This window comes from Sphingomonas astragali (assembly GCF_051400615.1).
Classification (GTDB): Bacteria; Pseudomonadota; Alphaproteobacteria; order Sphingomonadales; family Sphingomonadaceae; genus Sphingomonas.
In genome coordinates, this window is the sequence record NZ_JBLFFH010000002.1 from 1,263,693 (window position 1) to 1,320,454 (window position 56,762).

General features: G+C 69.0%; 50 protein-coding genes, 2 tRNA genes, 1 pseudogene and 1 riboswitch (2 of these 54 cut by a window edge). Of the genes and pseudogenes, 21 read left to right on the forward strand and 32 right to left on the reverse strand.

Annotation, left to right across the window (positions count from 1 at the left end; genetic code table 11):
• From rpoB to ACMGER_RS14095, 4 genes are all read left to right on the forward strand, one after another.
• Positions 1-3,142: the 3' portion of a DNA-directed RNA polymerase subunit beta gene (gene rpoB, locus ACMGER_RS14080; RefSeq protein WP_436812758.1), read on the forward strand. 1,013 nt of this gene lie to the left of the window's left edge; 3,142 of the gene's 4,155 nt are visible here — the last part of the coding sequence; its start codon lies off the left edge, out of view; the stop codon is at positions 3,140-3,142.
• A gap of 131 nt (positions 3,143-3,273) precedes the next feature.
• Positions 3,274-7,548, forward strand: a complete 4,275-nt coding sequence (rpoC, locus tag ACMGER_RS14085; RefSeq protein ID WP_436812759.1) for a DNA-directed RNA polymerase subunit beta' — start codon at positions 3,274-3,276, stop codon at positions 7,546-7,548.
• A 252-nt stretch (positions 7,549-7,800) separates the two neighbouring features.
• A complete protein-coding gene (locus ACMGER_RS14090; protein ID WP_436812760.1) occupies positions 7,801-10,035 on the forward strand; it encodes a TonB-dependent receptor in 2,235 nt (744 codons plus the stop codon).
• 2 nt (positions 10,036-10,037) lie between these two features.
• Positions 10,038-11,126 carry a PepSY-associated TM helix domain-containing protein gene (locus tag ACMGER_RS14095; protein WP_436812761.1) on the forward strand — a complete coding sequence of 363 codons (1,089 nt, stop codon included), beginning with the start codon at positions 10,038-10,040 and terminating at the stop codon, positions 11,124-11,126.
• Here ACMGER_RS14095 and ACMGER_RS14100 read toward each other — a convergent pair.
• Together ACMGER_RS14100 and metE are read right to left on the reverse strand one after the other, a co-directional pair.
• Entirely contained in the window at positions 11,120-11,872 is a 753-nt protein-coding gene (locus ACMGER_RS14100) for an SDR family oxidoreductase (protein ID WP_436812762.1), read from the reverse strand. The genes ACMGER_RS14095 and ACMGER_RS14100 overlap by 7 nt on opposite strands.
• A 43-nt stretch (positions 11,873-11,915) precedes the next feature.
• Positions 11,916-14,207 (reverse strand): 5-methyltetrahydropteroyltriglutamate--homocysteine S-methyltransferase, encoded by a 2,292-nt coding sequence (gene metE / locus ACMGER_RS14105; protein WP_436812890.1) that lies wholly within the window; start codon positions 14,205-14,207, stop codon positions 11,916-11,918.
• A gap of 106 nt (positions 14,208-14,313) precedes the next feature.
• Positions 14,314-14,521: riboswitch (cobalamin riboswitch) on the reverse strand.
• Positions 14,522-14,625: 104 nt separating this feature from the next.
• On the opposite strand from metE, the gene ACMGER_RS14110 reads away from it, so the two are divergent.
• Positions 14,626-15,141: a DUF1993 domain-containing protein gene (locus ACMGER_RS14110; protein WP_436812763.1), complete on the forward strand. Its 516-nt coding sequence runs from the start codon at positions 14,626-14,628 to the stop codon at positions 15,139-15,141.
• Here ACMGER_RS14110 and ACMGER_RS14115 read toward each other — a convergent pair.
• From ACMGER_RS14115 to ACMGER_RS14135, 5 genes are all read right to left on the reverse strand, one after another.
• Positions 15,114-16,073, reverse strand: a complete 960-nt coding sequence (locus tag ACMGER_RS14115; protein WP_436812764.1) for a bifunctional helix-turn-helix transcriptional regulator/GNAT family N-acetyltransferase — start codon at positions 16,071-16,073, stop codon at positions 15,114-15,116. The genes ACMGER_RS14110 and ACMGER_RS14115 overlap by 28 nt on opposite strands.
• A 54-nt stretch (positions 16,074-16,127) precedes the next feature.
• Positions 16,128-16,727, reverse strand: coding sequence for an ATP-binding cassette domain-containing protein (locus ACMGER_RS14120; protein ID WP_436812765.1), 600 nt, complete (start codon positions 16,725-16,727; stop codon positions 16,128-16,130).
• Entirely contained in the window at positions 16,717-17,394 is a 678-nt protein-coding gene (modB, locus tag ACMGER_RS14125) for a molybdate ABC transporter permease subunit (RefSeq protein WP_436812766.1), read from the reverse strand. Before modB ends, ACMGER_RS14120 begins: the two co-directional genes overlap by 11 nt.
• A 136-nt stretch (positions 17,395-17,530) precedes the next feature.
• Complete coding sequence (gene modA, locus ACMGER_RS14130) at positions 17,531-18,280, reverse strand: molybdate ABC transporter substrate-binding protein (RefSeq protein WP_436812767.1); 750 nt, start codon at positions 18,278-18,280, stop codon at positions 17,531-17,533.
• Positions 18,281-18,342: 62 nt separating this feature from the next.
• A complete protein-coding gene (locus tag ACMGER_RS14135) occupies positions 18,343-18,672 on the reverse strand; it encodes a phasin family protein (protein ID WP_436812768.1) in 330 nt (109 codons plus the stop codon).
• A gap of 145 nt (positions 18,673-18,817) precedes the next feature.
• Here ACMGER_RS14135 and ACMGER_RS14140 point away from each other — a divergent pair, with 145 nt between their 5' ends.
• The 4 genes from ACMGER_RS14140 to ACMGER_RS14155 all read left to right on the forward strand — a co-directional run bounded on the left by ACMGER_RS14140 (position 18,818) and on the right by ACMGER_RS14155 (position 21,804).
• Positions 18,818-18,958 (forward strand): hypothetical protein, encoded by a 141-nt coding sequence (locus tag ACMGER_RS14140; protein WP_436812769.1) that lies wholly within the window; start codon positions 18,818-18,820, stop codon positions 18,956-18,958.
• Between the two features lie 233 nt (positions 18,959-19,191).
• Complete coding sequence (locus ACMGER_RS14145) at positions 19,192-19,971, forward strand: CDP-alcohol phosphatidyltransferase family protein (RefSeq protein WP_436812770.1); 780 nt, start codon at positions 19,192-19,194, stop codon at positions 19,969-19,971.
• A 7-nt stretch (positions 19,972-19,978) separates the two neighbouring features.
• Entirely contained in the window at positions 19,979-21,070 is a 1,092-nt protein-coding gene (locus ACMGER_RS14150) for an inositol-3-phosphate synthase (RefSeq protein WP_436812771.1), read from the forward strand.
• Positions 21,070-21,804: a phosphocholine cytidylyltransferase family protein gene (locus ACMGER_RS14155; protein WP_436812772.1), complete on the forward strand. Its 735-nt coding sequence runs from the start codon at positions 21,070-21,072 to the stop codon at positions 21,802-21,804. The genes ACMGER_RS14150 and ACMGER_RS14155 overlap by 1 nt, the downstream gene beginning before the upstream one ends.
• Positions 21,805-21,870: 66 nt before the next feature.
• On the opposite strand, the gene lepA is transcribed toward ACMGER_RS14155, so the two are convergent.
• Positions 21,871-23,676, reverse strand: a complete 1,806-nt coding sequence (gene lepA, locus ACMGER_RS14160; RefSeq protein WP_436812773.1) for a translation elongation factor 4 — start codon at positions 23,674-23,676, stop codon at positions 21,871-21,873.
• Between the two features lie 144 nt (positions 23,677-23,820).
• Here lepA and ACMGER_RS14165 point away from each other — a divergent pair, with 144 nt between their 5' ends.
• A complete protein-coding gene (locus ACMGER_RS14165; protein WP_436812774.1) occupies positions 23,821-24,834 on the forward strand; it encodes a CsgG/HfaB family protein in 1,014 nt (337 codons plus the stop codon).
• Between the two features lie 169 nt (positions 24,835-25,003).
• On the opposite strand, the gene ACMGER_RS14170 is transcribed toward ACMGER_RS14165, so the two are convergent.
• Positions 25,004-25,537 (reverse strand): AAA family ATPase, encoded by a 534-nt coding sequence (locus ACMGER_RS14170; RefSeq protein WP_436812775.1) that lies wholly within the window; start codon positions 25,535-25,537, stop codon positions 25,004-25,006.
• A complete protein-coding gene (gene pnuC / locus ACMGER_RS14175; protein ID WP_436812776.1) occupies positions 25,534-26,091 on the reverse strand; it encodes a nicotinamide riboside transporter PnuC in 558 nt (185 codons plus the stop codon). The genes ACMGER_RS14170 and pnuC overlap by 4 nt, the downstream gene beginning before the upstream one ends.
• A 123-nt stretch (positions 26,092-26,214) precedes the next feature.
• On the opposite strand from pnuC, the gene ACMGER_RS14180 reads away from it, so the two are divergent.
• Complete coding sequence (locus ACMGER_RS14180; RefSeq protein WP_436812777.1) at positions 26,215-27,513, forward strand: FAD-dependent oxidoreductase; 1,299 nt, start codon at positions 26,215-26,217, stop codon at positions 27,511-27,513.
• 224 nt (positions 27,514-27,737) lie between these two features.
• Positions 27,738-27,814: transfer RNA gene (locus ACMGER_RS14185), tRNA-Pro, on the forward strand.
• An 81-nt stretch (positions 27,815-27,895) separates the two neighbouring features.
• Here ACMGER_RS14185 and ACMGER_RS14190 read toward each other — a convergent pair.
• From ACMGER_RS14190 to ACMGER_RS14235, 10 genes and pseudogenes are all read right to left on the reverse strand, one after another.
• On the reverse strand, positions 27,896-28,480 hold the full coding sequence (locus tag ACMGER_RS14190; protein ID WP_436812778.1) for an SRPBCC family protein: 585 nt from the start codon (positions 28,478-28,480) through the stop codon (positions 27,896-27,898).
• A complete protein-coding gene (locus ACMGER_RS14195) occupies positions 28,468-29,070 on the reverse strand; it encodes a TetR/AcrR family transcriptional regulator (protein ID WP_436812779.1) in 603 nt (200 codons plus the stop codon). The genes ACMGER_RS14190 and ACMGER_RS14195 overlap by 13 nt, the downstream gene beginning before the upstream one ends.
• Positions 29,071-29,169: 99 nt before the next feature.
• The gene (locus tag ACMGER_RS14200) at positions 29,170-31,041 is read right to left on the reverse strand and encodes an ABC-F family ATP-binding cassette domain-containing protein (protein ID WP_436812780.1); all 1,872 of its coding nucleotides are present in this window, start codon (positions 31,039-31,041) and stop codon (positions 29,170-29,172) included.
• Positions 31,042-31,187: 146 nt separating this feature from the next.
• Complete coding sequence (locus tag ACMGER_RS14205) at positions 31,188-31,460, reverse strand: hypothetical protein (RefSeq protein WP_496047867.1); 273 nt, start codon at positions 31,458-31,460, stop codon at positions 31,188-31,190.
• Between the two features lie 112 nt (positions 31,461-31,572).
• Positions 31,573-32,664 (reverse strand): annotated as a pseudogene (locus tag ACMGER_RS14210) (efflux transporter outer membrane subunit); the annotation flags it as partial.
• Positions 32,665-32,666: 2 nt separating this feature from the next.
• A complete protein-coding gene (locus ACMGER_RS14215) occupies positions 32,667-33,791 on the reverse strand; it encodes an ABC transporter permease (protein ID WP_436812781.1) in 1,125 nt (374 codons plus the stop codon).
• Positions 33,791-34,906 (reverse strand): ABC transporter permease, encoded by a 1,116-nt coding sequence (locus ACMGER_RS14220; RefSeq protein ID WP_436812782.1) that lies wholly within the window; start codon positions 34,904-34,906, stop codon positions 33,791-33,793. Before ACMGER_RS14220 ends, ACMGER_RS14215 begins: the two co-directional genes overlap by 1 nt.
• A gap of 106 nt (positions 34,907-35,012) precedes the next feature.
• Entirely contained in the window at positions 35,013-36,734 is a 1,722-nt protein-coding gene (locus ACMGER_RS14225; RefSeq protein ID WP_436812783.1) for an ATP-binding cassette domain-containing protein, read from the reverse strand.
• A 127-nt stretch (positions 36,735-36,861) separates the two neighbouring features.
• Positions 36,862-37,869, reverse strand: a complete 1,008-nt coding sequence (hlyD, locus tag ACMGER_RS14230; RefSeq protein ID WP_436812784.1) for a secretion protein HlyD — start codon at positions 37,867-37,869, stop codon at positions 36,862-36,864.
• On the reverse strand, positions 37,866-38,486 hold the full coding sequence (locus tag ACMGER_RS14235) for a CerR family C-terminal domain-containing protein (protein WP_436812785.1): 621 nt from the start codon (positions 38,484-38,486) through the stop codon (positions 37,866-37,868). Before ACMGER_RS14235 ends, hlyD begins: the two co-directional genes overlap by 4 nt.
• A gap of 182 nt (positions 38,487-38,668) precedes the next feature.
• Here ACMGER_RS14235 and ACMGER_RS14240 point away from each other — a divergent pair, with 182 nt between their 5' ends.
• On the forward strand, positions 38,669-38,956 hold the full coding sequence (locus tag ACMGER_RS14240) for a MarR family winged helix-turn-helix transcriptional regulator (RefSeq protein ID WP_436812786.1): 288 nt from the start codon (positions 38,669-38,671) through the stop codon (positions 38,954-38,956).
• On the opposite strand, the gene ACMGER_RS14245 is transcribed toward ACMGER_RS14240, so the two are convergent.
• The 3 genes from ACMGER_RS14245 to ACMGER_RS14255 form a co-directional block, all read right to left on the reverse strand.
• Positions 38,953-39,807 carry a type II secretion system minor pseudopilin gene (locus ACMGER_RS14245; RefSeq protein WP_436812787.1) on the reverse strand — a complete coding sequence of 285 codons (855 nt, stop codon included), beginning with the start codon at positions 39,805-39,807 and terminating at the stop codon, positions 38,953-38,955. The two genes, ACMGER_RS14240 and ACMGER_RS14245, sit on opposite strands and share 4 nt — an antisense overlap.
• 32 nt (positions 39,808-39,839) lie before the next feature.
• Positions 39,840-40,382 (reverse strand): type II secretion system protein GspJ, encoded by a 543-nt coding sequence (locus ACMGER_RS14250; protein WP_436812892.1) that lies wholly within the window; start codon positions 40,380-40,382, stop codon positions 39,840-39,842.
• A 121-nt stretch (positions 40,383-40,503) separates the two neighbouring features.
• Entirely contained in the window at positions 40,504-41,502 is a 999-nt protein-coding gene (locus ACMGER_RS14255) for an ABC transporter substrate-binding protein (protein ID WP_436812788.1), read from the reverse strand.
• Between the two features lie 152 nt (positions 41,503-41,654).
• Here ACMGER_RS14255 and ACMGER_RS14260 point away from each other — a divergent pair, with 152 nt between their 5' ends.
• From ACMGER_RS14260 to rpsI, 6 genes are all read left to right on the forward strand, one after another.
• Positions 41,655-42,284: a hypothetical protein gene (locus ACMGER_RS14260; protein WP_436812893.1), complete on the forward strand. Its 630-nt coding sequence runs from the start codon at positions 41,655-41,657 to the stop codon at positions 42,282-42,284.
• Between the two features lie 50 nt (positions 42,285-42,334).
• A complete protein-coding gene (locus tag ACMGER_RS14265) occupies positions 42,335-43,366 on the forward strand; it encodes a COX15/CtaA family protein (protein ID WP_436812789.1) in 1,032 nt (343 codons plus the stop codon).
• The gene (gene cutA / locus ACMGER_RS14270; protein WP_436812790.1) at positions 43,363-43,677 is read left to right on the forward strand and encodes a divalent-cation tolerance protein CutA; all 315 of its coding nucleotides are present in this window, start codon (positions 43,363-43,365) and stop codon (positions 43,675-43,677) included. The genes ACMGER_RS14265 and cutA overlap by 4 nt, the downstream gene beginning before the upstream one ends.
• Positions 43,674-44,459 carry a hypothetical protein gene (locus tag ACMGER_RS14275; protein WP_436812791.1) on the forward strand — a complete coding sequence of 262 codons (786 nt, stop codon included), beginning with the start codon at positions 43,674-43,676 and terminating at the stop codon, positions 44,457-44,459. Before cutA ends, ACMGER_RS14275 begins: the two co-directional genes overlap by 4 nt.
• Before the next feature lie 124 nt (positions 44,460-44,583).
• Positions 44,584-45,063 (forward strand): 50S ribosomal protein L13, encoded by a 480-nt coding sequence (gene rplM / locus ACMGER_RS14280; protein WP_436812792.1) that lies wholly within the window; start codon positions 44,584-44,586, stop codon positions 45,061-45,063.
• Complete coding sequence (gene rpsI / locus ACMGER_RS14285; protein WP_436812793.1) at positions 45,063-45,599, forward strand: 30S ribosomal protein S9; 537 nt, start codon at positions 45,063-45,065, stop codon at positions 45,597-45,599. The genes rplM and rpsI overlap by 1 nt, the downstream gene beginning before the upstream one ends.
• 176 nt (positions 45,600-45,775) lie before the next feature.
• Here the strand turns inward: rpsI and ACMGER_RS14290 are convergent, their stop codons facing one another.
• The 3 genes from ACMGER_RS14290 to ACMGER_RS14300 all read right to left on the reverse strand — a co-directional run bounded on the left by ACMGER_RS14290 (position 45,776) and on the right by ACMGER_RS14300 (position 47,629).
• Complete coding sequence (locus ACMGER_RS14290; protein ID WP_436812794.1) at positions 45,776-46,537, reverse strand: metallophosphoesterase family protein; 762 nt, start codon at positions 46,535-46,537, stop codon at positions 45,776-45,778.
• Entirely contained in the window at positions 46,534-47,361 is an 828-nt protein-coding gene (locus tag ACMGER_RS14295) for a diacylglycerol/lipid kinase family protein (RefSeq protein ID WP_436812795.1), read from the reverse strand. The genes ACMGER_RS14290 and ACMGER_RS14295 overlap by 4 nt, the downstream gene beginning before the upstream one ends.
• 76 nt (positions 47,362-47,437) lie before the next feature.
• Positions 47,438-47,629 carry a hypothetical protein gene (locus ACMGER_RS14300; RefSeq protein ID WP_436812796.1) on the reverse strand — a complete coding sequence of 64 codons (192 nt, stop codon included), beginning with the start codon at positions 47,627-47,629 and terminating at the stop codon, positions 47,438-47,440.
• A 202-nt stretch (positions 47,630-47,831) separates the two neighbouring features.
• Here ACMGER_RS14300 and ACMGER_RS14305 point away from each other — a divergent pair.
• Positions 47,832-47,905 (forward strand) — tRNA-Gly (locus ACMGER_RS14305).
• 188 nt (positions 47,906-48,093) lie between these two features.
• Here ACMGER_RS14305 and ACMGER_RS14310 read toward each other — a convergent pair.
• The 5 genes from ACMGER_RS14310 to ACMGER_RS14330 all read right to left on the reverse strand — a co-directional run bounded on the left by ACMGER_RS14310 (position 48,094) and on the right by ACMGER_RS14330 (position 55,032).
• Complete coding sequence (locus ACMGER_RS14310; protein WP_436812797.1) at positions 48,094-51,129, reverse strand: TonB-dependent receptor; 3,036 nt, start codon at positions 51,127-51,129, stop codon at positions 48,094-48,096.
• 89 nt (positions 51,130-51,218) lie between these two features.
• Positions 51,219-52,136: a FecR family protein gene (locus ACMGER_RS14315; protein WP_436812798.1), complete on the reverse strand. Its 918-nt coding sequence runs from the start codon at positions 52,134-52,136 to the stop codon at positions 51,219-51,221.
• Position 52,137: 1 nt separating this feature from the next.
• Positions 52,138-52,638: an RNA polymerase sigma factor gene (locus ACMGER_RS14320; protein WP_436812799.1), complete on the reverse strand. Its 501-nt coding sequence runs from the start codon at positions 52,636-52,638 to the stop codon at positions 52,138-52,140.
• 69 nt (positions 52,639-52,707) lie between these two features.
• Positions 52,708-54,132, reverse strand: coding sequence for a CehA/McbA family metallohydrolase domain-containing protein (locus ACMGER_RS14325; RefSeq protein ID WP_436812800.1), 1,425 nt, complete (start codon positions 54,130-54,132; stop codon positions 52,708-52,710).
• A 144-nt stretch (positions 54,133-54,276) separates the two neighbouring features.
• Complete coding sequence (locus ACMGER_RS14330) at positions 54,277-55,032, reverse strand: competence/damage-inducible protein A (RefSeq protein ID WP_436812801.1); 756 nt, start codon at positions 55,030-55,032, stop codon at positions 54,277-54,279.
• 47 nt (positions 55,033-55,079) lie between these two features.
• Here ACMGER_RS14330 and map point away from each other — a divergent pair, with 47 nt between their 5' ends.
• Positions 55,080-55,901, forward strand: a complete 822-nt coding sequence (gene map / locus ACMGER_RS14335) for a type I methionyl aminopeptidase (RefSeq protein ID WP_436812802.1) — start codon at positions 55,080-55,082, stop codon at positions 55,899-55,901.
• A gap of 182 nt (positions 55,902-56,083) precedes the next feature.
• Here map and ACMGER_RS14340 read toward each other — a convergent pair whose 3' ends face one another.
• Positions 56,084-56,762 carry the 3' portion of an endonuclease V gene (locus ACMGER_RS14340; protein ID WP_436812803.1) on the reverse strand. 29 nt of this gene lie beyond the right edge of the window, so 679 of the gene's 708 nt are visible here — the last part of the coding sequence; its start codon lies beyond the right edge, outside the window; it ends in the stop codon at positions 56,084-56,086.

A 56,762-nucleotide genomic window follows, 5' to 3' on the forward strand; every position in this document is an offset into this window, starting at 1 on the left:
GGGCATCGACCGCATCGAGCTGCTCGACATCGATCACACCACCACCGGCCCCTGGATCCGCAACACGCTCAAGGCCGACAAGGCCGAGGAGCGCGAGCAGGCGCTGAGCGACATCTACCGGGTGATGCGCCCCGGCGAGCCGCCGACGCTGGAGACGGCGGAGTCGCTGTTCGCCGGCCTGTTCTTCGATCCCGACCGCTACGACCTGTCGGCCGTGGGCCGCGTCAAGCTCAACATGCGTCTCGACCTCGACTGCCCGGACACGGTGACGACGCTGCGCACCGAGGACATCCTGGCGGTGGTCAAGACGCTGGTCGACCTCAAGGACGGCAAGGGCGAGGTCGACGACATCGACAACCTCGGCAACCGCCGCGTGCGTTCGGTGGGCGAGCTGCTGGAGAACCAGTATCGCGTCGGCCTGCTGCGCATGGAGCGTGCGGTCAAGGAGCGCATGAGCTCGGTCGACGTGTCGACCGTGATGCCGAACGACCTCATCAACGCCAAGCCCGCGGTCGCCGCGGTGCGCGAGTTCTTCGGCTCGTCGCAGCTCAGCCAGTTCATGGACCAGACCAACCCGCTCTCCGAGGTGACGCACAAACGTCGCGTCTCGGCGCTCGGGCCGGGCGGGTTGACTCGCGAACGGGCCGGGTTCGAGGTCCGCGACGTCCATCCGACCCATTATGGCCGCATCTGCCCGATCGAGACGCCGGAAGGCCCGAACATCGGTCTGATCAACTCGCTGGCGTCGTTCAGCCGCGTCAACAAGTACGGCTTCATCGAGACGCCGTATCGCAAGGTCGTCGACAACAAGGTGACCAACGAGGTCGTCTATCTGTCGGCGATGGAGGAGGCCAAGCACACGATCGCGCAGGCCAACGCCGAGCTCGACGCCGACGGCCGCTTCGTCGAGGAGCTGGTCTCCGCCCGCCAGGCCGGCGAGTTCCTGATGGCGCTGCCCGAGCAGATCACGCTGATGGACGTGAGCCCCAAGCAGCTCGTGTCGGTCGCCGCCTCGCTGATCCCGTTCCTGGAGAACGACGACGCCAACCGCGCGCTGATGGGATCGAACATGCAGCGCCAGGCGGTGCCGCTGGTCCAGGCCGAGGCGCCGTTCGTCGGCACCGGCATGGAGGAGACGGTGGCGCGCGATTCGGGCGCGGCGATCGCAGCGAAGCGCGACGGCGTGGTCGACCAGGTCGACGCCAGCCGCATCGTCATCCGCGCGACCGGCGACGTCGAGGCCACCGAGAGCGGCGTCGACATCTACACGCTGATGAAGTTCCAGCGCTCGAACCAGTCGACCTGCATCAACCAGCGCCCGCTGGTGAAGGTGGGCGACGTGGTGCGCGCCGGCGACGTGATCGCCGACGGCCCGTCGACCGAGTTCGGCGAGCTGGCGCTCGGCCGCAACGCGCTGGTCGCGTTCATGCCGTGGAACGGCTACAACTATGAGGACTCGATCCTGATCTCCGAGCGGATCGTGAAGGACGACGTGTTCACGTCGATCCACATCGACGAGTTCGAGGTCATGGCCCGCGACACCAAGCTCGGGCCGGAGGACATCACCCGCGACATCCCCAACGTCGGCGAGGAGGCGCTGCGCAACCTCGACGAGGCGGGCATCGTCTACATCGGCGCCGAGGTCGAACCGGGCGACATCCTGGTCGGCAAGATCACGCCGAAGGGCGAGAGCCCGATGACGCCGGAGGAGAAGCTGCTCCGCGCGATCTTCGGCGAGAAGGCGAGCGACGTGCGCGACACCTCGCTGCGCCTGCCGCCGGGTGTCTCCGGGACGATCGTCGACGTGCGCGTGTTCAACCGCCACGGCATCGACAAGGACGAGCGTGCCCTGGCCATCGAGCGCGAGGAGATCGAACGCCTGCGCAAGGACTCGGACGACGAGCGCAACATCCTCAACCGCGCCACCTGGTCGCGGCTCAAGGAGATGCTGCTCGGCCAGACCGCGACCGCGGCGCCCAAGGGCATCAAGAAGGGCTCGACGATCGACGACGAGCTGCTCGACAGCGTCGACCGCCACGAATGGTGGAAGTTCGCGGTGCAGGACGATGCGGTCCAGGCGAACCTGGAGGGCGTGAAGGGCCAGTATGACGAGGCCGTGAAGCGCATCAAGGACAAGTTCGAGGACCGCCGCGAGAAGCTGGAGCGGGGCGACGAGCTGCCGCCGGGCGTGCTCAAGATGGTCAAGGTGTTCGTCGCGGTGAAGCGCAAGCTGCAGCCGGGCGACAAGATGGCCGGCCGTCACGGCAACAAGGGCGTCATCAGCCGCATCCTGCCGCAGGAGGACATGCCGTTCCTGGAGGACGGCACGCCGGTCGACCTGGTGCTGAACCCGCTGGGCGTGCCGTCGCGCATGAACGTCGGGCAGATCTTCGAGACCCACCTCGGCTGGGCGGCGCGCGGCCTGGGCCAGAGCATCGCCGAGAAGCTGGAGGAATGGCGCGAGGCCAATCCGAATCCGCAGGCGGGCGCGATGCCCGAGGCGGTCAAGGATCGGCTCAAGGAGGTCTACGGCGATCATTATGCCGCCGAGATCGACGCGCGCACCCCCGAGCAGGTGGTCGAGCTCGCCGAGAACCTGAAGCGCGGCGTGCCGATGGCGACGCCGGTGTTCGACGGCGCCCGCGAGGCGGACGTATCGAACATGCTGAGCCTGGCGGGCTACGACACCTCGGGCCAGTCGACGCTGTTCGACGGCCGCACCGGCGAGGCGTTCGACCGCAAGGTGACCGTGGGCATCATCTACATGCTGAAGCTCCACCACCTGGTCGACGACAAGATCCACGCGCGCTCGATCGGCCCCTACAGCCTGGTCACCCAGCAGCCGCTGGGCGGCAAGGCGCAGTTCGGCGGGCAGCGCTTCGGCGAGATGGAGGTGTGGGCGCTGCAGGCCTATGGCGCGGCGTACACGCTCCAGGAGATGCTGACGGTGAAGTCCGACGACGTGGTCGGCCGCACCAAGGTCTACGAGGCGATCGTCAAGGGCGACGACACCTTCGAGGCCGGCATCCCCGAGAGCTTCAACGTGCTCGTCAAGGAGATGCGCTCGCTGGGCCTCAACGTCGAGCTCAAGTCCCTCGAGGACCAGAGCGAGACCGACGGCCTGGCCGAGGCGGCGGAGTAACAGCCTTCAAGCCCCTCCCCTTCAGGGGAGGGGCTGGGGGTGGGGCATCGCCCCAAGCAATTCCGGTGGTGGCCTGCGGACAGGCCCCACCCCAACCCCTCCCCTGAAGGGGAGGGGCTAAGGAGTTCAAGATGAACGAACTGACCAACTTCGCGAACCCGGTCGCCAAGCCGGAGACCTTCGACCAGATCCAGATCGGCATCGCCTCGCCCGACCGCATCCGCAGCTGGTCGTTCGGCGAGATCAAGAAGCCCGAGACGATCAACTACCGCACGTTCAAGCCCGAGCGTGACGGCCTGTTCTGCGCGCGCATCTTCGGTCCGATCAAGGATTACGAGTGCCTGTGCGGCAAGTACAAGCGCATGAAGTACAAGGGCATCGTCTGCGAGAAGTGCGGCGTCGAGGTGACCGTCTCCAAGGTCCGCCGCGAGCGCATGGGCCATATCGAGCTGGCCGCCCCGGTCGCGCACATCTGGTTCCTGAAGTCGCTGCCCTCGCGCATCGGCCTGCTGCTCGACATGCAATTGAAGCAGCTCGAGCGCGTACTCTACTTCGAGAGCTACATCGTCACCGAGCCCGGCCTGACCCCGCTCGAGAAGTTCCAGCTCCTCACCGAGGACGAGCTGCTCGACGCGCAGGACGAATATGGCGAGGACGCGTTCAGCGCCGGCATCGGCGCCGAGGCGGTCAAGGCGATGCTGATGGACCTTGACCTCGAGGGCGAGCGCAAGGCGCTGCTCGAGGAGCTGGCGGTCACCAAGTCCGAGCTCAAGCCCAAGAAGATCATCAAGCGGCTGAAGGTCGTCGAGAGCTTCCTCGAATCGGGCAATCGTCCCGAGTGGATGATCCTGGACGTCGTCCCCGTGATCCCGCCCGAGCTGCGCCCGCTGGTGCCGCTCGACGGCGGCCGCTTCGCGACGTCGGACCTCAACGACCTCTACCGCCGCGTGATCAACCGCAACAACCGCCTCAAGCGGCTGATGGAGCTGCGCGCGCCGGACATCATCGTCCGCAACGAGAAGCGCATGTTGCAGGAGGCGGTCGACGCGCTGTTCGACAACGGCCGCCGCGGCCGCACGATCACCGGCGCCAACAAGCGTCCGCTCAAGTCGCTGTCCGACATGCTCAAGGGCAAGCAGGGCCGCTTCCGTCAGAACCTGCTCGGCAAGCGCGTCGACTATTCGGGCCGTTCGGTGATCGTGACCGGGCCTGAGCTGAAATTGCACCAGTGCGGCCTGCCCAAGAAGATGGCGCTCGAGCTGTTCAAGCCGTTCATCTACGCCCGCCTCGACGCCAAGGGTCTGTCGATGACCCTCAAGCAGGCCAAGAAGTGGGTCGAGAAGGAGCGCAAGGAAGTCTGGGACATCCTCGATGAGGTGATCCGCGAGCACCCGGTGCTGCTCAACCGCGCGCCGACGCTCCACCGCCTCGGCATCCAGGCGTTCGAGCCGGTGCTGATCGAGGGCAAGGCGATCCAGCTCCACCCGCTGGTGTGCTCGGCGTTCAACGCCGACTTCGACGGCGACCAGATGGCCGTGCACGTCCCGCTGAGCCTCGAGGCGCAGCTCGAGGCGCGCGTGCTGATGATGTCGACCAACAACATCCTCTCGCCCGCCAACGGCAAGCCGATCATCGTGCCGTCGCAGGACATGGTGCTCGGCCTCTACTATCTGTCGATGGAGAAGACCGGCGAGCCGGGCGAAGGGATGCTGCTCGCCGACATGGCCGAGGTGCATCAGGCGCTCGATGCCGGCGCGGTGACGCTGCACACCAAGGTGGTGAGCCGGGTTCCGCAGACCGACGAGGACGGCAACGAGTATCTCAAGCGCTACGAGACCACGCCGGGCCGGATGCTGCTCGGCGAGTGCCTGCCCAAGAGCCACAAAGTGCCGTTCGAGACCGTCAACCGCCTCCTCACCAAGAAGGAGATCGGCGACGTCATCGACACCGTCTATCGCCACACCGGCCAGAAGGAGACGGTGCTGTTCGCCGACGCGATCATGGCGCTCGGATTCCGGCACGCGTTCAAGGCGGGCATCTCGTTCGGCAAGGACGACATGGTCATCCCGGCCGAGAAGGAGAAGCTGGTCGACGAGACCCGCGAGCAGGTGAAGGACTTCGAGCAGCAGTATCAGGACGGCCTGATCACGCAGCAGGAGAAGTACAACAAGGTGATCGACGCCTGGAGCCGCTGCGGCGACCAGGTGGCGGCCGCGATGATGGACGAGATCAAGGCGGTGAAGCGCGGCGAGGATGGCCGTGAGCTGCCGATCAACTCGATCTACATGATGGCCCACTCGGGCGCCCGCGGCTCGCAGGCGCAGATCAAGCAGCTCGCCGGTATGCGCGGCCTGATGGCCAAGCCGTCGGGCGAGATCATCGAGACGCCGATCATCTCGAACTTCAAGGAAGGCCTGACCGTCCTCGAATACTTCAACTCGACCCACGGCGCCCGCAAGGGTCTCGCGGACACGGCGCTCAAGACCGCCAACTCGGGCTACCTCACCCGCCGCCTCGTCGACGTGTCGCAGGATTGCGTCGTCATGGAGGAGGATTGCGGTACCGAGCGCGCGCTGGAGATGAAGGCGATCGTGCAGGGCGGCTCGACCATCGCGTCGCTGGGCGAGCGCATCCTCGGCCGCACCACGGCGGAGGACGTGGTCGATCCCAAGACCAACGAGGTCGCGATCCCCGCGGGCACGCTGCTCGACGAGGCCGCGGTCGCGGCGATCGAGGCGATCGGCATCCAGTCGATGAAGATCCGCTCGCCGCTGGTCTGCGAGGCCCAGTTCGGCGTGTGCGCCAAGTGCTACGGGCGCGATCTCGCCCGCGGCACCCCGGTCAACATCGGCGAGGCGGTCGGCGTGATCGCGGCGCAGTCGATCGGCGAGCCGGGCACGCAGCTGACGATGCGGACTTTCCACATCGGCGGCGCCGCGCAGCTCAACGAGCAGTCGAACCTGGAGGCGCCGGCCGACGGCACCGTCCAGTTCCGCGACCTGCGCGTGATCGAGGACCAGCGCGGCCGCCGCGTGGTGCTGAGCCGCTCGGGCGAGCTGGCGATCGTGGACATGGACGGGCGCGAGCTCGCCGTGCACAAGATCCCCTACGGCGCCTACCTGATGTTCGACGACGGCCATATCGTCTCCAAGGGCGACCGCATGGCCGAGTGGGACCCGTTCACCATGCCGGTGATCACCGAGACCGGCGGCACGGTGAAGTATCAGGACCTCATCGAGGGCAAGACGGTATCGGAGCAGGCCGACGAGGCCACCGGCATCACGCAGCGCGTGGTGACCGAGTTCCGCGCCTCGGCCCGCTCGAAGGAGGACCTGCGTCCCCGCCTCACCCTGCTCGACGGCGGGTCGGGCGAGACCGCGCGCTACATGCTGGCGCCGGGCGCGGTGCTGTCGGTCGAGGACGGGGCCACGGTGCAGGCGGGCGACGTGCTCGCCCGTGTCGCCCGTGAATCGGCCAAGACCCGCGACATCACCGGCGGTCTGCCGCGCGTCGCCGAGCTGTTCGAGGCGCGCAAGCCCAAGGAGAATGCGATCATCGCCAAGGTCTCCGGCCGGGTCGTGTTCGGCAAGGACTATAAGGCCAAGCGCAAGATCGGCATCCAGCCGGACGACGGCGGCGAGGTGGTCGAGTATCTGGTGCCCAAGTCGAAGGTGATCGACGTCCAGGAAGGCGACTACGTCAAGCGCGGCGACAATCTGATCGGCGGCAGCCCCGATCCGCACGACATCCTCGAGGTGCTCGGCATCGAGCCGCTCGCGGAATATCTCGTGTCGGAGATCCAGGAGGTCTATCGCCTCCAGGGCGTGAAGATCAACGACAAGCACATCGAGGTGATCGTTCGCCAGATGCTGCAGAAGGTCGAGATCACCGACGGCGGCGACACCACCCTGCTCGCCGGCGAGCAGGTCGACCGCGACGAGATGGACGAGCACAACGCCAAGCTCCAGCCCGGCCAGCAGCCGGCGCAGGGCAAGCCGGTGCTGCTCGGCATCACCAAGGCGTCGCTGCAGACCCGGTCGTTCATCTCGGCCGCGTCGTTCCAGGAGACGACCCGCGTGCTCACCGAGGCTTCGGTGCAGGGCAAGGTCGACTCGCTGAACGGGCTCAAGGAGAACGTGATCGTCGGCCGCCTGATCCCGGCGGGCACCGGTGCCGGCATGAACCGCCTGCGCGTGGCGGCGACCAGCCGCGATGCGGCGCTCCGCGCGCAGCAGCGGGCGCTCCAGGCGACGCTGATCGCCCCGGAAAGTGCGGCGCAGGAGCACGCGGCGGAGCTCGCCCGCGACGCGCGCTCGGCGGGCGGCACCGGTGACGATCCGCTCGCGTCGGTGACGCCGTCGGGTCACGGCACCGACGAGGACGCGGGCGAGTATCTGAACTCGTAAGCGTTCTCGGCTTCGGCCGCAAAAGACAGGGAAGCCGCCGTCCGGGATGCCGGGCGGCGGCTTTTCTGCTTCCACGCTCCTCTCCCGTAGGCGTGGGAGGGTGAAGGTGCCCTCGCTGGCCGCAGTCACCCTCACCCTCCCGCGCCTCCGGCGCTCCTTCCCTCTCCCCCGGGAGAGGGACAGGCGACTAATGCGATTGATTTGCATTCGCTCAATCGTCCTGCTAGCCGCGCCCGCGCTGGGAGGGCTTAGATGGTTCGTCGTTCGCTTTGGTCGTTGCCGTTCGTGGCGCTGCTCGCGCCGCTCCATCCTGTCTGCGCGCAGGATCGCGCGACCGATCCCGCCGAGTGGCCGGACGATCGGGCGAGTGAGGATCGCGACAGCGAGATCGTCGTCACGGCCGCGCGCACCGCGCTGCCGGCGAACGCGCTGCCGCTCACCATCGACATCATCGACAAGACCGCGCTCGATCAGCAGATTGCGATCTCGGGCTCCGTCACCGACGCGGTGGCGAACCTCACCCCGTCCTTCTCCCCGACCCGCCAGAAACTGTCGGGCGCCGGGGAATCGCTGCGCGGGCGATCGCCGCTCTATGCGATCAACGGCATCCCGCAGTCGACGCCGCTGCGCGACGGCAGCCGCGACGGCTTCACCATCGACGGCTTCTTCGTCGACCGGGTCGAGCTGATCTACGGCTCCAACGCGCTGCAGGGGATCGGCGGCACCGGCGGCATCGTCAACCAGGTGACGGTCGGCGCGCCCAGGACCGAAGGATTTAGCGGCCGCGCGCTGCTGCAGGGCACCGCGAGCGAAGGGTTCCAGGACGACGGCTTCGGCGGCAAGGCGGCGGGGCTGGTGCAGTATAGGGCCGGCCGGTTCGACGCGAGCGTCGGCGCCGCCTATGAGACGCGCGGCGCCTATTACGACGGCGACGGCCGGCGGATCGGGGTCAACTCGACCCAGGGCGAGACGCTCGATTCGCGCGCGCTCTCGCTGTTCGGGCGGTTCGGATACCGGCTCGGCGAGACCGGGCGGATCGACCTGATCGCCAGCCGGTTCGAATTGAAGGGCGACGGCGATTATCTCGCCATCCCCGGCAACCGGGCGACCGGCGTGCCGACCAGCGCCGTCCGCGGCGATGCGCCGGGCGATCCCGCCGCGAGCCGGACCGAGAGCATCGCGCTGTCGATCACCGACACCGCGCTGTGGGGCGGCAATTTCGTCAGCCAGGTGTTCTTCAACCGCAGCCGCGACACCTTCGGCGGCGAGGTCGCGCCGATCGCGACCTTCCAGGATCCGGCGATCGCACCGGTCGGCACGCTGTTCGATCAGTCGCAGAACCGCTCGCGCAAATTCGGCGCCAAGATCAGCTACGAACGCGCCGTTCCCGGCTTCGAGGCGCTGACGGTGACGCTCGGCTTCGATGCCTTGTGGGACAAGACCGAGCAGCGGCTGATCGCCACCGACCGCGTGTGGGTGCCGCCGACCGACTTCCGCAGCCTGGCGCCGTTCGGCCAGGCCAACCTCAAGCTGTTCGGCGGCCTGGTGCGGCTGGCCGGCGGGGCACGGTGGGAGAACGTCGAGATCAAGGTCGACGACTATCACACGCTCGCGTCGACCACCTTCGTCGCCTGCACGCCCACGCTGCCGGCGGGCAGGCCGTGCGGTCCGTCGACCTATGGCGGCGTCGCCGTCGCCGGCGGCAAGCCCAGGTTCCAGGACCTGCTGATCAACGGCGGCGCGATCGTCGAGCCGCTGGAGGGCGTCCGCGCCTATGCGAGCTATGCCGAGGGCTTCACCGCGCCGGACGTCGGCCGCATCACCCGGGCGGTCAGGACCGCCGGCGTCGATCTCGACAACTATCTCGACATCAGCCCGATCGTCTCGAACAACCGCGAGATCGGCGTCGAGGTGAAGCGCGGGCCGCTCGACGGCAGCGTGACCTATTTCTGGTCGTCGAGCGACAAGGGGCAGCTGCTGATCGCCAATCCGGGCGGCATCTTCGACGTGCAGCGCCAGCGCGTGGAGATCCAGGGGATCGAGCTCAACCTCGGTATCCGCCTGCCGGTCGAGGGGGCGCGGCTGGGGATCGGCTATGCGCATCTCGACGGGCGCTACGACAGCGACGCCGACGGCCGGGTCGACACCGATCTCGACGGCACCAACATCTCCCCGGACCGGCTCAACCTGACGGCGAGCTACGTGCGGGGCCGGTTCTCCGGGCTGATCCAGACCCAGTTCTACCTGTCCCGGACGTTCAAGGGCCTGGTCCGCGATCCGCGCAACGATTTCGGCGGCTACACGCTGACCGACGCGACGGTGCGCTACGACGCCGGCCGCCTCGGCGCGATCCGGCTCAGCGCGCAGAATCTCTTCAACCTGCAATATATCGACTACAGCAGCGACACCCGACTGCCGACCGACAATCTCAGCTATTTCGCCGGGCGCGGACGCACGCTGACGCTCGGTTGGGACTATCGTTTCTGACGATGCGGTGGCTCGACCTGCTCCACCGCTGGACCGGCGGACTGGTCGGGCTCATCCTCGCCATGATGGGATTGACCGGCGCGATCCTGGTCCATGAGGACGACTGGCTCGGCTGGACGCTGCCCCATGCCGGCGACGCGCTGAACCGCGATCCCGCCGCCCTCGCCGCCGCGACCGCGCGGCTGATCGGCGACGGCCATGGCGCGCAGGGCATCGTCTATGCGAGCGACCGCTTCGGTCTCCACCAGCTCCGCCTCCATGGCGGTGCCGGAGCCTATGCCGATCAGACCGGCGGGATCGTCACCTACTGGGCGAGCCAGTGGGAGCGGCCCGAGTTGTGGCTGTTCGATCTCCACCACCATCTGTTCACCGGCGACCTCGGCGAGACGGTGATCGGCGTCGCCGGCCTCTGCGCGATGCTGTTCGTCCTCACCGGCGCGATCCTGTGGTGGCGCACGCGGCGCACCTTCGCCTTCCGGCTGTGGCCCAGGCGGATGAGCCGGCCGGCGATCGTGATGCAGCACCGCGACCTCGGCATCGTCATGGCGCCGCTGCTGTTGTTGTCGGCGGTGACGGGCACGATGATGATCTTCAAGCCGGTCGCCGCGATCGTGATGGCGCCTTTCTCCCCGCCCGCCGAGGCGAGAGCCGCGATGACGCCGCCCAGGCTCGCGGGCGGACCGCTGGCGATGCGCCTGGACTGGGCGGCGATGCTTGCGACGGCGCACGCGCGCTTCCCCGATGCCGACTTCCGCATCCTCGCTCTGCCGCGCAAGCCCGGCGAGCCGATCAGCCTCAGGATGCGCCGCGCCGCCGAGTGGCTCCCCAACGGCCGCACGACCCTGTGGTTCGACGCCGCCACCGGCCGGCTGCTAGGCGCGCGCGACGCGCTGGCGCTGCCGCGGGGCGCGCAGGTGTTCAACGCCGCCTATCCGCTCCATGCGGCAAAGGTCGGCGGGCTCGCCTATCGCCTGGTGATGACCTGCTCCGGCCTCGCGATGGCGATGCTCGGCAGCCTCGCGGTGTGGAGCTTCTGGTTCAGGCGGCGGCGCGCCGGACCGAAACGGCGGGTAGCGGCCGCCGTTCAGTAGATCTTCTGGACCAGCGGCTCGATGCGCAGCGTCACCACGTCGATGCCCGGCGGCCGGGTCGCGGCGTACAGGATGGCGTCGGCGACCTCGGCCGGCGGCAGCATCCGGTGCTCCGCCACCTGCCGCTCGCGTGCCTCGGGCGGATAGGACTGCATGGCCGAAGCGATCGCGCCCGGCTCGATCAACGTGACGCGGATGCGCTCGGGAATCATCTCCTTGCGCAGCGTCTCGGCGAAGGAGGCGACGCCGCCCTTCGCCGCATTGTAGACGCTCTCGCCCACCGCCTTGATGTGGACGCTGATCGAGCCGACCAGGATCACCATGCCCTCGCTGCTGCCGCCCGCGCGGATGCGCTCGATCGCGGCGCGGGTGCAGGCGACGTAGCTCAAGAGGTTGCTTTCGATGACGTAGCGCCAGCCGGCGTCGTCCATCTCCATCAGCGGGCCCGAACCGACGCCGGCGCAGGCGACGAGGATGTCGAGGCCGCCGAGCCACGCGTCGGCGCGGTCGAACAGCCGGGCGACGCCGGTCGGGTTGGCGAGGTCGGCGGTGGCGCCCTCGATCGTGCCGCTGCCGCTCTGCGCGCCGATCTCCGCGACCAGCGCGCGCAGCGGGACCTCGTCGCGGTCGGTGAGAAGCACGCGCGCGCCGGCCGCGACCATGCGCTCGGCGACCGCGCGGCCGACCCCGCCGGCGCCGCCGGTGACCAGCACGCGCTTGCCCGTCAGCCGCGACAGATCGATCATCGCGCGACAACGACTGCCCGCGGAGGGCGTTCCGCACCGGCGGTCAGCAGACCTCTGCCCGCAGTTGCCGTGCCGCCGCTACCATCGCGGCGATCGCCGGCCGCACCTCCTTCCACTTGCGGGTCTTGAGGCCGCAGTCCGGGTTCACCCAGAGCTGCTCGGGCGCGAGGTGCGCTTTGGCCAGGCGCATCAGCGCGACCATCTCCTCCACCGTCGGCACGCGATGCGAGTGGATGTCGTAGACGCCCGGCCCGATCGCGTTCGGGTAGCGGTAGTCGGCGAAGCCCTCCAGCAGCTCCATCCGCGAGCGCGCGGTCTCGATCGAGATCACGTCGGCGTCCATCGCGCCGATCGACGGCAGGATGTCGTTGAACTCCGAATAGCACATGTGGGTATGGATCTGCGTCTCGTCGCGCACTCCGGCCGCGGCGAGGCGGAAGCAGTCGACCGCCCAGCCGAGATAGTGCGGCCAGTCGCGGCGGCGAAGCGGCAGGCCCTCACGCAGCGCCGCCTCGTCGATCTGGATCGCCTTGGCGCCGGCCGCCTCCAGGTCGAGCACCTCATCGCGGATCGCCAGCGCGATCTGGCGGCATGATGCCTCGCGCGGCTGGTCGTCGCGGACGAACGACCAGTTGAGGATGGTGACGGGGCCGGTCAGCATCCCCTTCATCGGCCGGTCCGTCAGGCCCTGGGCGTAGCGCCACCACTCGACCGTCATCGGCCGCGGCCGCGACACGTCGCCATAGAGGATCGGCGGCCGCACGCAGCGCGATCCGTAGCTCTGCACCCAGCCGCCCGCGGTGAAGGCGAAGCCGGCGAGCTGCTCGCCGAAATACTGCACCATGTCGTTGCGCTCGAACTCGCCGTGGACGAGCATGTCGAGCCCGACCTCCTCCTGCCAGCGCACGGTGCGCTCGGTCTCCTCGCGCAGGAACTGCTCATAGGCGGCGGCGTCGAGCGTGCCGCGGTTGCGTTCGGCGCGGGCGCGGCGGACCTCGGGAGTCTGCGGGAAGGAACCGATGGTGGTGGTCGGGAAGCGCGGCAACCCCAGCACCGCCGCCTGTGCCGCGATCCGCTGGGCATGGCCGGAGCGGCGCTCGCGCATGTCGGGCGTGACCGCAGCGACGCGCGCCGCCACGGCCGGGTCGTGGATACGCGGCGAGGTGCGGCGGTTGGCGGCGGCATTGGTGGCGGCCGCCAGCGCGCCGGCGACGCTGGCCCGGCCCTCATTGAGCGCGGTCTTGAGGATCGCCAGCTCCTCGACCTTCTGCACCGCGAAGGCGAGCCATTGCGCGACCTCCGGGTCGAGCCTGGTCTCCAGCGCGAGGTCGACCGGAGTGTGGAGCAGCGAGCAGGACGGCGCGAGGACCAAGTCGCGCGCGGCGGCGATCGGTTCGAGCCGGTCGAGCAGCGCGGCGAGGTCGGCGCGCCAGACATTGCGGCCGTCGATCACGCCGAGCGAGAGCAGCAGCGTCTTCGGCGCCTTGGCCAACACCGCATCGAGCTGATCGGGCGCGCGAACGAGGTCGATGTGGAGGCCCGCGACCGGCAGGTTGGCCGCGAGCGCAAGATTGTCCTCCAGGCCGCCGAAATAGGTGGCGAGCATGACGTCGATGCCGACCCGCGCCAGGCGCGCATAGGTTCGGGTGAGCGCGGTGCGCTGGCGTTCGGTGAGGTCGAGCACGAGGCAGGGCTCGTCGATCTGCACCCATCGGGCGCCCGCCGCGGCGAGCTGTTCCAGCACGGTCACGTAGATGGCAAGCGTCTGATCGAGGAAGTCGAAGGGATCGACGTCGCGGCCCTTGGCGAGCGTCAGCCAGGTGACGGGGCCGAGCAGCACCGGCCGCGTCTCATAGCCGAGCGCCTTGGCCTCGCGATACGCGTCGATCGGCTTGGTCGAGGCGAGCGCGAACTGCTGTCCGGCCGCGAGCTCGGGGACCATATAGTGGTAGTTGGTGTCGAACCATTTGGTCATTTCGAGCGCGGTGCGGCCGCCATGGCCGTGGCCGCAGCCCTCCCCCTCGCCCGAGCCGCGCGCCATTGCGAAATAGGTGGCGAGATCGACCGGGCCGGGCGCGGCGCCGTAGCGCTCGGGGATCGCCCCCAGCATCACGCTGGTGTCGAGGACATGGTCATAGAGCGAGAAGTCGTTCGACGGCAGCCAGTCGGCGCCGAGCGATTTCTGCCGGACCCAGGCGGCGGCGCGGAGCGCCGCGGCGGATTCGAGAAGCTCGCCTTCGGACGACTGGCCCGACCAGAATGCCTCCAGCGCGAACTTGAGCTCACGCCGGGGCCCGATGCGCGGGAAGCCGAGCGTGGCGACGGTGACGGTCATTGTCTTCATACCCCGATGAAAGCGGGGCGACCGGACGGACACGGGCGCGCGCGGACGAGCCATCCCGGCCGCGACATGCCAGCGACCGACCGGGCACCCCGCCGGTGGACGTTATCGCGCCGAGGCAGGTCTCCTGGCTCGCGGGTCGTCACGTCGGCCTGGCCTTCCCGGAGCTTGCCGCTCCAGTGACGCGTGTCGGCCGCCGCTCGCCGCTCACAGTTGCGGGGGCAGCGCCGGAATTGGGCACACGGCCCGCACCGGCTTCCCGTCTTAGCTCCGTCCTAGGGCGGAGAACCTCGACGATAGGAATGTCGCCGATCGGGACCGGGACGTCAAGATAGATATAAAGATATCTTTATATCGTTATCTCTTTAGCATCCTCTCGACAGCGGTGGTGCGGCATCCTAGTTGCGCTCGCATGGCAACCGAACTTTATGATCTCACCGTTCCGGCCCTGCTGCGCGGCTTCGCGGCGATGGCGGCGTTTCTCGACAAGGGCCGGACCTGGGCCGACGAGCAGGGCATGGCGCATGGCGAGCTGATCGAGGCGCGGCTGTTTCCGGACATGGCGCCGCTGTCCGGGCAGGTGCAGCGTGCGAGCGACACCGCCAAGCTGGCGCTGGTGCGCATCGGCGGGGTCGAGAATGTTTCGATGGCCGACGACGAGGCGAGCTTCGCCGAGCTGCAGGCGCGGATCGCCAAGACCGTCGACTTCATCAAGTCGGTGCCGCGCTCGGCGATCGACGGCAAGGAGGCCGCCGAGGTGGTCCTGCAGACGCCGCACGGCAACGTCCCCTTCACAGGCCTCAGCTATGTGCAGGGTTTCCTGCTGCCGAACTTCTATTTCCATGTGACCACCGCCTATGCGCTCCTCCGCATGAAGGGCGTGCCGCTGGGCAAGCTCGACTATCTCGGGGCTGCTTCGCCCGCGTAACGCATCGCGACGTCGCACCGGGCATAGCGCGCGCCGTAGCGGGCCATGATTTCGGCGTCGTGGATGAAACCGACCTTCTCGTAGAGGTGGATCGCCGCCGCCGACTTGCGGTTGGAGAGCAGGTAGAGCGTCGTCGCGCCGAGCTCTCGCGCGCGTCGGATCACGGCGCGGAGCAGGAACTCGCCGGCCTTGCGGCCGCGCGCCGCCTCGCGCACGCCCATCTTGGTCAGCTCGAACGCGCCGTCGCCGCTCTTCCTGAGCGCGCAGGTGCCGATGATGCCGAGCTCCCGATCCTCGACGAACAATATGTCGCCGCCCGGGGCGACGATGATCTCCTCCGGATGCTCGAGCGTCTCGCGGTCGGTGTCCTCGACCTCGTACATCGCCGCGACCCATTCGAGGTTGATGTCGTGGAAATCGCGCGCGAGCTCGGGCGCCCAGCCGCGGATCGTCAGGCCCGACGCCGCCACGGAGCGCCGGTGAAGCGGCGTTTCGGCAAGCGACGCCTCGATCGCGTCGAGCTGGGCGAGCAGCGGCCCGGCTCCGCCTGCGGCCAGCTCGGCGGCGGCGGCCTCGACCCGCGGCCACACCGTCGCCTTCGACCGCGCCATCGCCGCGCGTCCAGCTTCGGTCAGCGCGACCGCCCGCCGGCGCGCGTCACGTCCGCCGTCGACCGTCTCGACCAGCCCGGTCTCGACCAGCTTCGCCAGGTTGCGCGTGACGCCGGGCTGGCTCACCCCCATCGCCGCCGCGATCTCCCCGACGGTGATCGGCCCGTCCCGCTCGATCGCGGCGAGCAGCGGATATTGCGCCGGTTGGATCGGCAGCCCTTCGGCCTCGACGATTCGCAGCACGTCCGCCTGCATCCGCTCGCCGAGCCGCTTCAGCCGGCTGCCGAGGAAGAGATAGCCGCCGGTCAATATGTCGTTCATCGCACCGTCCTTCGATGCGAAGTTATATAACTTGTTATATAATTGGCAAGATCGCTATCCGATCTCCACGATCCGTCCGCCCAGCCGCTCGGCCTCGGCATGGTCGTGCGTCACGAGCAGGATCGGCAGGCGCACCTCGTCGCGCAGGCGCTCGATCACCTGCATCACTTCCTCGCGCCGGGCACGGTCGAGCGAGGCGAGCGGCTCGTCGAGCAACAGCACGGCGGGGTCGCGCAGCAGCGCGCGGCCGATCGCGACCCGCTTGGCCTCACCGCCGGAGAGGGTCGCGGGCCAGCGGTCGAGCAGATGGCCGATGCCGAGGAAATCGATCTCGTTCCCCAGCCGCCGGTCGTGCGGACGGCCGTAGAGGAGATTGTCGCGCACCCGCATGTGCGGGAACAGGCGCGGCTCCTGGAAGACATAGCCGACGCGGCGCGCTTCGGCGGGCACGTCGGTCGCGGCATCGAATAGCGTGGCGCCGTCGATCCGCACCCAGCCTTCGTCCGGCCGCACCAGGCCGGCGATCATGTTGAGCACGCTGCTCTTGCCCGCCCCCGACGGGCCGAACAGCACCGTCAGCGCCGCGTCGCTGGCGAAGGCGGCGGCGACCTCGGCATCGGCGAAGCGCTTGCGGACGGCGATGTCAAAGCGCATGGGCGCCCCTCCCCGCGCGGCGGGCCAGCAGCTCCGAGGCGACCAGGGCGACCAGCGAGATCGCGACCGACACCGCCGCCAGCCGCCACACCGTGGCATCCTGCCCCGGCACCTGCAGCGCGGCGTAGATCGCGAGCGGCAGCGTCTCGGTCTCGCCGGGAACGTTGGAGACGAAGGTGATGGTCGCCCCGAACTCGCCGAGCGCGCGGGCGAAGCCGAGCACGGTGCCGGCGAGCACGCCCGGCACGCTGAGCGGCAGCGTGACGGTGCGGAACACCCGCCAGCGGCCGGCGCCGAGCGTGCGCGCGGCATCCTCGAGCCGCCGGTCGACCGCCTCGATCGACAGGCGGATCGCGCGCACCATCAGCGGCAGCGCCATCACTCCGGCCGCGATCGCCGCGCCGGTCCAGCGGAACAGGACGTGCTCGGAGAGGAAGCCGAACGGTCCAGCGGGCGCGAACAGCAGCAACAGCCACCAGCCGGTCACCACCGGCGGCAGCACCAGCGGCAGGTGGACCAGCGCGTCGAGGAGGATCTTGCCGGGAAAGCGCGCGCGGGCGAGCAGCCAGGCGAGCGCGAAGGCGATCGGCAGCAGGCCCAGCATCGCGACGATGCCGACCTCGAGCGAGAGGAGGACGATGCCCCATTCCTGCGCGGAGAGGATCAAGGCTGGTCCGTTCTAAGCCCCTCCCCTTCAGGGGAGGGGTTGGGGGTGGGGGAGTGCGGCAGGCTCTGTCGCTTGGGGCGAGCCCCCACCCCAACCCCTCCCCTGAAGGGGAGGGGCTTAAGATCCATGCGAAGCCTCACCGCGCCGCGAACCCGTAGCGCGCGAAGATCGCCTTCCCCCGCGCCGACAGCAGGAACGCCCGGAACGCCCGCGCATCCGGGCTCCGCGACGACCGGAGCAGCGCGATCGGATAGCGGATCGGCGGATGGCTGGCCGCCGGGAACACCGCCACCACCCGCACCGCACGCGAGGCGGCGGCGTCGGTCGCGTAGACCACCCCCATCGCCGCGGCGCCGCGCTCGACCAGCGCCAGCGCGGCGCGGACGTTCTCCGCGCGCGCCACCCTGCCCTCGACCCCGCGCCAGGCGCCGAGCCGCATCAGCGCCGCCTTGCCGTACCGGCCCGCCGGCACCGCATCGGGATCGGCCATCGCCAGCCGTCCCCGCCCCAACGCTCCCGCGAGATCGACGCCCGGACCCAGCCGCACCGCCGCCCGGCTCGATCGCGGCGCCACCAGCACCAGCCGGTTGCCCAGGAAGTCCGCCCGGCTCCCCGGCACCAGCAGCCCGCGCTGCTGAAGGGTGTCCATCCATTCCTGGTCGGCGGAGACGAACAGGTCCGCCGGCGCCCCGGCCACCGCCTGCCGTGCCAGCGCGGAGGACGCCGCGAAGGAGATGGTCGGCCGCGCATGGCCAGATCGCGCCCAGGCGTCCGCGGCCGCGCTCATCGATTCCTGCAGGCTGGCGGCGGCGAGCACGAGCGGCGCGCGCGGCCCAGGCGCGGCGCCGACCAGCAGCAGCGACAGACATGCAAGCACAAGGCGCAAGGCGCAGGCTCCGGCGGTGACCGGACCTTCCTAACGCCTCCGCCGCCGAGCGCCAGTCGGCGCTATTCCTTGCCGGTGAAGCCCCCGATCGTCGCGCGGCCGAAACTGGCGATCATCTCGCCGATCTCGCGCGCCTGGGTCACCGCGCGGCCGCCCTGGTCGCGCAGATAGTCGCTCTGGATGCGCATCACCTCGCCGACGTCCTTGGCGCCGGCCGCTGCGCGCATCGCCGCGAAGGCTTCGCGCGTGTTCGCCTCGGCCTGGTCGAGCATCTTGATGCCGAGCTGCTGGCCGTGGTCGGCCATGGCGCTGCCCGCCGCCTGGAAGCGCTCGGCCGCATTCTGCGCCATATCGGCGGCGCTGCCGCCTGCCGTCTTCGTCTCGTCTGCCATGGAAGCTCCTGCGGTTGGCGCCGTCCTGTCCGCGGCGCTCGCACCGCGAGACGCTCGGAAGGGCGTCCGGGTTCCCGTCCGGCGCGCCATTTACCGTCCGGTGAGCATTTTGCGCGATCCTGCGGGGTCGAGAGGGATCATGCCGATGAAGCTGCTGATCGTCATCGCCGCCGTCGTCCTTGCCACCGTGTCCGATCTGCTGTTCGGCAACGGGCATCATGTCCATGTCGTGCTTGACTGGCTGCAATCCATGGCCGGATCGCTGGCAAGCTGGCGGATCGACTAGCCAGCGCGCGAGCGCGCGTTTGCGCAAAGACGCCTCCGTCGTCCCGATCCGACCCAGAATGCGACAAGCGGATAGGCCACAATAGACGGTTCCGCTGCAAATCGCTTGCTGAACAGGCACGTGGCGCGGTACGTGACATTCCGATGACAGCTCCTCCGCCGGACCGGTCGCGGGATCGCCGGATCGAGGATCCGACGAACCTCTGGATCATACACCCCGCAGGTCGCCTCCTCTTGCCGTGGTTCATCGCGCGCGGGATCCCGGCCAACGCGGTGTCCGTGGGCGGACTGTTGCTCGGCGCGCTGGCGGCGCTTGCCTATGCGAACTGGGACGTGCAGCCGTTCGCGTTCGTCGGGCTGTTGCTGTCGGTCGGCTGGCTGATCGCAGACGGGCTGGACGGGATGATCGCCCGCGCGACGGGCACCGCCAGCCCGCTGGGGCGCGCGCTCGACGGCCTGTGCGACCATGGCGTCTTCGTACTGATCTACGTCGTTCTGGCACTGTCGATCGGAACGTCGGAAGGATGGGCGCTGGCCTGTGCGGCGGGAGCGGCACATGCGGTGCAGTCCAACCTCTATGAAAGCGAGCGCGCGCGGTTCCACCGCCGTTGCAGGGGCGTCGCAGCTGTCACGCCGGCGCCGAGCGACAATCCGTTCGTAAGGTTCTACGACCAGGTCGCAGGAACGCTGGACCGCCTCGCCGCTCCGTTCGATGAAACCATGCGGCGCCAGAATGACCCGGAGCGGCTTGCCGAAGCTTACGGCACCCAAGCCGCCAGGCCGATGCGGCTGATGAGCCTGCTGTCGGCCAATGTGCGCGTATGTGCGATCTTTCTCGCCTGCGTGGCAGGCGATCCGCGGCTGTTCTGGTGGTTCGAGCTCGGACCCCTCACCGCGATCCTCGTCGCCGGGCTGGCCTGGCACCGCGTTGTCGAGATGCGCCTGATTCGAAGCACGAGCGCAATGCGTGAGCATCGATCCCGATCTGACCCCTTACCCCCTCAAAGGACGTGACGAAGTAATGACGAACATCAACATCGCCGTGGTCGGCGTCGGCAACTGCGCCAGCTCCCTCGTCCAGGGCCTCTCCCATTACCGCGACGGTGCAAACGATACGGTCGGGCTGATGCACTGGGACCTGGGCGGATATCAGCCGAGCGACATCCAGGTTGTCGCGGCGTGGGACGTCGACCGGCGCAAGGTGGGCAGGGATGTCGCCGAGGCGATCTTCGCCAAGCCGAACTGCACAGCGATCTTCTGCGAATCGATCGAGCCTACGGGCACCACGGTGCAGATGGGGCGAATCCTGGACGGCGTCGCCGACCACATGGCCGATTATGCCGACGATCGCACCTTCCTCGTCTCCGACGCGAGGGAGCCGACCAAGGACGAGGTCGTCGCGCTGCTCCGCGCGACCAAGACCGACGTGCTGATGAACTATCTGCCGGTGGGATCGCAGGCGGCGAGCGAATTCTATGCCGAGTGCGCGCTCGAGGCGGGCGTGGCGTTCGTCAACAACATCCCCGTGTTCATCGCCAGCAACCCGGAATGGGCCGACCGCTTCACCAGGGCCGGGGTGCCGATCATCGGCGACGACATCAAGGCGCAGCTGGGGGCGACGATCGTCCACCGCGTGCTGACCGACCTGTTCGCCAAGCGCGGCGTCAAGCTGGAACGGACCTACCAGCTCAATACCGGCGGCAACACCGACTTCCTCAACATGGCCAACCACCGCCGGCTCGCCTCGAAGAAGATCTCCAAGACCGAAGCGGTGCAGTCGGTGGCGGCCGAACGGCTGGAGGACGAGAACGTCCACATCGGCCCGTCGGACTACGTCCCGTGGCAGAACGACAACAAGGTCTGCTTCCTGCGCATGGAGGGCTCGATGTTCGGCGGGGTGCCGATGAACCTCGAGCTGCGCCTCTCGGTGGAGGACAGCCCGAACTCCGCGGGCGTCGCGATCGACATGATCCGCTGCGCCAAACTGGCGAAGGATCGCGGCCTGGCCGGCCCGATCGACGCCGCGTCGGCCTTCTTCTGCAAGCACCCGCGCACGCAGATGACCGACGATCTGGCCGCGCAGGCGGTCGAAGACTTCATCACCCTCCAGTGATGATCGAGACGGCCATCCTGCTCGCGGCCGGCGAAGGCAGCCGCCTCCGCTCCGCGGCTCCGCTGAAGCCGCTCTGCATGGTGGGCGGCCGTTCGCTGCTCGGACATGCGATCTGCGGCCTCGCCGAGGCGGGGTTCAAGCGCGCGGTGATCGTACTCGGCTATGGCGCCGCGCCGATCGAGGCGCACATCGCGGCGCACCCATGGCCGCTCGCGATCGAGACCGTCAGGACCGACGACCATCGCAAGCCGAACGGCACGTCGGTGCTGGCGGCCGAGCCGCTCGTCGGCGGCGAGGACGTTCTGCTCGCGATGTGCGATCATCTCGTGGAGCCGGAGCTTTATCGCCGGACCGCCCAGGCCGGGGCGTCGGCCGGTGCCCGGCTGGCAATCGACCGTCGGATCGGGAGCGGCTGGGTCGACCTTGACGACGTCACCCGCGTGCAGACCGCCGGCGAGCGGATCATCGGCATCGGCAAGGGGCTGGAGCCCTATGACTGTTTCGACACCGGCGTGTTCGCGGTGGGGCCGGCCCTGTTCTCGGCCCTTCGCGGGCTCGAGGCCCCGTCACTGACCGAAGGTATGCGCGTCCTCGTGGACCAGGGGACCGCGCTGACCATCGACTGCAGTGACCTGGGCTGGATCGACGTCGACGACCAATGGGCGCTCGACAAGGCCAGGCTCTGGCGCGGGACGCTCGAACCGGAGCGGCAGGCGGGCATCCGAGCTGCGTGATCCCTGGAACTATCGACATTCGGCTCCTTCAAATCCTCCCCCTGACGGGGGAGGATTTGAAGGAGCCTATTCCTCCCCCATCCTCAGCGCCGCAATGAACGCCTCCTGCGGAATCTGCACGGACCCATACTCCCGCATCCGCTTCTTGCCTTCCTTCTGCTTCTCCAGCAGCTTGCGCTTGCGGGTGATGTCGCCGCCGTAGCATTTCGCGGTCACATCCTTGCGCAGCGCCGCGATCGTCTCGCGGGCGATCACCTTGCCGCCGATCGCCGCCTGGATCGGGATCTTGAACAGGTGGCGCGGGATCAGGTCCTTCAGCCGCTCGCACATGCCGCGGCCGCGCGCCTCGGCGCTGGCGCGGTGGACGATCATGCTGAGCGCGTCGACCGGCTCGTTGTTGACCAGGATCGACATCTTGACGAGGTCCCCCGGGCGGTGACCGATCTGCTCATAGTCGAAGCTCGCATAGCCGCGGCTGATCGACTTCAGGCGATCATAGAAGTCGAACACCACCTCGTTCAGCGGCAGCTCGTAGGTGAGCTGCGCGCGGCCACCGACATAGGTCAGGTCCTTCTGGATGCCGCGGCGGTCCTGGCAGAGCTTGAGGATCGAGCCCAGATACTCGTCGGGGACGTAGATCACCGCCTTGATCCACGGCTCCTCGATCTCCTCGATGCGGTTGGGATCGGGCATGTCGGCGGGGTTGTGGAGCTCCATCTCGCGGCCCTCGGCCTCGCCCGCAGCCTTGGTCAGGCGCAGCTTGTAGACCACGCTCGGCGCGGTGGTGATGAGGTCGAGGTCGTATTCGCGGGTCAGCCGCTCCTGGATGATCTCGAGGTGGAGCAAGCCGAGGAAGCCGCAGCGGAAGCCGAAGCCGAGCGCGGCCGAGGTCTCCATCTCGAACGAGAAGCTGGCGTCGTTGAGCCGGAGCTTCGAGATCGATTCCCTGAGCTTCTCGAAGTCGGCGGCGTCGACCGGGAACAGGCCGCAGAAGACGACGGGCTGGACTTCCTTGAACCCCGGCAGCGCTTCGGCGGCCGGCCGCCTGGCGTCGGTCAGCGTGTCGCCGACGCGCGCCTGGGCGACTTCCTTGATCTGCGCGGTGATGAAGCCGATCTCGCCGGGGCCGAGTTCGGTCAGCTGCTCGATCTTGGGACGGAAGCAGCCGACGCGGTCGACGAGATGCATCGTGCCGGTCTGCATGAACTTGACCTGCTGGCCCTTACGGATCGTGCCGTCCATCACGCGAACGAGGATGACGACGCCGAGATATGGGTCGTACCAGCTGTCGACGAGCATAGCCTTGAGGGGGGCTTGAGCGTCGCCCTTCGGCGCCGGGATGCGCTCGACGATGGCATCGAGCACTTCCTCGATGCCGATCCCCGACTTGGCGCTGGCGAGCACCGCGTTGGAGGCGTCGAGGCCGATGATCTCCTCGATCTCGGCCTTGACCTTCTCGGGCTCGGCGGAAGGCAGGTCGATCTTGTTGATGACCGGGATGATCTCGTGGTCGTGCTCGATCGACTGGTAGACGTTGGCGAGCGTCTGCGCCTCGACCCCCTGCGCGGCGTCCACCACCAGCAGCGCGCCCTCGCAGGCAGCCAGGCTGCGGCTGACCTCATAGGCGAAGTCGACGTGGCCCGGCGTGTCCATGAGGTTGAGGACATGGCCCTTCCATTCGAGGCGCACGGTCTGCGCCTTGATGGTGATGCCGCGCTCCTTCTCAATGTCCATGTTGTCGAGCACCTGCGCCGACATCTCGCGCTCGGACAGGCCGCCGGTGCGCTGGATCAACCGGTCGGCGAGCGTCGACTTGCCGTGGTCGATATGCGCGATGATGCTGAAATTGCGTATTTTTTCGAGTTCGGTCACGAAGCGTCGTCTTTTCCGGGAGATGAATTGCGCCGCCGATAGCACCGCCGTCGCCCGATCCCAAGCGAGCTGGAGGTTCGAGGCTATTCCCACGCTCCGCCTGGTCGGGTATTCGGGCAGGGCATCCAACAGGGGGAAGCAGAAATGTTGAAGTCTTCGGCGGTGGCCCTCACCGCTCTCGCGCTGTGTCTTGCCGGCGAGGCCCAGGCGCAGCGACTCGCCAAGCCCAGCAGCGGCCAGAAGCTGCAGGAACAGACGATGACCGACGTACCGCGCTGCACGCGCAAGCTCGGCACCGTCTCGGTCGTCGACGGCGACGATCCCAGGGGCTGGACCCAATATTCGCTGGCGCCGCCGCAGAAGCTGCTCAAGGTGCTGATCCAGCGCTCGGGCTGCTTCAACCTCGTCGATCGCGGCAGCGGCCTGCAGGCGGCCGAGCGCGAGCGTCAGATCGGCGGGCACCTGGGGCTGCAGCGCGGCTCGAACGTCGGCCAGGGGCAGATCAAGGCGGCGGACTATGTGCTGGTCGCCGAGGTTCAGGGCGCCAACAGCAACGTCAGCGGCGGCGGTGCCGGCGGGTTGATCGGTGGGCTGGTCGGCGGCCGGCTCGGCGCGCTCGCGGGCGGCCTGCGCACCAAGAAGCTCGAGGCGAACACCGTCCTCTCGCTCACCAACGTGCGCACCACCGAGACGATCGCGACGCAGGAAGGCTACGCCGCCAAGAGCAACCTCTCGTTCGGCGTCGGCGGCGGCGCCGGCTTTCTCGGCGGCGCGGCGGGCGCGGTCGGCGGCGGCTATGAAAACACCGACATCGGCCGGATCGTCACATTGTCGTTCATCCAGGCCTATTCGAGGATGGTGACCGATCTCGGGCTGGTGCGGCCCGGCGACGCCGGCACTGCCCAGGCGGCTCCGGCCAAGACCTTCACCGCGCAGCGGCCGCTGGCGATGCGCGCCGCGTCGATCGGATCGTCCAAGCTGATCCGCACGCTGCCCGCCGGCTCGACGGTCTATCCCACCGGCAACAGGAACGGCCTGTGGTGGGAAATCGCCGACGAGAACGACAATGTCGGCTGGGTGCTCAATACCGGCCTCGCGCCGACCGAGCACGCGCCGCAGGACGAGCACGGGCCGACGGTGGTCATCAAGAACAGGTGAGGTTCACCAGACGCGAGAGGTCCGTTTCGCCAGGCGCGGAACGGGCCTTTCCTAGGGCCTGTCCGGATAAAATGGCATCGTGCTCCTGCGAAGGCAGGAGCCCTGGATCACGCGCGTCTCGCCCGCGGCCTGAGCTCCTGCCCTCGCAGGAGCACGACGCTGCTTCAATCTAACACGGCAGACTCCGTGCGAGCCCGGCGTCGCGGATCGCCGCCAGCGCGCTCGCGAACCGTGCCTCACCTTCGCCCCGCACCCAGGCCCAGCGGAGGCCGCGCCGTTCCAGCTCCCCGCGCGAGACGTCGAGGAAGCGCTGGCGGAGCCCGGCCGTGCCGAACAGGCGGGTGCCGTCGTCGACCCACGGCAGGTCGATGTCGAGCAGCAGATAGAGGTCCGCGGTGCCGCTCCAGCGGTCGAACCAGGGATCGCGGCGCCCGAACAGCATCACCGCCCAGGCGGCCGTCATCAGCGGATCGGTGTCGAGGATCACCGGATCAACGCCGCGCGCGACCGCTTCCCGCGTCAGCCCGTCGTGCGTTTCGGCGATCTCGACCAGATCGGCCATGGTGAAATCGGTCCCGCGCTCGTCGGCGAAGGTGCGGCCATATTCGGCGACCATTTCGCCGCCGAGCGCCGCCGCCAGCCGCGGCGCCAGCGTCGACTTGCCGGTGCTTTCCGGTCCGTGGAGGCAGATCAGGCGGCTCACGCCCGCATCGCCCGCCGCCAGCCGACCAGGCCCCACACCGACATCGCCAGGAAGACCGCATAGAGCGCGGCGGTCGCCCACAGGTCCCGCACCGCATAGAGCGGGATCGCGAGCAGATCGACGGCGATCCACAGCACCCAATTCTCCCAATGGCGGCGCGACAGCAGGATCTGGCCCGCGACGCTCAGCATCGCGATGCCTGCGTCCCACCAGGGATAGGCGGCATCGGTATGGCTATGCATCAGCCAGCCCCAGCCCGCCGTCGCCGCCGCCACCGCGGCGATCCAGGCGAGCCGCGCGCCGCCGGAGAGCCGCTCGACCCGCACCTCGCCCTGCTCGGCGCGGCTGCGCGACCAGTTCCACCAGCCGTAGAGGTTGACCGCGAAGAAGAAGAGCTGGAGCAGCGCGTCGGAGTAGAGCTTCGCTTCGAAGAAGACGGCGCCGTAGAGCGACACCATCGCCAGCGCGAACGGATAGTTCCACATGCTGCGGCGGACGACGAGGACGATGTTGGCGAGGCCGAGCGCGGCGGCGGTCAGCTCGATCGGGCTCACGCGGGCGTCTTCGTCGTCATCGTGAGCGGCGCCTAGACGAGCCTTTCGAGCGCGGTCAATCGCTCAGCGCTTGCCCTCCCCTGCCGGGCCGCTAGCATCGCACCCACAGACGCGGGAGGTTCCATGCGGCATATCGCGGTGATCGGCTCCGGGCCGGCGGGCTATTATACCGCCGAAGCGGCGCAGAAGGCCTTCGGGGAAGAGGTTCGCGTCGACATCATCGACAAGCTGCCGGTGCCCTTCGGCCTGATCCGCACCGGGGTCGCTCCCGACCATCAGTCGATCAAGGTGGTGTCGCGCCGCTACGAGGCGACCGCGCTGACCGAGAACGTCCGCTTCGTCGGCAATGTCGCGGTCGGGCGCGACGTGTCGATCCGCGAGCTCGTCGACCTCTATGACGCGGTGGTGCTGGCGACCGGCGCGCCGGCCGACCGGCCGCTCGGCATCCCCGGCGACGACCTGCCCGGCGTGGTGGGATCGGCGGCGTTCGTCGGCTGGTACAACGGCCATCCGGAGCACGCGGGCCTCGCGCCCGCGCTCGACGGCGGCGGCGCGGTGGTGGTCGGCAACGGCAATGTCGCGCTCGACGTCGCCCGCATCCTCGCCAAGGCCGAGGCGGAGCTCGCCGGCTCCGACATCGTCGGCCATGCGCTCGACCGGCTGAAGGCGGGCCATGCCGGCGACGTCATCATCCTCGGCCGCCGCGGACCGCACCAGATCGCGATGACTCCCAAGGAGCTGGGCGAGCTCGGCGAGCTCCACCGCGCCGCGCCGGTTGTCGACCCCGCCGACCTGCCGCCCGCCGAGGCCGATGCCGTGCTCGAACCGGGCCTGCGCAAATCGGTCGCGCATCTGCGCACCTTCGCCGGCCGGCCGCCCTCGGACAAGCCGATCCGCATCATCTTCGATTTCTTCGCCCGGCCGGTCAGGATCGAGGGCGACGGCAAGGCCGAACGCGTGATCGTCGAACGCACCGAGCTCGACGCGGGCGGCAATGCCCACGGTACCGGCGAGACCTATGCGGTGCCGGCGCATCTGGTGGTGAGCTGCATCGGCTATCGCACGCCACCGATCGAGGGTGTCCCCTATGACGAAAAGCTCGGCCGCTTCGCCAACGAGGAGGGGCGGATCGCGCCGGGACTCTATGCGGTCGGCTGGGCGCGGCGCGGGCCGACGGGGACGATCGGCACCAACCGGCCGGACGGTTTCGCGATCGTCGACAAGATCGCCGAGGACATGAGCGGCGACAGCGGCAAGCCCGGCCGGCCCGGCCTTGACGCGCTGCTTGCGGAGCGCGGAGCCGACGTCGTCACCTTCCGCGACTGGCAGAAGATCGACGCGGCCGAGGTGGCGCGCGCCCGGCTCGGCGCCCCGCGCGAGAAGTTCGTCGCAGTCGAGGACATGCTGGATGCGCGGCGGTAAAAACCCCTCTCCCTTTGGGAGAGGGAGGGAGCCGCCGGAGGCGGCGGAAGGGTGAGGGTGACGAATCGGGTTCCCACATAATCACCCTCACCCTTCCCACCGCTTCGCGGCGGGCCCCTTCCCTCTCCCGCCGGGAGAGGGAATTGTAGGATTCCCGGCTTGAAACCCTCGGCCGTGGTGGTATAGGCCGCCCCTCGCTGACGGGCTCGCCCCGAAGCGCCGGTCGGGGAATAGCTCAGCCTGGTAGAGCACTGTGTTCGGGACGCAGGGGCCGGAGGTTCGAATCCTCTTTCCCCGACCATCTTTTCAACAACTTAGTGATAGTTACGCCAAACCTCCTCCGGTGCCGTTCCGGTGTGCGCCTGCGCTCGCGCCCGGCAAGTCACTCGTTCTTCGCCTGTGGACGCCGGGCGGTCCAGTCGATCGGGCCTGTCGCGAAGCGCTTTCCAAGCTGCTCAAGCGACATGCGGTTTCCCTCGCGGAAGAAGGCGATCAGCGTGTCTCCCGCCGGTCCGGCGGGATAGCCGCTCCCGGTAAGGCGCAGGCGGGTCGCGGTGGTGCCGACCGGCGTGAGAAGGAAGCTGCTGGTCACGCGGAGATAGGCATCGGCATGGGGGAAGCCGGCGGGCGTGCGCGTCGTTCTGAACACGACTCGATACGGCGCCGCCCGTTCCAGCCATTGCTGCTCGATGGTCGACGCCGCGCCGGGTGCCGCCGTGGGATCGTAGCTGGTCTCAAAGCGATCCGAGGAACCCGGCACCTCCCGCGCCAGCGGGACCGCCCATGTCCGCCAACCCTCGACCGTGGCGATCGCATTCCAGACCTCCTGCAGCGGCGCCGGGATGACGATCTCGTGGGAAAGCGTACGCGTGCCGTCGGCCGCAGTCGCAAGTTTCACGTCGATTTGCTGCGCGGCTGCGGGCGATGCTGCGAGCAGCAGCAGAAACGCGGCGCTCAGGCCGCGCACGTCATGCGCTCCAGCGCGTCGAAATGCGCGCGCAGCTGCGCCACCGGCCGGTCGAAATAGCCGATGTCGCGATAGGTGCGCGCCTGCATCACCGCACCCTCCATCACCGTCAGCACGAACTCCGCCAGCGCGCGAACGTCGGTACCAACGGGAAGGCGGCTGCCCGCCTCGACCAGGCAGGCCTCGACCGCATCGACCCAGCCGGTGAAGTTCCCGGCGAGAAGGCGGCGCACCGATTCGTCGGGCTCGTGCAGTTCCAGCGCGATGCTCCCGATCGGGCAGCCATAGGTGCATTCCGTCTCGAGGATCAGGCCGCGGTAGCGGGCGAGGAGCGCGAACACGCGCTCGATCGGATCGTCGACGCCTGCCCAGGCCGGCTCCAGCAGCATCGGCCCTATGCCCCGGCGATACCGGTCCAGCACCGCCAGCAGCAGGTCCTGCTTGCCCGGGAAGAAATGGTACAGGCTGCCGCTGTTGATCTGGGTGCGGCTGAGGATGTCGGCGATCGAGGTCGAGCCGTAGCCCTTGAGCCAGAACAGCTCCATCGCCGCGTCGACGATCTTCTCGCGTGTGAGTCGCTTCGCCTGCACGACGCCATTTGATTGAACGATCAACTCAGAGTCAAGAGCGGTATGCCCGATGGGTCGGCGCCCGGAGTTCGGTCTCCCGCTTTTCCGAAGGCGATCCGCTCAGGCGGCCGCGAGCAGCTCCAGCGCCTCGCTGGCGTCCATCCACGCCGCTTCCGCCGCCTCGATTCGCGACTCCAGCTCGGCACGACGCTTCATCAACTCGGTCATCGTCAGCTTGGCCAGCGCCGCATCGGCCGAGGCCGGATCGAACATCGCCCGATCGATCGCGCTGCGTTGCTCCGTGAGCTTGGCGAGCTCGCGCTCCGCCTCCTGCGCGCGCTTGCGGAGGGCAGTGCCCTTCTCGCGCGCCTCGGCCGCCTGGCGTCGCGCCTCCTTGCGGTCGACTTTAGCGACGCCGGCGGTGTCCTTGGCGTCCTTGGCCAGCACCAGCGCGATATAATCGTCGAGCGCGCCGTCGAACGGTCGCGCGGTGCCGCCGTCGACCAGCACCAGCCGGTCCGCGGTCATCTCCAGCATGTGGCGGTCGTGGCTGACGATCACCACCGCGCCGGTATAGGCGTTGAGCGCCTGCACCAGCGCCTCGCGCGCATCGACGTCGAGGTGGTTGGTCGGCTCGTCGAGGATCAGCATATGCGGCGCGTCGCGGGTGATCAGCGCCAGCGCCAGCCGCGCGCGCTCGCCGCCGGAGAGCCTGCCGACCTTGGTCGTCGCCTTGTCGCCCGAGAAGCCGAACCGCCCAAGCTGCGCGCGCACCGCCGACGGGCTCGCGCCCTTCATCAGCCGCGCCATATGCTCGAGCGGGGTATCGTCGCGGTCGAGCTCCTCGACCTGATATTGGGTGAAATAGCCGACGCGCATCTTGCCTGAGGCGGTCATGCCGCCGTCCATCGGCTTGAGCTGCGCGCACAGCAGCCGCGCCAGCGTGGTCTTGCCGTTACCGTTGCGGCCGAGCAGCGCGACGCGGTCGTCGGGATCGAGCCTGAGGTTCAGCCGCTGGAGGATCGGCGTGTCGCCATAGCCGACGCTCGCCATGTCGAGCGTGATCAGCGGCGGGCGCAGCTCGTCGGGATTGGGGAAGTCGAACGACAGGCTGGGATCGTCGAGCACCGCCGCGATCGGCTGCATCTTCGCCAGCGCCTTGGCGCGCGACTGCGCCTGCTTGGCGGTGGAGGCGCGGGCGGAGTTGCGGGCGATATAGTCCTGCAGCTTGGCGCGCTCGGCGAGCTGGCGCTCGCGCGCCGCCGCCTGCTGCGCCTGCCGCTCGGCGCGCTGGCGCTCGAACGCGTCATAGCCGCCCGGGTAGAGCGTGAGCTTGCCGCGATCGAGGTGGAGGATGTGGTCGACGACGTTGTTGAGGAAATCGCGCTCGTGGCTGACGATCAGGATCGTCGCCGGGTAGGAGCGGAGGAAATCCTCCAGCCACAGCACCGCCTCGAGGTCGAGGTGGTTCGAGGGCTCGTCGAGCAACAGCACGTCGGGCTGAGAGAACAGCAGCGACGCCAGCGCCACCCGCATCCGCCAGCCGCCGGAGAAGCTGTCGAGCGGGCGGTGCTGCGCCGCCTCGTCGAAGCCCAGGCCAACGAGGATGCGGGCGGCGCGCGCCGGCGCGGCATGGGCGTCGATCGCGTTCAGCCGCTCATGGATCTCGCCCAGCCGGTCGGGGTCGTGGCTGGTCTCGCTCTCGGCCATCAGCGCGGCGCGCTCGGTGTCCGCGGCCAGCACCGTCTCGAACGGAGTCGCGGCGCCGGCGGGCGCTTCCTGCGCGATATAGCCGAGCCTGGTGCCGCGCGGCATCTCCGCCGATCCGGCGTCGGGCTCCAATTGTCCCGCGATCACGCGCACCAGCGTCGACTTGCCGGCGCCGTTGCGCCCGATCAGCCCGACCCGGCTGCGCGGCGGCAGCGCGGCGCCGGCGCCGTCGAGGATCGTGCGCCCGCCAAGGCGGACGATGACGTCGGTGATCGTGAGCATCGGGCGGCCTTAGAGGAAGTTCGAGGTGATCGGAATCCCTCAATCCGTTGGAGATCGGTTCCAAGGCCGGGGCCCAGTTGCGAGCGGTTCGATACTGGGCCCCGGCCTTCGCCGGGGAACAGTTGCTTCAAGCGAACCCCGCCACGTCAGCTCCAGCCGCCGCCCAGCGACTTGAACAGCGCGATCGCGGCCTGGCCCTTCGCCGCGACGGCGGAGTCGCGGCGGCGTTCGGCGGCGGTGAGCGATGACCGGGCGCGCATCAGGGCGAGGCGATCGTCCTCACCCCGAGCAGTGCGCTGCTCGGCGAGCGCGAAGGCGGTGCGCTCGCGGGCGAGCGATGCCTCCGCCTCGACCAGGGCGGCGCGGGCGTTGAGGAAGCGGTTGATCGCGCCTTCGCTGTCGGAGAGCGCGCCGATCACCGCCTTTTCGTAGCGGGCGGCGGCGCCCTGGGCGCGGGCGTCGGCGGCGCGGGACCTGCGCGCGGATCGTGCCGCCCGAGAAGATCGGCCAGGAGAAGCTCGGTCCGACCTGGAGCCGGGTGCTGTTCCCTGAGAAGAGATCGCCGACGCTGCGTGCCTGCTGGCCGACGCTGCCGATCAGGCTGAAGCGCGGGAACAGGTCGGCGGTGGCGACACCGATATCGGCGGTGGCGGCGGCGAGCTCGCGCTCGGCGCTGCGCACGTCGGGGCGGCGCTCGAGCAGCTCGGAGCGGACGCCGACCAGGATCGCGTCGGGCGCGACCGGAAGCGGGCCGGTGGCCTTGAGCTCCGGCGCCACCTCCTCGGGAGGCGCGCCGACGAGCGTGGCGATGCGATAGGTGGCGGCCGCAGCGCTGGCGCGCGCCTCTGCCACCGCACCGGCGCTGGCGCGCGCCTGCGCCTCGGCACGGTCGGCGTCGATCTTCGAGGTTTCGCCGGCGCGGTAGCGCAGCGCCGTCAGCCGCGCCGTCTCGGCATCGGCGGCGGCGGCGGCCTCGCCGGTGGCGATGTCGGCCTGGGCGGAACGCAGGTCGTAATAGGCGCGTGCGACCTCGGCGATCAGCGTCAGCATCACGTCCTGCCGGCTCGCCTCGGCCGCCTGCATCCGCGCGGTCGCCGCCTCGACCTGCCGGGTGCGGCGGCCCCAGAAGTCGAGCTCCCAGCTCGCGTCGAAGCCGAGGTCGAACAGCGGGAAATCGCGCGTGAAGACGGGAATCTGGCCGATCGGGATCTGGCCGTTCTCGCTCAGCACGTTCTCGGTGGCGGAGCCCGTCGCCTGCACCGTCGGCAGCCGGCCGCCGGCGGTGGCGTCGCGGTTGGCGCGCGCCTCGGCGAGCCGCGCGGAGGCTTCGGCGAGATCGGGGCTCGATTTCAGCGCGCGCTCGACCAGCGCCGTCAGCTCGGCATCGTTGAAGCGCCGCCACCAGGTGAGGTCGACCGCCCCGGGCGTGCCGGGCTCGACCCACTGGGCCGCGGCCCTGGTCTCGGGGCGCTGGTAGTCAGGCCCGACGGTGCAGCCGGCGAGCAGCGCCAGCAGGAGAACCCCCGGCCCGTTCGCCCTGAGCTTGTCGAAGGGCGAGGAGGACCGGATTCGCCTATCGCCCTTCGACAAGCTCAGGGCGAACGGGTGGAGGGGGAAAGGCATAATCACTCCATTCGCGCGCGGAACAGCCAGGCTGCGGCGGTGAGCGTCACGCAGGCGATGATCGCCAGCGGCCAGAGCTGGTGGAACACGGCCTCCGCCGGCATCGCTTTCAGGAACAGCCCCTGGACGATGACGAGGAAGTAGCGCGCCGGATCGGCGTAGGTGACGACCTGCAGCCAGTCCGGCATGTTGTCGATCGGGCTGGCGTAGCCCGACAGCAGGATCAGCGGCGTGATCGCCAGGAACACGCCGAGGAACGCCTGCTGCTGCGTCGCCGAGGCGGCCGAGACCAGCATCCCCACGCCGATCAGTGCGAGCAGATAGACCGACAGCGACAGGAAGAAGAGCGTGAGCGAGCCGAGGAACGGCACCCCGAACACCAAAGGCGCGATGACCAGGTAGATCGACCCGTTGAACATGCCGAGCAGGAACGGCGGCACCATCTTGCCGATCAGTATCTCGTGGACGCGCAGGGGCGAGACCATCAGCTGGTCGAAGGTGCCGAGCTCGCGCTCGCGCGCCACCGATTGCGAGGTGACGGCGAGGCCCGACACCGACACGATGATCGCGACCAGCGAGGGCAGCGTGAACCAGATGTAATCGAGCGAGGGGTTGTACCAGTTGGTGACGACGCTGCCGGGGCTCGCCGAGGCGCGCGGCATCAGGTCGGCGCCGACGCCGCCGGCGATCTGGCTGAGATAGCCCGAGACGATCTGCGCGGCGTTGGAGCGGCGGCCGTCGAGCACCACGCCGATCGTCGCCGGCCGGCCGGCGTCGACGGCGCGGTCGAAATCCTCGTCGATCACCACCGCCGCGATCACCTCCTGCCGGTCGATCGCGTCGGCAAGCTCGTCCGAGGACCACAGCGGCAGCACCTTGCGGAAGTTGGGGCTGCCGGCGACGCGCGAGACGAACTCGCTCGAATGCACGCCGGTCGCGCGGTTGAGCACGCCGATGTCGACGTTCTTGACGTCGAGCGTGGTGGCGAAGGTGAAGATGAACAGCTGGATGAGCGGCGGCACCACCAGCACGATCCGCGAGCGCGGATCGCGCAGCACCGCCCACATCTCCTTGACGATCATCGCGCCCAACCTGCGCAGGCCGGCGGCATCAAAAAGCCGCCGCATCAGTCGAGGCTCCTGCGCGTGACGCGGAACGCCAGGAGGAAGAAGCCCATGCCGAACAGCAGCATGATGCCGATGTTGGGGAGGATCAGCCCCCACAGGTCGCCCGCTAGGAACACCGTCTGCAGCGACGGGATCAGGTAGCGTGCCGGCACGGCATAGGTGATCGCCTGGATCGGCCAGGGCATCGACCCGATCTCGAAGATGAAGCCCGAGAGCAGGAAGGTCGGCAGGAACGCCGAGAGCAGCGCGACCTGGCTGGCGACGAACTGGTTCTTGGTCGCCGCGGAGATGAACAGGCCGAGCCCCAGCGCCGGCATCAGGAAGGCGCTGGCGATCGCGAACAGCGCGAACACGCTGCCGCGGAACGGCACCCCGAACGCGAACACCGCGATCAGCGTGCACAGGGTCATCGATCCCAGCGCGAGCAGGTAATAGGGCAGCACCTTGCTGGCGATGAACTCGGCCATGCTGATGGGGGTCGCCATCATCGCCTCCATCGTGCCGCGCTCCCATTCGCGCGCGACGACGAGCGCGGTGAGCAGGGTGCCGATCATCGTCATCACGATCGCGATCGATCCGGGAACGAGGAAATAGCGGCTCTTGAGCTCGGGATTGTACCAGAAGCGCGTCGACAGGCTGACCGGCGGCTGGCGGTTGTCGTCGCCCGCCGCCCAGGCCGCGCGCACGCCCTCGCCGTAGGCGGCGGCGAAGTTGGCGGTATTGGGCTGCGATCCGTCGGTGATGATCTGGATGGGCGGCGGATTGCCCTGCTTCACCCCCTCGCCGAAATCGGGCGGGATGACGATGATCGCGCGCACCCGGCCGTCGACCATCCACTGCTTCACCGGCTGGACCGAACGGGCAAAGGTCACCTCGAAATAAGGCGAATGCGCATAGCTCTGCGCGAGGCCGAGCGCCGGCGCGCTCGAATCCTGCACCACCAGCGCGACGCGGGTGCGCGTGCTGTCGAGCGACACCGCATAGCCGAACAGGAACAGCAGGATCAGCGGCAGCAGGAAGGCGATCAGGAAGGTCGAGGGATCGCGCACGATCTGCGACGCTTCCTTCGCGACCAGCGCGGCGAGGCGGCGGAGGGAGAAGCGGATGGAGGTCATGACCCCCACCCTCCCGTGCTCCTGCGAAGGCAGGAGCCCTGGACAACACGCGTCTCGCCCGAAATCCAGGGCTCCTGCCTTCGCAGGAGCACGAAGGGGGAATGCATCACGCCGCCTCCCTCCCCCCGGCTTCGCGCTTGCGGTCGAATTCCTCGATCAGCGCGATGAAGGCGTCCTCCATCGTCGGGTCATCGAGGTTCGCCAGCTTCGCGGCCTCGGCCTTGAGCTCGTCGGGGGTGCCGGTCGCGATCTGCTCGGCGCGGTAGATCAGCGTCGCGCGGTCGCAATATTCGGCCTCGTCCATGAAGTGCGTGGTGACCAGCACGGTCACGCCCTTCTCGACCAGGCCGTTGATGATCATCCAGAATTCGCGCCGCGACACCGGATCGACGCCCGAGGTCGGCTCGTCGAGGAACAGCACGGGCGGCTCGTGCATCACCGCGCAGGCGAGCGCGAGCCGCTGCTTGAAGCCGAGCGGCAAGGTGCCGGCGTTGACGTTCACGTGCGGTCCGAGCTCGAAGATGTCGATCATCGCCGCGGTCGCCCGCGCCGCCGTGCCGCGGTCGAGGCCGTAGGCGCCGGCGAAGAAATCGAGGTTCTGCCGCACCGACAGATCGCCGTAGAGCGAGAATTTCTGCGCCATGTAGCCGAGCGAGTTGCGCGCGTCGGCCGCGGCATGGCGGAGATCGTGCCCCGCCACCGCGCCGGTGCCGGCCGTGGGCGTGAGCAGACCGCACAGCATCTTGAAGGTGGTCGACTTGCCCGCGCCGTTCGGGCCCAGCAGGCCGAAGATTTGCCCGCGCGGGATCGAGAACTCCATGTCCTTGGCGGCGGTGAAGTCGCCGAACCGCTTGGTGAGCCCCTTGGCCTCGATCGCGGGCGCGTCGTTCTCGGGAATGGTGCGATAGCGCTCGGCAAGCGGGCTGGTGCCCTTGGGACCGCCGCCCAGTATCTCGATGAAGCCGTCCTCGAAGCGAGGCGGCGCCATCTCGATCGTCCCTCCTTCGAAATCGGGCTTTGCCGCACCGTCCTTCAGCAGCAGGCGCACCGCGCGGCCCTGGATGGTGCCGTCGATCACGTCGTCGCGGTCGAGCGCCCTGGTCAGGAACTGGCGGCGGCGCTCCTTGAAGCCGGCGACGCGGATCACCCGGTCCTTGACCTTGCCGGTCAGCTCCGCCGGCGGGCCGTCGAACAGCAGCTTGCCCTCGTTGAGCAGGTAGACGCTGTCGCATTTCTCCGCCTCGTCGAGATAGGCGGTCGACCACAGCACGCCGATGCCCTCGCCGGTGAGATCGCCGACCATTGCCCACAGCTCGCGCCGCGAGATCGGATCGACGCCGACGCCCGGCTCGTCGAGCAGCAGCAGCCGCGGCGTCTTCACCAGCGCGCAGGCGAGGCCGAGCTTCTGCTTCATGCCGCCCGAGAGCTTACCGGCGAGGCGCCCCTGGAAGCGCTTGAGATCGGTGAAGTCGAGCAGCCGGTCGAACGCCGCCTCGCGCTCCGACCGGTCGAGCCCGCGCACCTCGGAATAGAGCACGAGGTTCTCGCGCACGCTGAGGTCCTCGTAGAGGCCGAACCGCTGCGGCATGTAGCCCAAGTCGTCGAGCGCCTCGCCCGGCGGCTTGCCGAGCACCTCGACGGTGCCGTCGGTCGGCGCCATCAGCCCGGCGAGGATGCGGATCAGCGTGGTCTTGCCGGCGCCGTCGGGGCCGACGAGGCCGGTCACCTGGCCCGGCGGGATGGCGATGCGCACGCCGTCGAGCGCGGTCAGCTCGCCGAAGCGCTTGACCAGCCCGTCGGCGCGGGCGGCGGGTTGCGGCTCACTCACCGCGCCGCCCACTCTTCTCGTGCTCCTGCGAAGGCAGGAGCCGTGGCGGCAGGCGACAGCCTCTCGCCTCCAGCGCTCCTGCCTCCGCAGGAGCACGGCAGGACTCGCGGCGAGGGTCGGTCACTCCTCACCCCCGATGCGCCGGCCGCGCGCCCGGGACGGTGACCGTCACCGGCTGCCCCTGACGGAGCGCATCATCAGGATCGCTGACAATGATGCGCAGGCGATAGACCAGGTCGGTGCGCAGCTCCTCGGTCTCGACCGACTTGGGCGTGAACTCGCTGCGCGGCGAGATGTAGCCGATGGTGCCGTGATACACCTTGGGATTGCCGTCCGTCCTCACCTCGACCGCCATGCCGGGGCTGATGCGGCCGAGGTCGGGCTCGGCGATATAGGCGCGGATGCGCATCGGCCGGTCGATCGACAGGGTGAGCAGCGTCTGCCCCGGCTGGACGATCGCGCCCGGCTCCTGCGCGCGGGTCACCACCGTGGCGGCGGTCTCGGCGACGAGGCGCGTGTCCCCCAGATCGGTCGCGGCGCTGCGCCGGGTCGCCTCGGCGGCGCGGAGCTGGGCCTCGCCGGCAGCGATGTCCTCGCGCCGGCTGCCCGCTTCCAGCAGCGACAGCGCCTGCCGCGCCTCGGCGAGCTGGGCATTGGCGCTGTCGCGCGCCGCCACGGTCTGGTCCCACACCGCCCGGCTGATCGCCCCCGGCGCGACCAGCGGCTGACGGCGGGCAAAATCACGCTGGGCATTGGCAGCGGAAGCCTGCGCCGCCACGACGCGCGCACGGGCCTGGGCGATGTCCTGTACGCGATTGCCGTTGCGCAGCTTCTCGAGCTGCGCGCGCGCCTGCTGCACCTGCGCATCCGCCTCGCCGATGCGCGCGTCGAGCGTGGCGGTGTCGAGCGTCGCCAGCAGCTGCCCCGGCTGGACCTTGGCACCCTCGTCGACCGCGATCGTCTTGATCCGTCCGCCAACGCGGAACCCCATGTCGACCTCGCGAATATCGACATTGCCGTAGAGCTGGAGCGGCTTGTCGCCCTCGCCTCCGAACAGCCCGAATCCCTTGGTCGCGACCGCGACGATCGCGAGGGCGGCGAGCACGACGACGGCGACGATCAGGCGGCGGTTCATTCCGGTTTCTCCGAAAGGATGCAGCGGGCGTTGGCGCGCAGGCGCCGGATCAGAAGCTCGGCAAGATCGCAATCGATCTCGATCACCTCGAACACGCGGCACACCGCCGCATGACCGGCGCGCAGCATCAGCACCTGGCCGACCATCAGCACCGCCGTCGCGCGCAGCTCGCGCGGGTCTAGGTCGGTGCGGACCTGCGCGGTCAGGCCGATCAGCGTCTCGGCGATCGGTTGCATCGCGCCCTCGAAGATGCGGTGGAACGCCTCGGTCGGGAACTGCTGCTCGCGGATGATGAAACGCGCCCAGTGCTCGGTGTCCTTGGAGAGCATCATCCGGCCGAGGCTTTCAAGCAGCGTCAGCACCTCCTCGACCGCCTGTTCGCGGGTGGCGGCGCCGGCCTCCCGCACCCGCCGCAGCACCTCCGCCTGCCGCTCGGCGATGCCCGCGGCGATGTGGTCGGCGGCAGCGATGTAGAGTCCCTTCTTGCCGCCGAAATGATAGGTGATCGAGGACATGGCGGTGCGCGAGGCGTTCGCGATCGCGCGCGTGCTCGCCCCCTCGAAGCCGTGACGCCCGAAATGCTCGATGGCGGTGTCCAGGAGAATGGAGGAAATCATCGCATCTCTCTTGTTCGATCGAACGAACAAAGTCAAGTACTGCATGGTGCCGTGCTCGACATCGTCGGCGCGATGAACCGGCCGCAGCGTGACGAGGTGCTGATCGAGGCGGCCGGGATCCGGCTCGACCGTGCGCTGTTCCCGCTGCTGGTCGGGATCGAGCGGTCGGCCCGATCGGGGTGGTGGAGCTCGCCGACCGCGTCGGGCGGGACTACACCACGGTCAGCCGCCAGGTGGCGAAGCTCGAGAGCCTTGGACTGGTCGAACGCCGGGCCGGCGCCGCCGACCGCCGCGTGCGCGAGGCCGTCGTCACGCCGACGGGCAAGGCGATGACCGACCTGATCGACGCCGCGCGCGAGCGGATGGGCCGCGCGATCTTCGCCTCGTGGGACGCGCAGGAGATCGACGAGCTGGCGCGGCTCAGGCGCAAGTTTGCCGACGCGCCGAACGACCAGCCGTCGTCCGGCTAGTTCTTCCTTGCCGGGAATGCCGGCGCGTCGGGCGGGATAGCGGCGTTCCACCAGCGCTCGACCGCCACCGTCTCGGGCGGCGCGCCGGGTTCGCCGGGGCGGCGCTGGATCAATGTGGCGCCCTGCTGGACGGTGTCGCCGATCGTCGCACGGGTGCGCACCCAGAAGGTGCTGGAGCGGAAGCCCGTCGCCGGCGGCATCGTGACATTCTCATCAGCCAGGTCCTTCATCGTCAGCATCCCCTGACGCTCGCGTACCTTGACCAGCCGATCAGCGACGACCGGATCATGGAACAGGATCGCCAGCATCTCGGGCGAGGCGGCGTTGAGGTTGATCTGCGTCTGGCCCGGCAGCGCGGCGACGAGCCGTTCGAGCTGCCCCGTCACCTCGGGATCGAGCCCGGCGAAGCGCAGCGGGCGCAGGTCCGTCACCGGTCCGGCGAGCCGCACGAAGGCGACCGCCTTGGCGATCTGCTCCTCGTCCAGCCCGACCGAGTGGGCGATCTCGCCGAACAGGATCACCGGCGCCGCCTGCCCGCTCATCAGCGCGTTGAGGTTGAAGCGCCCCTCGGCGTCGGCGATGACGAGGTCGAAGCTGCCCCCCTCGATCGGCGCTCCGCTCTCGGCGAGCGCGCCCCAGGGTTCGGAGGCGGCGTCGTAGTCGCGCTGCTCGGCCGCATCGCGGCGCAGCGCCACCACCGCCGACAGCTCGCCGCCGCGCACCACCGCCTGCGCCCGCGCCGCCTCGCGGGTGCGCAGCGCGCGGTCGAGCGCCAGCTCCTCGCGGTCGACCATCAGCAGCACCAGCCCGGCGGCGATCGCCACGAACATCAGCACGTTGATCAGGATCATGCCCCGCTCATCGTCGCGGGGGTGGCGTGGCGTCATTGCGCCGGCTCCGTCCTGGCGCGGACGGGCAGCAGGATCACGCGGCGGAGCCGCCCTTCCGGCCCCTGCCCCGCCACCGTCAGCTCGAGCTCGACCGCGCGCGGCCAGGCCGCGGCCGCCTCCTCATCGTCCGACAGCGGCCATTGCCTCTGCCAGTCCTGCTCGAAGAAGCGCCAGCGCGCGCCGGTCACGCCGGTGAGCAGGAGCTGCGGCCGCCCGCCGACGCTTCGGATCAGCGCACCCGCGCGCACCGCATAGGTCACCGGCACCGGCGGCCCGCCGAGTCCGGGCGCGGCACGCGTGAAGGTCAGCCGGTCGCCCCCGCCCGAAACATTGCCGAGCGCGATCTGCTCGACGTCGCTCGTCACCACCAGCATCGTGCGCTGGAGGTCGGCGAGCCGGTCGAGCCGGGTCTCGGTCCGCCCCTGCACGCCGAGCACGCCGTCGACCAGCGCCAGCCCCGCCACCGCGATCAGCGCGAACAGGACCAGGCTGATCATCAGCTCGATCAGGGTGAAGCCGGATTCGCTATCCCCCAGCGATACGTCACCCGGGCCTTGCGCCGGGGTCCACCGTGCCGCAAATCCATCCGCGTCGGCCCTTGCTTCACGGTGGATGCCGGAACAAGTCCGGCATAACGGGCAGGACTGGCGGCTCACCTCACGCTCCCCGCGAGGTCGCCACGCTCTCGTAACCGCTGCGCCGCGCCACCAGGATCGCGAGCTCGCGCGCGCAGCTTCCATCGGTGCGGAAGCGGGCCGCGCCGGTGACGCAGGGGAAGCTTTCGGTGCCGAGCAGGCCCGCGCGGTCGAGCTGGCGATTGGCGCGCAGCGTCCTGACGATGCCGGCCGCGTCATAGGCGAGCGCCGCCAGCGCGCCGGGCGCGCCGCCGACCTTCGCCTCGAATTCGGAGGAGAAGGTGCCGAACGACTTGGGATCGGGCGCCGCGATCCATGCGCCGTCGAGCGCCTCCAGCGCCGACGGGCGGTTGTCGAGCGCCTGCACGGTGCCGAGCAGCTGGATGCCGGTCGTCTTGAGGTTGCGCGCCGCCGCGAGCACCGCGTCGCCGCCGCCGGTCGCGAGAACCGCGTCGGGCGGTTCGCCGGCGGAGGGCAAGGGCTGGCCGGGCGCGACGGTGATCGCCCGCACGTCGATGCCGAGCTCGCCCTGCAGTGCCCGCGCCGCATCGATCGCCGCCACGCTCCAGGGCGTGCCGTCGCCGATCGCCAGCATCGACTTCACCCCGCGCGAACGGGCGTAGCGCAGCACCGCGCTGGTCGACTGCCGCGGAGTCAGGCCGAACACGAAGGCGCCGCTCGCCGCCACGCTCATGTCGTTGGTGAAGGCGATCACCGGCACCTTGCCCGCCACGGCGCCCGCCGCCGCGCGCGCTTCCTCGGCGGTGAGCGGGCCCAGCACCATCGCCACCTTGCGCCTCATCGCCTCGGCGGCGGCGCGCGCGGCGCCTTCGCCGGTGCCGCCGGTGTCGAGGAGCTGCATCAGCTTGCCGTTACTTTCGACGAGCGCGGCCGCGCGGCTCATGCTAAGGCCCAGCGCCGCCCGCTCCCCGGTGAGCGGGAGCAGCAACGCCACCGGCCGCTTGTCGGGCTTCGGCTTCCGCTCGGCGGCGACCAACGACGCCATCAACGACGAGGGCACGACCAATGACGCCGCTGATCCGACGAGGCCTGATCGCAGAAGCCTCAGAACGTCCCGGCGGTCCACTCGATCTCTCCGCAATTGCGCAAACCGGCGCGCGGCGCCGTCTTATCCTCTTCGCCGCGATCGGCATAGCCGCTTACGTGCTGGCGATGATCTGGACGATCCCGGCAAGCACCGTGTTCAAGAACCGGCCGTGGCGGACCGGCGTCGCCGGCACGATCTGGAACGGCGAGGTCGGCGTCGCCGGCGGCAGCGTGCTGTCCTGGCGATGGGCGCCGCTGCGCTCGCTGGTGGGACTGGGCTTCGCGGTCGACTGGAAAGTCACCGGCACCGACACCGCGCTCGGCGGCCGCGCGCTGCTGAAGCCGGGGCGCACCGTGATCGATTCGGTGAGCGGCTCGGCCGACGCCTCGCTGCTCCAGGCGCTCCAGCCGAACCTGTCCTTCACCTGCAATCTGGTGGCGCAGGCGGACTTCCCCCGCATCGTCGTCGGCGATTCGGGGCCGATGGCGGAGGGCCGACTCGTCACCGAACCGGGATCGTGCCGGACCAGACAGGGCGCCGTGCCGACCGCCGTCCCCTCGCTGCTGCTGACCGCCGAGCATATCGGCGACGAAAGCCGCCTCCGTCTCGTCCCTGCGACGCAGCGCCGCCGCACGCTGATGACGATCACGCTGGGCGAGGACGGCACGGTCGACGTCGGCATGACCCGCGATGGCGCCGCGGCCCTGCCGTTCGTCGGCCTGCCGGGCGGGGCGAGCATCAAGGGCGGGATGTAGCCGCTGCAACCCGCTTGGCGCCAGGCCCCCGCTCCGCTAACCCGCCTCCGATGCTCCGGCCCCCGCTCGATCCGCCGACTGCCCGCCCGATGGCGCTCGTCCGCTGGCTCTATGTCGTGGCCGCGCTGATCGTGGCGATGGTGGTGGTGGGCGGCATCACCCGTCTCACCGAATCGGGCCTATCGATCACCGAATGGAAGCCGATCAGCGGCATCGTCCCGCCGCTCAATGACGCGCAGTGGCAGGCCGAATTCGCCGCCTATCAGCGCATCCCCGAGTATCAGCAACTGAACCGCGGCATGACGCTCGCCCAGTTCAAGGGCATCTTCTTCTGGGAATATCTCCACCGGCTGCTCGGGCGGGTGATCGGGCTCGCCTTCGCGCTCCCGCTGCTGTGGTTCTGGGTCCGCAGGCAGATCCCGCGCGGCTATGGCTGGCGGCTGACGGCGCTGCTCGCGCTCGGCGGGCTGCAGGGCGCGATCGGCTGGTGGATGGTGACCTCGGGCCTGTCCGTGCGCACCGACGTCAGCCATGTGCGACTCGCCGTCCACCTCCTCGCCGCGCTGGTCATCCTCGGCGGCATCATCTGGACCGCGCTCGACCTGCGCACGCTTGCCCGCGCCTCCGTCGACAAACCGGCGCGGCTGACAGTCACGGGCACCGTCGTCCTGGTGCTGCTGTTCGTCCAGTTGGGCTACGGCGCCCTGATGGCGGGGCTCAACGCGGGGCTTGCCGCCAGTGACTGGCCGCTGATGAACGGCCGTCTCTTCCCCGCCGAGACGCTCGCCGGCCGCTCCTTCCTCGACGCGGCGATCAACGATCCCTTCCTCGTCCATTTCATCCACCGCTGGTGGGCCTGGGTCGCCTTCGCCGGGCTGGTGGTACTGGCGCGCAAGGCACGGGCGGCGGGCGACCGGCGCGTCTCGATCGCGATCCATTCCGCGGTGGGCATCCAGATCCTGCTCGGCATCGCGACGGTGATGACCGGCGTGCCGATCTGGCTGGCGGCGCTGCACCAGCTCGTCGGCACGCTGCTGCTGATCGCGACGGTCTGGGGCGCGCACGCGGTCGGCCGGCGATGAGCGACATCGCGCTGGTGCTGGCGACCTTCGCCGACTGCGCCGCGGCCGAGGCGATCGGGGCAGCGATGGTCGAGGAGGAACTCGCCGCCTGCGTCAACATCGCGCAGCCATGCATTTCGATCTATCGCTGGCACGGTGAGGTCGAGCGCGCTGAGGAAGTGCAGGCGCTGTTCAAGACCACGGCCGCGCTCGCGCCGCGGCTCGCCGCGCGCATCGCCGAGCGCCACAGCTACGACCTTCCCGCGATCGAGATCATTCCCGCCACCGCCGGGGAAGCGCTGGCGGACTGGATCGCCGCGTCCACCCGATGAGCGCGCTCGCCGCAGCCCTGATCGCCGTCGCACCGGCCGCACTGGTCTTCACCCCGCCGCTCGAGCGGCCGATCACGCTCGCGGTCAGCGAGACGCGCATTCTCGGCGGCGTCGAGAGCCACTTCGCCACCACGCGGCGGGTCATCTTCCACGCCCGCGATGGCGGCTATGTCGCCGAGATCGATACGCTGTCCGCCTCGGGCGATGCCGCCAATTCGAGCAACGCCATCGCCGAGGCTGGGCTGTCGGCGCTGATCGGGCATCGCATGGTCGTGACGCTCGATGCCGCCGGCCACCCGACCGCCGTCGCCGACCGCGAGGCGCTGTGGACACGGGTGGTCGACGCGATCGCCGGCGCCATCAGACGCCGCAAGCCGGAGGCGGCACCGCGCGGAGCCGACCCCGCGCCGGTCGCCATGCTGCGCGCGCTGCCGCCGGACCGTCAGCTCGCCATGCTCGCCAGCACCCTCTCACCGCTGATCGATCGCGCGGCGGCAACGGACATACGCGCACCGCACCCGGTGACGCTCACCATGCGCGCGCCCGACGGCGTCGTGACACCGCTTGCTGGCAGCGAACGCAGCGCGCGCGAGGCGGACGGGCGCATCCTCCTCACGCGGGAGCTGAACGGAGGCTCGGGGGACCGGCGCGTCACCTTCCGCCTGACGCAGCACGCCGATCCAACGACAGGGCTGGTGCTCGACTCCAGCCAAACGACCGAAATCGACAGCGGCGCCGGCCCCATCCGCCTGATCCGCACGTTCTCCGCAATCTTCGGGTAAAATGATACCCGTCAGCAAAGCCGCACTTTGCTTGACTTTCCGGCCTTCATCGCACAGAGGGCCGCATCCGCGCCGCTCCCGATGGGGCGGCGTGCTGCTTTTCTGTCATAGAGGTCCAAGGCCCATGAAGGCGCTGATGAAGACCACCAAGTCGGCCAAGCCGCACGAGGTGGAGAAGAAGTGGCATCTGATCGATGCCGACGGTCTGGTGGTCGGCCGCGCGGCGGTGATCATCGCCAATTTGCTGCGCGGCAAGCACAAGACCAGCTTCACCCCGCACGTCGACTGCGGTGACAACGTCATCGTCATCAACGCGGACAAGGTGAGGTTCACCGGCCGCAAGCTGACGCAAAAGCTGTACTACAAGCACACCGGCTATCCGGGCGGCTTGAAGGAAGTCCGCGCCGACAAGATCCTCGAGGGCAAGTTCCCCGAGCGCATCCTAGAGAAGGCCGTGGAGCGCATGATCCCGCGCGGCCCGCTCGGCCGCCAGCAGATGCGCAACCTGCGCATCTTCAAGGGCTCCGAACACCCGCACGCCGCGCAGAACCCGGAGGTTCTCGACGTCGCGGCGCTGAACCGCAAGAACAAGGTGGGCGCATAATGTCCGACAATCGCCAGTCCCTCGCCGATCTCGGCGCCATCGCCGCCGGTGAAGCTCCGGCCGTCGTTGCCAATGCCGACGTCGACGCCGCCGCGCCGGTCCAGCCCGTCGCGCCGACCGCGCCGCTGCGCGCCCAGGAGCTCGACAAGTTCGGCCGCGCCTATGCCACCGGCCGCCGCAAGGACGCGGTCGCTCGCGTGTGGCTGAAGCCCGGCACCGGCAAGATCACGATCAACGGTCGCGACCAGGAAGTCTATTTCGCGCGCCCGACGCTGCGCCTCGTCATCAACCAGGTGTTCGGCGTCGCCGGGCGCGAGGGCCAGTATGACGTGGTCGCCACCGTCAAGGGCGGCGGCTTGTCGGGCCAGGCCGGCGCGGTCAAGCACGGCATCGCCCAGGCGATCACCCGCTACGAGCCGGCGCTGCGCAGCCCGGTCAAGGCGGCCGGCTTCCTGACTCGCGACAGCCGCACGGTCGAGCGCAAGAAGTACGGCAAGGCCAAGGCCCGCCGCAGCTTCCAGTTCTCGAAGCGCTAAGACGCGTACGGTCGACCAAGATCAAAAGGGGCGGTCCGACATCGGGCCGCCCCTTTTCGTTGTGGGCCATCTCCCATCCGTCACCCCGGCAAAGGCCGGGTCTACCGGGAGGCGGGTCTGTCGGCAGACGAGGACGCTTAAGGTGACGGGAAACGCCGGAATGACGGGAGGGAAGACTACCCCGTCCCGCTCGTCAGATTGATGTCGGGCGCATCCATCACCCGCATGATCACCTCGATCGCACGCCCCTCGATCCGCACCTCGTTGAAGCTCGGCCGGCTCGCGCGTGTGCGGCTGGACAGCGTGCCGGCGCCGATCAGCCGCACCGTCCGCCCGTTCGCCAGGTGCGGGATGTCGAACGGATCATGGACATGTCCGCTCAGCACCGCGTCGATCCCCGCCGTCGCCAGCGCCGCCAGCGCGCGCCGGCCGCCCCGCGTGCGCGCATTGGCAAGCGTGCCGCCTTCGATCAGCGGGTGATGGCAGGCCAGCAGCACCACGCCGCCCGCCGGCACCGCCTCGACCAGCGCCAGCGCCTTCTGAAGCTCATGCGTGCTGACATGGCCCTTGGACCAGTTGAGCCGCCACTGAAACCGTGCGGTGGTCCGCAACGGCACCACCGATACGCCGTGAACGTCGAGCGGCCGCTCGATCATCCGCTCGAGTGCGAGGTAGCGTCTGTAAGGCGTGAGAAAGCGGGCGAAGAGATTGAAATAGGGCAGATCGTGGTTGCCGACCTCGACCGTCACCGGCTGCCCGAGGCTCTCCAGCCATTTCGCGGCGGCGGCGAACTCGCGCGGGCGCGCGCGCATGGTGAGATCGCCGGTCACGATCACCGCGTCCGGCACCTCGTCGCGGACCAACGCGTCGAACCAGGCGAGCGCGACGCGATCCTCGCTCCCGAAATGCACGTCGCTGACGTGGAAGAGCCGGATCATGCGGCCTTGGTGGCGATGAATATGTCGCGCGTGGTGCCGCCGGTGATCTCCGTGCCCGGCTCCAGTCGTTCCGCCTCGCCGTCGAACAGAGCGAGCATGGGCCGCGGCTCGGCGACGCGCAGCCGGTCGCTGTGCGTCTGATCGACGGCGCGGGCTTCAACCCAATCGCCGGTCACCCAGGTCCAGCCGAGGTCGGCGATCGACCGCCAGTCGCGTGCATCGACCCCGCGCACATCCAGCCCCGGCGCGTGCGGGCGCACGAACACCGCCTGATAGCGGCCGCGCAGCCCCGGAGCGCCGGCGATGCGGATCCCGCGCCCGAACGTCCGTCGCCATGCCGCCCGCGCCGCGCGCCACACGCCGCCGAGACGCCCGCGCCGCACCTCCTCGCGCGCGCGGAACCACGACGCCGCCGGTCCGACGATCAGGCCCACGAATGCGCGATGCGGCCCCGCCTCGATGAAGGGGATCGACACCCGCCGGTCGCGCTCGTGAGCGGCACGGATGATCTCGGCCGGATCGAGGCTGTCGTGGAGTTCCTTGGCGAGCAGGTTCATCGTGCCGCCCGGAAGGATCAGGAACCCGCCGTCCCATTCGGCGAGCGCGCACAGCGCCGCGTTGATCGTCCCGTCACCGGCGAACAGCACCACCGTGTCGACGCCGGCCCGGTCGAGCGCCTCAGCGGTCGGCAGGTCATCCTCGGGGAAGTGCGTGCGGCCGGCAAGCGTCAGTCCATGTTCGTGGAATACCGTCTCCAGCGCCTCGCATTTCTCGGCGGTCGCGGTGCCCGAGCCGGGATTGGTAATGAACCAGAGCGTCCTCATGCTGCCCGCCAACGCGCGAATCCGCCAAAGGACGCATGGACGGGACAGGATCGCCCAAGCTGCGGGCCGGCGCCGCTCATCCGATCAAGGCATCGAACTCGGCACGCGAGATCGTGGACCAGTCGCGCTTGGCACGGCGCTTCATCCTGGTCCGGCAGTAGCGGCAGATGCTCACGTAGCTGCCGTCGACCGTCGGCGCGATATGCTTTTCGGAGCGCTCGTGCCATCCCTTGGAGCAACGAGACAATCCGGCGATCCAGTTGAACATCTGGCCCTTTTCTCCCTACATCGGCCAGCGGCATGTGCGACAGGCGGTTGATCCAGGTCAAGCGTTCGGCCCGGGTTTCATGCAGATCTCGCAAGGCACGATCGGGATGGCCGCCGTGCGATGGCAGGATCGCAGCGACGAGCTTGCGCCTGCGCCAAGCTCGGGCTAACTGCCGATCAGCCTCAGCGCCGCGACGGCGAGAGCGGGTGTAGCTCAATGGCAGAGCAGAAGCTTCCCAAGCTTACGACGAGGGTTCGATTCCCTTCACCCGCTCCAGGAATCGACGGATTTCTGCGGAAAAGCGACGCAAATTTTGCGACGGTTTGATTCCCTTTTAGGGATGTATGATTCCGTTAGCCGCCCGCTGAAGCGTAGCGTTCAGCTTTTGGGATCGATGCTCGCCAGCATTCGGGATGCAATGATGCCCGAAGCAGACCGGCGAGGGAGAACGGCGCCGTTTCCGCTTAGAATTTCGCGCGGATGCCGAAATTGACGGTGCGGCCAAAGGTATGGATCTCGCTGAATTCGTTGCGATTGCCCGCATAGGACACCTGGCGCTGATCCAGCACGTTCACGGCCTGCACAAAGGCCTCGATATTGGGACGGATGCGGTAGCTTGCGCCCAGATCGACGATGCCGAACCCGCTCTGGTAATAGGACACGACATCCTCAACCGTCGGCAGAGAGGTCACCGACGCGCCCGCGTCGGTCAGGTAGCCGCTGCGATAGGTGTAGCTGACGTTGATCTCGAACGGTCCGCTCTCGAAGAACGGCGTGATCGAGTAGCTCACGTCCGAGACGCCCTGGATGCCGGCCGATTGGACACCGACATTCGCCAGGTCGAGCTCCAGCTTCGAGGTGGCGAAGGTCGCCGTGGCAGTCACGCCGAGGCCGAAGGACAGCTTGTTGGTGTAGCCGAATTCGATTCCGGAGATCGCCGCGTCGCCGACATTCCTCGGCGTGGCAACCAGGACGTCCACCGGCAGCGTAGATCCGTCCCTGACGGCGAACGCCAAGGTCCGCGTCTCGAAGTCCGACGCGACATAGTCGTGCACGTCCTTGTAGAAGGCAGCCGCGGTGAATGCCCCGAACCGGCCCGAATACCATTCGAACGACAGATCGAGGTTCCACGACGTGTAGGGCCGCAGATTCGGATTGCCTGCCGCCGCGGTGAGGTTGAGCGTCGGATCGGCGAGCGCGGCGGCGCCCTGGTTGAAGATGCTGGTCACGGTCACGCTGTTCGTGTTGATCGAATTGCGCAGCTCCGACAACGAAGGACGGGTCATCGCGCGTGCGGCGGCAAGCCGCAGCTGGATGTTGTCCTTGATCTTGAACGTGGCGTTGGCGCTGGGCAGCCACTCTTCGTAGCTGGCCCTCGTCGTCGTCGGAGTCACCTCCGTGGTTACGCCTCCGGCGGCGTTCGCGACGGGGGTGACGGTCGTGCCGCGAACGTCGGTTTCGGTCCTGACATACCGCACCCCGAGATTGCCTTTGACGGGGATGTCGCCGAGCGTCGCCGCGAAATCGAGCCTGCCATATGCGGCCTGAATGTCCTCACCGATGCGATAGGAGTTCTGGAGGTCCGCAGCGGTCGGGGCGAGATCATATGCGCTCGGGTTCACCCCGTCGAACTCACCGGCAAGCACATAGGCCTGGTTGAACAAAGCCCAGTCGACGTTCGTCCAGCGCTGCCCGCGCACGATCGACTGGTCGAACGCATTCGCCGGTACGGGGAACTGGAGAAACGCGCCCGTCCGCGTGGCGCCGTCGCGCAGCGCCGTCGTGCTCCGGTCCCGGCGCTGATAGTCGCGGTAGCGGTCGGATAGCTGACCGCCGAAGAGCACGCGCGTTATCTGCAGGCCGCCGAGGTCGAGCTCGGTGTCTCGGGACACGTTGAGCACCGCCGTCTTGTCTTCGTCTTCCGAATTGATCGGGCGGACCGCGAAACTCTCGAAGGTCATCTGCGACGGATCGGTCAGGTCCAGATCCGTGAAAAGTGCGCCCACCCGGGCGCGATCGACGACATCGCCGCGGAAGTCGAAGGTCAGATTGCCGCCGGCACCGCTTGCGGTTCGGTATTGAACCCGCTGGATCGGCGTATCCAGTTCACTCCGTGCGCGAGCGTAGCTGACCCGCGGCTCGATACGCCAGCCGCCAAGGTCGAGCCGCACCGTGCCGTTGACTTGCAAGTTCTCGTGAGATTGATCGAGGAACTCGCTGTAATTGCGGATGCGTGCCCCTCTGATCGTGCCCGCAACGAGGCGTCCGTCCTCCACGACGGCGGTCGACAGGTCCAGGCGGGACAGCTGGCTGGGGATGTAGTAGGTCAGGCGGCGTTCGGTGACCTCGTTGTTGAACTGCGAATAGAGGCCGTCGATGTCGATCTCCAGATTCGGTGCCGGTCGCCACTGCATACCGACGACCGCACTCAGCCGCTCCCGATCCTCGATCTCGAGATAGGGCTGCGCGTCCCCGGGCACCCTCAGCTCACCCAGCCCCGGGATCGTCGCCGTGTCCCAGCCGGTACGCAGCCGGTCGAACTGGACCTCGCGCCGCGAATAGGACACTCCTCCCAGCACACCGAAGGTCCTGTCCGCATTGCGCCAGCCGGCCGAGACCGTGCCGTTCGGGTTGACCGTATCGGTGCGCTCCTCATAGCCGGCGAAGGCGTTCATCGCGAGGAAGGAGTCGCGCTCCAACGGATTGATCAGCCGGATGTCGACATTGGATCCGATGCCGTTCTCGACCAGATCCGCGGTTGGCGACTTGGTGACTACGATGCTGTCGATCAGGGTCGCGGGCAGGACCTGGAGACGGAACTGGCGCCCGGACTGTCCCGAGTTGCGGATATTCTCGTTATACGCGAGCGGCATCCCGTCGAAGGTGACGGCCTGGAAGTTCGGGCCGAGCCCGCGCACGCTGATGAACTGGCCTTCGCCGGCTTCGCGCACGATCGTCACGCCGGGAACGCGCTGCAGTGCCTCGGCGACGTTGAAGGCCGGCAACTTGCCGATGTCCGCGGCGACGATGGCGTCCGAGATGGTGTCCGCGTCTCGCTTCACCTCCAGCGAACGCGCAACGCCATCCGAGAACTGGGCGGTGACCACGATGTCTTCCTCGTCCATCGCTTCAGCGTTCGCGGGCAGAACGGGCGGTGTCTGTCCGGCCGTCGCTTGAGGGCGGACGATAAGCGCACCGCTGGCGTCGCGCGTCACGGTCAGCGGCGTTCCGGCGATCAGCCGGCGCACGGCGGTTTCCGCGTCGAACTCGCCTGCCAGCGCCGGCGCGCGCAGACCGGCCACGGTCGCGCGGGTGAACAGGATGTCGCTCCCGCTTTGGCGGGCCAGCTGCTCCAACGCCCGATCCATCGGCTGCGCGGCGACGGCGATGCGCGTGCGGCGGGAAGGCGCCTGCGCCTCGGCGGCGCTCGTGGCCGCGAGCGTCGACAGGGCAAGCGCAAGCACCGCCGACCGGCAAAGCTGCCGTTTCAGGTTCGTCATCGGATGTTCCCCTCTCGCGCTCCCGGCGAGCGCCCGCCTCCTCGACGATCGCCCGGCGATTTTCCTCACCTTGCGGCTGAAATAAATTTTCAGCCGGCTGAGGAAATCCGGATGGAGTCGGGCTCGACGTCGACCCGCACCGGCAGCAGCACCGCAAGCGAACGGGCGAACGCCTCCGGGTCACCGACACGGTACATGCCGCTCAGCCGGATCGCCGCGGCCTGTGGGTCGGTCACGACCAAGGGTCGCTTGGTATAGCGGTTCATCTCGGCGACCGCCTGCGCCAGAGTCTCGTCGCGGAACGCAAGTCGCCCCCCTTGCCAAGCAACGAGGTCGTCCAGCTCGGGTCGATCCACCCGATCGGGCTGCCCCTCGGTCATGGCCATGCGCTCGCCGGACGCGAGTGGAACGATTCTGTCCGCCGCCTCGATGGTTGCGGTGCCCGCGATCGCCGTCAGCGCCACCTGTGCGCCTTCGCGCCGCACGTCCAGCCGTGCCGCCCGTGCCATCGCCCGCCGCGCACCCGCTTCGACCACGAAAGGCCGCGGATCGGAGGCGATCTCCAGGTCGACACGTCCACGGGCAAGCGACAGGGCGCGCATGTTCGAGCCGGCACGAAAGCGGATGCGGGTGGCGGTGTCGAGCATCACACGGGTGCCGTCCTCGAGGAGCAGGCGCCGCTGCTCTCCCACCGTGGTCTGGTACACGCCGGCCATGGCTTCGCGCCAGCCGAGGACCGATCCGCCGGCAATCACGATCGCCGCACCGCCGGCCATCACCGCGCGGCGCGACATGCGAGGCGCAGGGGCAACCGACACGCCGGACAGGCCGCCGGCCGATTCCCACACCGCCGATGCGCGCTCAAAAGCCTCGGCATGACGGGGATGAGCACCGAGCCAGGCGCGAAACGCCACCTCGTCCTCGCCGGTGCGGTCGTCCGCGTGCAGCCGCGCCAGCCAGTCCGCCGCCTGCCGGTCCGGTGCCGCCAGCTCGCCGCGGAAGCTCACGTCACCAATTCTCCATCCATTCGATCAGGTGCGCCATGGCCCGCGCGATATGCTTTTCCACCGCGCTCTGGCTGATTCCCAGTTCCTCGGCGATTTCGCGATATTTACGTCCGTCCAACCGGTGCATCAAGAAGATCTGGCGCGTACGCGGACTGAGCTGCTCGACGCCACCGCGCAGCCTCTCCAGGCGACGGCGTACGATGAGCGCCTCGTCCTGCAGGGGGCGGTGGTCCGCGACAGTGTCGGCCACGAGGTCGAGCGCGGCCATTGCCCCGATGCGGCGCTCGCGGCGATAGGCGTCGAGCCCCCGGTTCGCCGCCGCCCGGGCGAGCAACGCCGCCGGGTTCTCCGCAACCGCCTGCCGCTCGGCGAGGCCTACCCAGGCGTCGTGCAGCAGGTCCTCGGCATCGTCCCGCCGGGTCATCCGCATGATCTGGTCGCGCAGCTGCGTCCAGTGGCGCACCAGCAATCCGGCGCGTATCGGAACGTCCCTTGTCGCCATGCGATGGCGGCTAGGAAAGACCTGATACGGTTTCGTGACAATCCGGCGACGTGAGGATGACGCCGGGCATCAGCTGCGCAAATATATCGGGTTCGAATAGAACCACAGGTCCTGCCACGGATCTTCGCCCGAGGTGTCGAGCGCGGGTTCGTCCTCCTGCGTGCTGGTGCCGCGCACGCGCAGATAGGCGGCGGCGCCGTCCGCGGCGATACGGTGCTTCATGACGAGGATGTCGCCGTCCCGCCGCCAGTCGCTTGCGGTAAAGCGGCGGACGAGCCGGGTGGTCGGGTTGCGCTCGCCCGACTGGCCGGCTGCCGCCCCGGCGATCAGGTCGACATGGTCGACCTGCGGCACCTTGCCGCTGCCATTGGCCGCGCGGGCCGGACGGAAGCGGATGGTGACGATCACGTCTTCCCCCCGCCGCGCGATCAATGTCTCACCCATTGCGGCCGCGCGGGCCTGCCTCCCTACCGTGGCGGCGGTGACGTCGAGCCGGTCGATCAGCCCGCCGGTCGCCACAAACACGCGCCCCGTGCGAAGTCCGTCGAGGATGTCGGCCGACGTCCGCTTCGCATGGACCCAGGTCTTGGCATATTCGCCCGGCCAGAAGTCCGCGCCCCCCTCGCTCCAATGTCCGTGCGAATCGGAGGTGGCGGTGATCGTCCAGTGCAGCCCCTGGCCGAGCAGGGCGTCCCACCCACCGCCGATCGTGGCGACCATCTGGTCGAAGCCGCCCATCGTGGGATATCCGCCATAAAGGCCGCGGGAGCCATGCGCCTTGTCCGTCCCCGGTCGCGGGCGCGCGGCCTGGTGACCAGGCGCACCCTCCATGCCGACCGCAACGCCCGGAGCGGCGTCATGCCACCGACGATATTCTTCAGGCGAATGCAGGCCCCAGCGACCCAGCCCCGTCGCCGTGCGCGACGGATGGTTGCCGATGACGACCGGCGGATCGGACAAGCCCGCGATGTAGCGCAATGCGTCGATCATCCGCGGCTTGGTGTCGCGGGCGGGATCGGCGGGGAAGGCGTCGCGCTTGCCGAACCCATGCTCGATGCGGCGCAGCACGTCACGTTCGGCGGGACCGATCGGCAGGATCAGGCTGGCATGTTCGCCGCCGGGCACGTCGAACTCCATGCCGTAGAAGAGGACCAGTCCCGGCACGGCTTGGCGCGCGGCCACGACGTCGGGCCAGGCGCGCGCGTAATTGAGCTCCGAATGGCCGGGTCCACCGTGATCGGTCGACACCATCCAGTCCAGCCCGTGCCGGCGCGCCATCTGCGCGTTCTGCAGGATCGTGTGCGAGGAATCGCCCCCGATGATCGGCGTCGGCGCCTGATCGGGATGAGCGGGGTCGGACCGGTACTTGGCGCTGTAAACGCTGTGAACATGGTGATCGCCTGCCAGCCATTGCCGTTCCTCCCTCGGCGTTCCCGCCGCGGGAGCAGCCAAGCCCAGCGCGGCTAGCAACAGAGTCGTCGAAAGACGGTACATCGCTCCTCCTCGATCCAGACGGTCGCCCTTGGAGCGTTTGTAAGACAGCGACGTGACGGCGAGCGCTTGCAGGCCAGCTCGAGCTGGCCTCGATCGCCGCGCGCTGCGCGGGCGCGCCGGGATCGATGTCGACTACGGAGGAGATCAGATTCCGCCGCTGACCACTTCGCACCCCGCCATTTCGAGCGCCGCGGTGAGATCGGCGATGCAGGCATCGACCAGCGCCTGTTCGGTTCCGCGGGCCACGAAATTGGCGCCGACTCGACCATCCCGGAAGAAGGGATAGCTGCCGATCGCAACGCCTTCGTGGCTACGCTCGACCTCGCGCAGCAGGTCGGCGACCTCGCTTTCCGGCACCCAGCAGCCGATCGTCGCCGAGAGTACCGGGCGGCCGCCTTCGAGCTGGCCGGTCAGAGCGTCGAGCATTCCGGCGGTGATGTGCGGCACGCCCGCCATGACGAACAGGTTGCCGATGCGGATACCCGGCGCGCCCGACATGCGGTTGGGGATGAGCTCGGCGCCGGCCGGCACCCGCGCCATCCGCATCCGCGCCTCGGTGAGGCCGCCGCGGGTCTTGTAATAGCGCTCCAGCACCGCCAGCGCTTCGGAATGGTAGACCACCGCCACGCCCAGCGCCTTCGCCACGGCGTCGACGGTGATGTCGTCGTGCGTCGGCCCGATGCCGCCGGTGGTGAAAAGATAGTCGTTGCGCGCACGCAGCGCGTTCACCGCCTCGACGATCGCCTCCTCGACGTCGGGCACGATCCTGACCTCGGCAAGGCGGATGCCCTGCACGTTGAGCCAGGTCGCGATCTGCGCGACGTTCCTGTCCTGCGTGCGACCCGAGAGGATCTCGTCGCCGATCACCGCAAGCGCGGCTGTCCAGATCCTCTCGCCCATGGCTTCGCCCCATAGCGAAACCGTGTGTTCCTCGCTATATGGCGGCGATGACCGAATATGTGACCGCCGACGCCCCGCTGACGCGCACGGGCGCGATCCGCCTCCATCGCCCGGAGGATTTCGAGGGGATGCGCCGCGCCGGCCGGCTCGCCGCCGAGGTGCTCGATGCGGTCGTGCCGCACATGGTGCCCGGCGTCACCACCGCCGAGATCGACGACATCGTCCGCAAGACCGTCGAGACGGCGGGCGGCATTCCGGCAACGCTCGGTTATCGCGGCTACACCCATTCGAGCTGCATCTCGATCAACCATGTCGTCTGCCACGGCATCCCGAGCGACCGCGTCCTCAAGGACGGCGACATCGTCAACGTCGACGTGACGCCGATCCTCGACGGATGGCATGGCGACTCGAGCCGCATGTATCTGATCGGCGACGTGCCCTTGAAGGCGAAGCGGCTGGTCGAGGTCACCCATGAATGCCTGATGCTCGGCATCGAGCAGGCGAGGCCCGGCAACCATCTCGGCGACATCGGCTATGCGATCCAGAAACATGCCGAGAAGCACCGCTTCGGCGTGGTCCGCGATTTCTGCGGCCATGGCCTGGGGCGCCTGTTCCACGACGCGCCCGAGGTGGTGCACGTCGGCCGCCCCGGCACCGGGCCGGAGCTTCGCCCCGGCATGTTCTTCACGATCGAGCCGATGATCAACATCGGCAAGCCCGACGTGAAGCTGCTCGACGACGGCTGGACCGCGGTGACGCGGGACCGCTCGCTGTCGGCGCAGTTCGAGCATTCGATCGGCATCACCGAGGACGGCTGCGAGATCTTCACGCTCTCGCCCGGCGGGTTCGACAAGCCGCCTTACGCTTAGGTCGTGTCGGCAGCTGAGGTTCAGTCTTTCCTTCTTCGTCACCCCGGCCTTGTGCCGGGGTCCACTCAACCTCACTGGCGACGCTGGAACCTCCAGCCCAGCCCAGCCTCCCGGTGGACCCCGGCACAAGGCCGGGGTGACGGGTGGTAGTTGGGCCAATGAAGGCCTGGCACTTCAAAATGTTATGAGGCCGACTCCTGAGCCTCCGCCGCACGCCGTGTCGCATTGGCCGCATCGTGCGCCAGCCGGATCGGCAGCGGCAGGCGGCGTCCGTCGCACAGCTTCAATACCCATGAGACCGCGGTATCGAGCGACACGCGGTGGCCGATGCTGACATAGATCGGCTGCGCGCGAGGACGGGTGCGGAGCGCCACGCCCACCACCTCGCCACGGTCGACCAGCGGCGCGCGGTCGCCCGGTGCCGGCCCCAGCGCGCCTTCGATACGGCCGCACAGCAGCGTCTTCGCGCAGCCGATCGTCGACACGTCGGCCACCACGCCGAGATGGGTCGCGATCCCGCAGCGGCGCGGATGCGCGCGGCCGTGACCGTCGACCAGGATCAGGTCGGGCATCGCACCGAGCCGCCGCAGCGCCGCGACGATCGCCGGCGTCTCGCGAAAGCCAAGATAGCCAGGGACGTAGGGGATCCGCGGCACCATCGTCACGCTCGCTGCCGGCAGCGGCTCGCCCGGCGGCCAGCGGAGCGGGGCGACCGCCGCATGGATCGGCCCGCGCACGTCGCGCCAGCGCATCGAGGTGTCGACGCCCGCGACGGTGCGGACAGGTCCCAGCCGGTCGACGGTCTCGCCTGCCGCCGCGATCGCACGCTGGGCCGTGGCGGCGATCGAGAGATCGGGCGGG

Coding starts and splice junctions, on each gene's coding strand:
- rpoC (WP_436812759.1), top strand. CDS start 3,274: ATGAACGAACTGACCAACTTCGCGAACCCGGTCGCCAAGCCGGAGACC.
- ACMGER_RS14090 (WP_436812760.1), top strand. CDS start 7,801: ATGGTTCGTCGTTCGCTTTGGTCGTTGCCGTTCGTGGCGCTGCTCGCG.
- ACMGER_RS14095 (WP_436812761.1), top strand. CDS start 10,038: ATGCGGTGGCTCGACCTGCTCCACCGCTGGACCGGCGGACTGGTCGGG.
- ACMGER_RS14100 (WP_436812762.1), bottom strand. CDS start 11,872: ATGATCGATCTGTCGCGGCTGACGGGCAAGCGCGTGCTGGTCACCGGC.
- metE (WP_436812890.1), bottom strand. CDS start 14,207: ATGACCGTCACCGTCGCCACGCTCGGCTTCCCGCGCATCGGGCCCCGG.
- ACMGER_RS14110 (WP_436812763.1), top strand. CDS start 14,626: ATGGCAACCGAACTTTATGATCTCACCGTTCCGGCCCTGCTGCGCGGC.
- ACMGER_RS14115 (WP_436812764.1), bottom strand. CDS start 16,073: ATGAACGACATATTGACCGGCGGCTATCTCTTCCTCGGCAGCCGGCTG.
- ACMGER_RS14120 (WP_436812765.1), bottom strand. CDS start 16,727: ATGCGCTTTGACATCGCCGTCCGCAAGCGCTTCGCCGATGCCGAGGTC.
- ACMGER_RS14135 (WP_436812768.1), bottom strand. CDS start 18,672: ATGGCAGACGAGACGAAGACGGCAGGCGGCAGCGCCGCCGATATGGCG.
- ACMGER_RS14140 (WP_436812769.1), top strand. CDS start 18,818: ATGAAGCTGCTGATCGTCATCGCCGCCGTCGTCCTTGCCACCGTGTCC.
- ACMGER_RS14150 (WP_436812771.1), top strand. CDS start 19,979: ATGACGAACATCAACATCGCCGTGGTCGGCGTCGGCAACTGCGCCAGC.
- ACMGER_RS14155 (WP_436812772.1), top strand. CDS start 21,070: ATGATCGAGACGGCCATCCTGCTCGCGGCCGGCGAAGGCAGCCGCCTC.
- ACMGER_RS14165 (WP_436812774.1), top strand. CDS start 23,821: ATGTTGAAGTCTTCGGCGGTGGCCCTCACCGCTCTCGCGCTGTGTCTT.
- ACMGER_RS14180 (WP_436812777.1), top strand. CDS start 26,215: ATGCGGCATATCGCGGTGATCGGCTCCGGGCCGGCGGGCTATTATACC.
- ACMGER_RS14200 (WP_436812780.1), bottom strand. CDS start 31,041: ATGCTCACGATCACCGACGTCATCGTCCGCCTTGGCGGGCGCACGATC.
- ACMGER_RS14215 (WP_436812781.1), bottom strand. CDS start 33,791: ATGCGGCGGCTTTTTGATGCCGCCGGCCTGCGCAGGTTGGGCGCGATG.
- ACMGER_RS14220 (WP_436812782.1), bottom strand. CDS start 34,906: ATGACCTCCATCCGCTTCTCCCTCCGCCGCCTCGCCGCGCTGGTCGCG.
- hlyD (WP_436812784.1), bottom strand. CDS start 37,869: ATGAACCGCCGCCTGATCGTCGCCGTCGTCGTGCTCGCCGCCCTCGCG.
- ACMGER_RS14235 (WP_436812785.1), bottom strand. CDS start 38,486: ATGATTTCCTCCATTCTCCTGGACACCGCCATCGAGCATTTCGGGCGT.
- ACMGER_RS14245 (WP_436812787.1), bottom strand. CDS start 39,807: ATGATCCTGATCAACGTGCTGATGTTCGTGGCGATCGCCGCCGGGCTG.
- ACMGER_RS14260 (WP_436812893.1), top strand. CDS start 41,655: ATGATCTGGACGATCCCGGCAAGCACCGTGTTCAAGAACCGGCCGTGG.
- ACMGER_RS14265 (WP_436812789.1), top strand. CDS start 42,335: ATGCTCCGGCCCCCGCTCGATCCGCCGACTGCCCGCCCGATGGCGCTC.
- cutA (WP_436812790.1), top strand. CDS start 43,363: ATGAGCGACATCGCGCTGGTGCTGGCGACCTTCGCCGACTGCGCCGCG.
- ACMGER_RS14275 (WP_436812791.1), top strand. CDS start 43,674: ATGAGCGCGCTCGCCGCAGCCCTGATCGCCGTCGCACCGGCCGCACTG.
- rplM (WP_436812792.1), top strand. CDS start 44,584: ATGAAGGCGCTGATGAAGACCACCAAGTCGGCCAAGCCGCACGAGGTG.
- rpsI (WP_436812793.1), top strand. CDS start 45,063: ATGTCCGACAATCGCCAGTCCCTCGCCGATCTCGGCGCCATCGCCGCC.
- ACMGER_RS14290 (WP_436812794.1), bottom strand. CDS start 46,537: ATGATCCGGCTCTTCCACGTCAGCGACGTGCATTTCGGGAGCGAGGAT.
- ACMGER_RS14295 (WP_436812795.1), bottom strand. CDS start 47,361: ATGAGGACGCTCTGGTTCATTACCAATCCCGGCTCGGGCACCGCGACC.
- ACMGER_RS14300 (WP_436812796.1), bottom strand. CDS start 47,629: ATGTTCAACTGGATCGCCGGATTGTCTCGTTGCTCCAAGGGATGGCAC.
- ACMGER_RS14310 (WP_436812797.1), bottom strand. CDS start 51,129: ATGACGAACCTGAAACGGCAGCTTTGCCGGTCGGCGGTGCTTGCGCTT.
- ACMGER_RS14320 (WP_436812799.1), bottom strand. CDS start 52,638: ATGGCGACAAGGGACGTTCCGATACGCGCCGGATTGCTGGTGCGCCAC.
- ACMGER_RS14325 (WP_436812800.1), bottom strand. CDS start 54,132: ATGTACCGTCTTTCGACGACTCTGTTGCTAGCCGCGCTGGGCTTGGCT.
- ACMGER_RS14330 (WP_436812801.1), bottom strand. CDS start 55,032: ATGGGCGAGAGGATCTGGACAGCCGCGCTTGCGGTGATCGGCGACGAG.
- map (WP_436812802.1), top strand. CDS start 55,080: ATGACCGAATATGTGACCGCCGACGCCCCGCTGACGCGCACGGGCGCG.